55 protein-coding genes, 1 tRNA gene and 3 pseudogenes are annotated in these 48,783 nt (G+C 60.9%); 24 read left to right on the top strand and 35 right to left on the bottom strand.

What is annotated here, in order from left to right; translation table 11 throughout:
- From QZ190_RS12345 to grxD, 3 genes are all read left to right on the top strand, one after another.
- On the top strand, positions 1-531 hold a 531-nt coding region (locus tag QZ190_RS12345; RefSeq protein WP_291916726.1), incomplete at its 5' end, for a peptide chain release factor-like protein.
- Positions 531-1,388, top strand: coding sequence for a peptide chain release factor N(5)-glutamine methyltransferase (gene prmC / locus QZ190_RS12340; protein WP_291916724.1), 858 nt, complete (start codon positions 531-533; stop codon positions 1,386-1,388). The genes QZ190_RS12345 and prmC, both read left to right, overlap by 1 nt.
- Positions 1,389-1,473: 85 nt before the next feature.
- Positions 1,474-1,797, top strand: coding sequence for a Grx4 family monothiol glutaredoxin (grxD, locus tag QZ190_RS12335; protein WP_053171770.1), 324 nt, complete (start codon positions 1,474-1,476; stop codon positions 1,795-1,797).
- Between the two features lie 59 nt (positions 1,798-1,856).
- Here the strand turns inward: grxD and QZ190_RS12330 are convergent, their stop codons facing one another.
- The 3 genes from QZ190_RS12330 to QZ190_RS12320 all read right to left on the bottom strand — a co-directional run bounded on the left by QZ190_RS12330 (position 1,857) and on the right by QZ190_RS12320 (position 5,105).
- Positions 1,857-2,342, bottom strand: coding sequence for a hypothetical protein (locus QZ190_RS12330; protein ID WP_291916721.1), 486 nt, complete (start codon positions 2,340-2,342; stop codon positions 1,857-1,859).
- A gap of 163 nt (positions 2,343-2,505) precedes the next feature.
- Positions 2,506-4,350 carry a hypothetical protein gene (locus tag QZ190_RS12325; RefSeq protein ID WP_291916719.1) on the bottom strand — a complete coding sequence of 615 codons (1,845 nt, stop codon included), beginning with the start codon at positions 4,348-4,350 and terminating at the stop codon, positions 2,506-2,508.
- 107 nt (positions 4,351-4,457) lie between these two features.
- Positions 4,458-5,105 carry a response regulator transcription factor gene (locus QZ190_RS12320; protein ID WP_291916717.1) on the bottom strand — a complete coding sequence of 216 codons (648 nt, stop codon included), beginning with the start codon at positions 5,103-5,105 and terminating at the stop codon, positions 4,458-4,460.
- Positions 5,106-5,287: 182 nt separating this feature from the next.
- Here QZ190_RS12320 and QZ190_RS12315 point away from each other — a divergent pair, with 182 nt between their 5' ends.
- From QZ190_RS12315 to QZ190_RS12305, 4 genes and pseudogenes are all read left to right on the top strand, one after another.
- Positions 5,288-5,905, top strand: coding sequence for a ricin-type beta-trefoil lectin domain protein (locus tag QZ190_RS12315; protein ID WP_291916716.1), 618 nt, complete (start codon positions 5,288-5,290; stop codon positions 5,903-5,905).
- Positions 5,906-6,295 (top strand): annotated as a pseudogene (locus tag QZ190_RS18145) (hypothetical protein); the annotation flags it as partial.
- A gap of 504 nt (positions 6,296-6,799) precedes the next feature.
- Positions 6,800-7,594 (top strand): hypothetical protein, encoded by a 795-nt coding sequence (locus tag QZ190_RS12310; protein WP_291916715.1) that lies wholly within the window; start codon positions 6,800-6,802, stop codon positions 7,592-7,594.
- A gap of 312 nt (positions 7,595-7,906) precedes the next feature.
- Positions 7,907-10,066: a hypothetical protein gene (locus tag QZ190_RS12305; RefSeq protein ID WP_291916713.1), complete on the top strand. Its 2,160-nt coding sequence runs from the start codon at positions 7,907-7,909 to the stop codon at positions 10,064-10,066.
- A 168-nt stretch (positions 10,067-10,234) separates the two neighbouring features.
- Here the strand turns inward: QZ190_RS12305 and QZ190_RS12300 are convergent, their stop codons facing one another.
- The gene (locus QZ190_RS12300) at positions 10,235-10,798 is read right to left on the bottom strand and encodes a PDZ domain-containing protein (protein WP_291916711.1); all 564 of its coding nucleotides are present in this window, start codon (positions 10,796-10,798) and stop codon (positions 10,235-10,237) included.
- 40 nt (positions 10,799-10,838) lie between these two features.
- Complete coding sequence (locus tag QZ190_RS12295; protein WP_291916709.1) at positions 10,839-12,710, bottom strand: hypothetical protein; 1,872 nt, start codon at positions 12,708-12,710, stop codon at positions 10,839-10,841.
- Positions 12,711-12,843: 133 nt separating this feature from the next.
- On the opposite strand from QZ190_RS12295, the gene QZ190_RS12290 reads away from it, so the two are divergent.
- Together QZ190_RS12290 and QZ190_RS12285 are read left to right on the top strand one after the other, a co-directional pair.
- Complete coding sequence (locus QZ190_RS12290; protein WP_291916708.1) at positions 12,844-13,182, top strand: hypothetical protein; 339 nt, start codon at positions 12,844-12,846, stop codon at positions 13,180-13,182.
- 286 nt (positions 13,183-13,468) lie between these two features.
- Positions 13,469-13,711: pseudogene (locus QZ190_RS12285) on the top strand (ATP-binding protein); the annotation flags it as partial.
- Between the two features lie 209 nt (positions 13,712-13,920).
- Here the strand turns inward: QZ190_RS12285 and QZ190_RS12280 are convergent.
- Both QZ190_RS12280 and QZ190_RS12275 read right to left on the bottom strand, forming a co-directional pair.
- Positions 13,921-14,568, bottom strand: a complete 648-nt coding sequence (locus QZ190_RS12280; protein WP_291916706.1) for a lytic transglycosylase domain-containing protein — start codon at positions 14,566-14,568, stop codon at positions 13,921-13,923.
- Positions 14,569-14,636: 68 nt separating this feature from the next.
- The gene (locus tag QZ190_RS12275) at positions 14,637-16,382 is read right to left on the bottom strand and encodes a proline--tRNA ligase (RefSeq protein WP_291916704.1); all 1,746 of its coding nucleotides are present in this window, start codon (positions 16,380-16,382) and stop codon (positions 14,637-14,639) included.
- Positions 16,383-16,482: 100 nt separating this feature from the next.
- On the opposite strand from QZ190_RS12275, the gene QZ190_RS12270 reads away from it, so the two are divergent.
- Positions 16,483-17,103 carry an RNA pyrophosphohydrolase gene (locus tag QZ190_RS12270; RefSeq protein ID WP_291916702.1) on the top strand — a complete coding sequence of 207 codons (621 nt, stop codon included), beginning with the start codon at positions 16,483-16,485 and terminating at the stop codon, positions 17,101-17,103.
- Positions 17,104-17,140: 37 nt separating this feature from the next.
- Here QZ190_RS12270 and proB read toward each other — a convergent pair whose 3' ends face one another.
- The 4 genes from proB to rplU all read right to left on the bottom strand — a co-directional run bounded on the left by proB (position 17,141) and on the right by rplU (position 20,148).
- On the bottom strand, positions 17,141-18,277 hold the full coding sequence (gene proB / locus QZ190_RS12265) for a glutamate 5-kinase (RefSeq protein WP_291916700.1): 1,137 nt from the start codon (positions 18,275-18,277) through the stop codon (positions 17,141-17,143).
- 57 nt (positions 18,278-18,334) lie between these two features.
- Positions 18,335-19,459, bottom strand: coding sequence for an Obg family GTPase CgtA (gene cgtA / locus QZ190_RS12260; protein WP_291916698.1), 1,125 nt, complete (start codon positions 19,457-19,459; stop codon positions 18,335-18,337).
- A 104-nt stretch (positions 19,460-19,563) separates the two neighbouring features.
- Entirely contained in the window at positions 19,564-19,824 is a 261-nt protein-coding gene (gene rpmA / locus QZ190_RS12255) for a 50S ribosomal protein L27 (protein WP_019430604.1), read from the bottom strand.
- 12 nt (positions 19,825-19,836) lie between these two features.
- Complete coding sequence (gene rplU, locus QZ190_RS12250; protein WP_090141645.1) at positions 19,837-20,148, bottom strand: 50S ribosomal protein L21; 312 nt, start codon at positions 20,146-20,148, stop codon at positions 19,837-19,839.
- A 215-nt stretch (positions 20,149-20,363) separates the two neighbouring features.
- Here rplU and QZ190_RS12245 point away from each other — a divergent pair, with 215 nt between their 5' ends.
- From QZ190_RS12245 to QZ190_RS12235, 3 genes are all read left to right on the top strand, one after another.
- Positions 20,364-21,347, top strand: a complete 984-nt coding sequence (locus QZ190_RS12245) for a polyprenyl synthetase family protein (protein ID WP_291916692.1) — start codon at positions 20,364-20,366, stop codon at positions 21,345-21,347.
- A 24-nt stretch (positions 21,348-21,371) separates the two neighbouring features.
- Positions 21,372-21,773 carry a surface-adhesin E family protein gene (locus tag QZ190_RS12240; protein WP_291916690.1) on the top strand — a complete coding sequence of 134 codons (402 nt, stop codon included), beginning with the start codon at positions 21,372-21,374 and terminating at the stop codon, positions 21,771-21,773.
- A gap of 236 nt (positions 21,774-22,009) precedes the next feature.
- Complete coding sequence (locus QZ190_RS12235) at positions 22,010-23,005, top strand: tripartite tricarboxylate transporter substrate binding protein (RefSeq protein WP_291916689.1); 996 nt, start codon at positions 22,010-22,012, stop codon at positions 23,003-23,005.
- Positions 23,006-23,035: 30 nt separating this feature from the next.
- Here QZ190_RS12235 and QZ190_RS12230 read toward each other — a convergent pair whose 3' ends face one another.
- The gene (locus QZ190_RS12230; RefSeq protein ID WP_367114243.1) at positions 23,036-23,956 is read right to left on the bottom strand and encodes an NAD(P)-dependent oxidoreductase; all 921 of its coding nucleotides are present in this window, start codon (positions 23,954-23,956) and stop codon (positions 23,036-23,038) included.
- A gap of 214 nt (positions 23,957-24,170) precedes the next feature.
- Between QZ190_RS12230 and QZ190_RS12225 the strand changes: the two are divergent.
- The 6 genes and pseudogenes from QZ190_RS12225 to QZ190_RS12200 all read left to right on the top strand — a co-directional run.
- Positions 24,171-25,346: pseudogene (locus tag QZ190_RS12225) on the top strand (GspE/PulE family protein); the annotation flags it as partial.
- A complete protein-coding gene (locus QZ190_RS12220; protein ID WP_291916684.1) occupies positions 25,343-26,557 on the top strand; it encodes a type II secretion system F family protein in 1,215 nt (404 codons plus the stop codon). The pseudogene QZ190_RS12225 and the gene QZ190_RS12220, both read left to right, overlap by 4 nt.
- A 1-nt stretch (position 26,558) precedes the next feature.
- A complete protein-coding gene (locus tag QZ190_RS12215) occupies positions 26,559-27,377 on the top strand; it encodes an A24 family peptidase (protein ID WP_291916682.1) in 819 nt (272 codons plus the stop codon).
- 6 nt (positions 27,378-27,383) lie between these two features.
- Positions 27,384-27,998: a dephospho-CoA kinase gene (coaE, locus tag QZ190_RS12210; RefSeq protein WP_291916680.1), complete on the top strand. Its 615-nt coding sequence runs from the start codon at positions 27,384-27,386 to the stop codon at positions 27,996-27,998.
- A gap of 22 nt (positions 27,999-28,020) precedes the next feature.
- Positions 28,021-28,776, top strand: coding sequence for a cell division protein ZapD (gene zapD / locus QZ190_RS12205; RefSeq protein ID WP_291916678.1), 756 nt, complete (start codon positions 28,021-28,023; stop codon positions 28,774-28,776).
- Complete coding sequence (locus QZ190_RS12200; protein WP_291916676.1) at positions 28,773-28,988, top strand: DNA gyrase inhibitor YacG; 216 nt, start codon at positions 28,773-28,775, stop codon at positions 28,986-28,988. Before zapD ends, QZ190_RS12200 begins: the two co-directional genes overlap by 4 nt.
- A 22-nt stretch (positions 28,989-29,010) precedes the next feature.
- Here the strand turns inward: QZ190_RS12200 and QZ190_RS12195 are convergent, their stop codons facing one another.
- The 4 genes from QZ190_RS12195 to secA all read right to left on the bottom strand — a co-directional run bounded on the left by QZ190_RS12195 (position 29,011) and on the right by secA (position 34,447).
- Positions 29,011-29,493: an NUDIX domain-containing protein gene (locus QZ190_RS12195; RefSeq protein ID WP_291916674.1), complete on the bottom strand. Its 483-nt coding sequence runs from the start codon at positions 29,491-29,493 to the stop codon at positions 29,011-29,013.
- A 7-nt stretch (positions 29,494-29,500) separates the two neighbouring features.
- Complete coding sequence (locus QZ190_RS12190; RefSeq protein ID WP_291916672.1) at positions 29,501-30,391, bottom strand: ATP-binding protein; 891 nt, start codon at positions 30,389-30,391, stop codon at positions 29,501-29,503.
- Positions 30,388-31,617, bottom strand: coding sequence for a bifunctional glutamate N-acetyltransferase/amino-acid acetyltransferase ArgJ (gene argJ / locus QZ190_RS12185; protein WP_291916670.1), 1,230 nt, complete (start codon positions 31,615-31,617; stop codon positions 30,388-30,390). The genes QZ190_RS12190 and argJ overlap by 4 nt, the downstream gene beginning before the upstream one ends.
- 82 nt (positions 31,618-31,699) lie before the next feature.
- Positions 31,700-34,447: a preprotein translocase subunit SecA gene (gene secA / locus QZ190_RS12180; protein ID WP_291916668.1), complete on the bottom strand. Its 2,748-nt coding sequence runs from the start codon at positions 34,445-34,447 to the stop codon at positions 31,700-31,702.
- A 239-nt stretch (positions 34,448-34,686) separates the two neighbouring features.
- Here secA and QZ190_RS12175 point away from each other — a divergent pair, with 239 nt between their 5' ends.
- Complete coding sequence (locus QZ190_RS12175; protein WP_291916665.1) at positions 34,687-34,989, top strand: DciA family protein; 303 nt, start codon at positions 34,687-34,689, stop codon at positions 34,987-34,989.
- Positions 34,990-35,061: 72 nt separating this feature from the next.
- Here QZ190_RS12175 and QZ190_RS12170 read toward each other — a convergent pair.
- From QZ190_RS12170 to petA, 6 genes are all read right to left on the bottom strand, one after another.
- Positions 35,062-35,137 (bottom strand) — tRNA-Thr (locus tag QZ190_RS12170).
- Between the two features lie 56 nt (positions 35,138-35,193).
- On the bottom strand, positions 35,194-35,646 hold the full coding sequence (locus tag QZ190_RS12165; protein WP_291916663.1) for a ClpXP protease specificity-enhancing factor: 453 nt from the start codon (positions 35,644-35,646) through the stop codon (positions 35,194-35,196).
- 42 nt (positions 35,647-35,688) lie between these two features.
- On the bottom strand, positions 35,689-36,300 hold the full coding sequence (locus tag QZ190_RS12160) for a glutathione S-transferase N-terminal domain-containing protein (protein WP_291916661.1): 612 nt from the start codon (positions 36,298-36,300) through the stop codon (positions 35,689-35,691).
- Positions 36,301-36,392: 92 nt separating this feature from the next.
- Positions 36,393-37,157 (bottom strand): cytochrome c1, encoded by a 765-nt coding sequence (locus tag QZ190_RS12155; RefSeq protein WP_291916659.1) that lies wholly within the window; start codon positions 37,155-37,157, stop codon positions 36,393-36,395.
- A gap of 20 nt (positions 37,158-37,177) precedes the next feature.
- Positions 37,178-38,587 carry a cytochrome bc complex cytochrome b subunit gene (locus QZ190_RS12150; protein ID WP_291916657.1) on the bottom strand — a complete coding sequence of 470 codons (1,410 nt, stop codon included), beginning with the start codon at positions 38,585-38,587 and terminating at the stop codon, positions 37,178-37,180.
- 11 nt (positions 38,588-38,598) lie between these two features.
- The gene (gene petA, locus QZ190_RS12145) at positions 38,599-39,195 is read right to left on the bottom strand and encodes a ubiquinol-cytochrome c reductase iron-sulfur subunit (protein WP_291916655.1); all 597 of its coding nucleotides are present in this window, start codon (positions 39,193-39,195) and stop codon (positions 38,599-38,601) included.
- A 138-nt stretch (positions 39,196-39,333) separates the two neighbouring features.
- On the opposite strand from petA, the gene mscL reads away from it, so the two are divergent.
- Entirely contained in the window at positions 39,334-39,765 is a 432-nt protein-coding gene (mscL, locus tag QZ190_RS12140) for a large conductance mechanosensitive channel protein MscL (RefSeq protein ID WP_291916653.1), read from the top strand.
- Positions 39,766-39,777: 12 nt separating this feature from the next.
- On the opposite strand, the gene pdxA is transcribed toward mscL, so the two are convergent.
- Both pdxA and QZ190_RS12130 read right to left on the bottom strand, forming a co-directional pair.
- The gene (gene pdxA, locus QZ190_RS12135) at positions 39,778-40,848 is read right to left on the bottom strand and encodes a 4-hydroxythreonine-4-phosphate dehydrogenase PdxA (RefSeq protein ID WP_291916650.1); all 1,071 of its coding nucleotides are present in this window, start codon (positions 40,846-40,848) and stop codon (positions 39,778-39,780) included.
- Between the two features lie 17 nt (positions 40,849-40,865).
- Positions 40,866-41,618: a Nif3-like dinuclear metal center hexameric protein gene (locus tag QZ190_RS12130; protein ID WP_291916648.1), complete on the bottom strand. Its 753-nt coding sequence runs from the start codon at positions 41,616-41,618 to the stop codon at positions 40,866-40,868.
- A 142-nt stretch (positions 41,619-41,760) separates the two neighbouring features.
- On the opposite strand from QZ190_RS12130, the gene QZ190_RS12125 reads away from it, so the two are divergent.
- Positions 41,761-42,921 (top strand): trypsin-like peptidase domain-containing protein, encoded by a 1,161-nt coding sequence (locus QZ190_RS12125; RefSeq protein ID WP_291916647.1) that lies wholly within the window; start codon positions 41,761-41,763, stop codon positions 42,919-42,921.
- 87 nt (positions 42,922-43,008) lie between these two features.
- On the opposite strand, the gene tatC is transcribed toward QZ190_RS12125, so the two are convergent.
- The 9 genes from tatC to QZ190_RS12080 all read right to left on the bottom strand — a co-directional run bounded on the left by tatC (position 43,009) and on the right by QZ190_RS12080 (position 46,758).
- Positions 43,009-43,797, bottom strand: coding sequence for a twin-arginine translocase subunit TatC (gene tatC / locus QZ190_RS12120; RefSeq protein ID WP_291916645.1), 789 nt, complete (start codon positions 43,795-43,797; stop codon positions 43,009-43,011).
- Positions 43,798-43,839: 42 nt separating this feature from the next.
- Positions 43,840-44,307, bottom strand: coding sequence for a Sec-independent protein translocase protein TatB (gene tatB / locus QZ190_RS12115; RefSeq protein ID WP_291916643.1), 468 nt, complete (start codon positions 44,305-44,307; stop codon positions 43,840-43,842).
- Positions 44,308-44,341: 34 nt separating this feature from the next.
- On the bottom strand, positions 44,342-44,587 hold the full coding sequence (tatA, locus tag QZ190_RS12110; RefSeq protein WP_108364016.1) for a Sec-independent protein translocase subunit TatA: 246 nt from the start codon (positions 44,585-44,587) through the stop codon (positions 44,342-44,344).
- A 96-nt stretch (positions 44,588-44,683) separates the two neighbouring features.
- The gene (locus QZ190_RS12105) at positions 44,684-45,040 is read right to left on the bottom strand and encodes a histidine triad nucleotide-binding protein (protein WP_291916639.1); all 357 of its coding nucleotides are present in this window, start codon (positions 45,038-45,040) and stop codon (positions 44,684-44,686) included.
- Between the two features lie 28 nt (positions 45,041-45,068).
- The gene (locus tag QZ190_RS12100) at positions 45,069-45,428 is read right to left on the bottom strand and encodes a hypothetical protein (protein WP_291916637.1); all 360 of its coding nucleotides are present in this window, start codon (positions 45,426-45,428) and stop codon (positions 45,069-45,071) included.
- Between the two features lie 9 nt (positions 45,429-45,437).
- A complete protein-coding gene (locus QZ190_RS12095) occupies positions 45,438-45,806 on the bottom strand; it encodes a phosphoribosyl-ATP diphosphatase (protein WP_090141666.1) in 369 nt (122 codons plus the stop codon).
- Positions 45,807-45,811: 5 nt separating this feature from the next.
- Complete coding sequence (hisI, locus tag QZ190_RS12090) at positions 45,812-46,201, bottom strand: phosphoribosyl-AMP cyclohydrolase (protein WP_053171708.1); 390 nt, start codon at positions 46,199-46,201, stop codon at positions 45,812-45,814.
- 54 nt (positions 46,202-46,255) lie between these two features.
- A complete protein-coding gene (locus QZ190_RS12085) occupies positions 46,256-46,510 on the bottom strand; it encodes a Txe/YoeB family addiction module toxin (protein ID WP_090141667.1) in 255 nt (84 codons plus the stop codon).
- Complete coding sequence (locus QZ190_RS12080; RefSeq protein WP_291916630.1) at positions 46,507-46,758, bottom strand: type II toxin-antitoxin system Phd/YefM family antitoxin; 252 nt, start codon at positions 46,756-46,758, stop codon at positions 46,507-46,509. Before QZ190_RS12080 ends, QZ190_RS12085 begins: the two co-directional genes overlap by 4 nt.
- Before the next feature lie 145 nt (positions 46,759-46,903).
- Here QZ190_RS12080 and QZ190_RS12075 point away from each other — a divergent pair, with 145 nt between their 5' ends.
- Positions 46,904-47,122: a hypothetical protein gene (locus QZ190_RS12075; protein ID WP_291916627.1), complete on the top strand. Its 219-nt coding sequence runs from the start codon at positions 46,904-46,906 to the stop codon at positions 47,120-47,122.
- Positions 47,109-47,405: a type II toxin-antitoxin system RelE/ParE family toxin gene (locus QZ190_RS12070; RefSeq protein ID WP_291916625.1), complete on the top strand. Its 297-nt coding sequence runs from the start codon at positions 47,109-47,111 to the stop codon at positions 47,403-47,405. The genes QZ190_RS12075 and QZ190_RS12070 overlap by 14 nt, the downstream gene beginning before the upstream one ends.
- A gap of 144 nt (positions 47,406-47,549) precedes the next feature.
- Here the strand turns inward: QZ190_RS12070 and QZ190_RS12065 are convergent, their stop codons facing one another.
- Both QZ190_RS12065 and QZ190_RS12060 read right to left on the bottom strand, forming a co-directional pair.
- Positions 47,550-47,966, bottom strand: a complete 417-nt coding sequence (locus QZ190_RS12065) for a GNAT family N-acetyltransferase (protein WP_291916623.1) — start codon at positions 47,964-47,966, stop codon at positions 47,550-47,552.
- Between the two features lie 118 nt (positions 47,967-48,084).
- On the bottom strand, positions 48,085-48,543 hold the full coding sequence (locus QZ190_RS12060; protein WP_291916621.1) for an N-acetyltransferase: 459 nt from the start codon (positions 48,541-48,543) through the stop codon (positions 48,085-48,087).
- Positions 48,544-48,783 lie beyond the last annotated feature (240 nt).

The raw sequence follows: 48,783 nt of genomic DNA, 5'->3' as shown, positions 1-48,783 counted from the left end.
GTGCCCGCCACCGAAACCCAAGGCCGTATCCACACCAGCGCCTGCACCGTGGCGGTGCTGGCCGAGCCGGACGAGGCCGAGGCCATCAAGATCAACCCCTCGGATTTGCGCATCGACACCTACCGCGCCAGCGGTGCGGGCGGGCAGCACATCAACAAAACCGATTCAGCGGTGCGCATCACCCACTTGCCCACCGGCATCGTGGCCGAATGCCAAGATGGCCGCAGCCAGCACAGCAACAAGGCACAAGCTCTGAAAGTGCTCACTGCGCGCATTCAGGAAAAAGACCGGGCCGAGCGCGCCGCCAAAGACGCGGCCGAACGCAAAAGCTTGATCGGCAGCGGCGACCGCTCGGACCGCATCCGCACCTACAACTTCCCGCAAGGGCGCCTCACCGACCACCGCATCAACCTGACTTTGTACAAGCTGCTCACCATCATGGAGGGCGATTTGCAGGACGTGGTGCACGCGCTGCAAAGCTACGAAGCGGCCGAACAGCTGGCAGCGCTGGAAATCGGGGCCACAGCCTGATGCAAAACACAAAGACCGTCGTGGCGTGTCTGCGCCAAGCCCAAGCCAGCGGCTTGGAAAGGGTGGACGCGCAGATCTTGCTGCTGCACAGCCTGCAGCGCCCACTGCACGACCGCGCCTGGCTGCTGGCCCACGACAGCGACACCTTGGCGCCAGTGCAAGTCGCCGCGTGGCAAGACGCGCTCAAGCGCCGCTTGCAGGGTGAGCCCGTGGCCTACATCACCGGGCGCAAGGATTTTTTTGGCCTCACGCTGGCCGTAGACGCCCGTGTGCTGGACCCGCGCCCCGACACCGAAACCCTGGTGGACTGGGCTCTGGCGTGTCTGCCCGAATCCACACCTGAAACACACTCGCCCCGCATTTTGGACTTGGGAACGGGCAGCGGCGCGGTGGCCCTGGCCTTGCAACACGCCCGCCCCAATGCCACGGTGTGGGCCGTGGACGCCAGCGAAGACGCCCTGGCCGTGGCCCGCGCCAATGCCGCCCGCTTGCAGCTGGGTGTGAAATTCATCGCCAGCGACTGGCTGGACGCGGTAGATGTTCAGCACACAGGCCACTTTGACCTCATCGTCTCCAACCCGCCCTATGTGGCCGATGGCGACCCGCACCTGGCCGCCCTGACGCACGAGCCCCTGGAGGCACTGACCAGCGGCCCCGACGGCCTGGATGACATCCGCCAAATCATCGCCCAAGCCCCCGCCTGTCTGACCTTAGGCGGCTGGCTGCTTCTCGAACACGGCTGGGACCAGGCGGCCCCGGTGCAGGCGCTGCTGCGCGAGGCCGGCTTTGAGCAGGTGCAGTCGCGCCGCGATCTGGGCGGCATGGAGCGCTGCACGGGCGCGGCCATGCCGAAGTGACAGCAACATCCCTGTGAAAATGGCAGACTTTCAATCAGAGACATAATTCACCCCATTCGATACCGACCCCATTTGGAGCAACACCATGAGCGACACCCAGCAACGCATCGACGAACTCGTCAAAGGCAACGAGATCACACTGTTCATGAAGGGCAGCGCCAGCTTCCCCATGTGCGGTTTTTCCGGCCGTGCCATCCAGATCCTCAAAGCCGTCGGTGTGGACCCCAAAACTGTCAAGACCGTGAACGTGCTGGACGACGCTGAAATCCGCCAGGGCATCAAGGAATACAGCAACTGGCCCACCATCCCCCAGCTCTACGTCAAGGGCGAGTTCATCGGCGGCTCGGACATCATGATGGAAATGTACGAATCGGGCGAACTGCAGCAAGTGATCAACGGCCAAGCCTGATCGGACTACCACCCAAGCCAAAAGCCACCTTCGGGTGGCTTTTTTGCGGCCCGTCAGCCTCAGGGGCCCGAGGCTGTCATTTGCCGCCAGTCTGGCAATCCGAACCTTTCCAAATTGCGGTTGGCCTGGAACAGCAGTGCTGCGCCCACCAGCATCAGCAGCAATTCGTGGCCCATGTTGCGCAGCGCCCAAAACTGCCTGCCGCTGTCGGTCAGCATCCAGATAAAGCCAGACATCACCAGCAGCAGCAGCCCCAGACCATCTGGCCAACGCCGCCAGTGCAGCGAGCGCACCCAAACCGCCATGGCGGTGGCCACCAGCAATTCCACAGCCCACCAGCGCCACACACGCCCCAGATTCTGCAAACTGTCCTGCAATGAACCGCCCAAAGCCCAATCCATCAGCAAGCCCACCAGTGCAAGTGGGACCAAAAGACTGAGTACAAAACGCAGGCTGGCCCACCAGATTTCGTAAGCCCGGTTCTGGCGCACCCGCAAACGCGGCATCAGTTCCCAACGCCAATGGTGGCGATCCGAGCGAAGCAAGCAAACCGCCAGCACCCAATTAAGGCCGTACATCAATTGGATACAACATTTTCATTAGCCATCGGAGCGCTGTGCCGTTGACAGTCAAAGGCTGGTGCAGACGAACCAGCCGCGCACTGTCAAAAGTCACTGACATTTTGTCCAGAGAGCATCAGCAGACACTTCATTTGAGGTCAGAAACCGAACTCTGAGCATCCCGACCTGGCTGTCCGCGTTGCCACATCAACAACAGTTGGCCATACCAGGTCGGGGTTTGCTTGTGCGCCAAACAAACTTCCACACGCTTGATGGAGCCCACTTCATAAGCTCTCAGATCAAGGCCCGCTCGCTGCGCCCGCAGCGCAATGTTGCGCAGACCTCCTGAAGCACGGTGTTCGAAGTGACCGTGACCGTCATTGTCGATGGTCAGACGGGCCGACCATGGGGGCTTTGCGGGCGAGAGCTGGACCTGGATCGTTTGGGGCTGGGCATGCTTGAGTGCGTTGGCCACCGCTTCATCGAGGATGCGATGCACGGCGATCACCTGTTCGGCCTGCAGGGTCAGCCCGGCGCAGTCCTCGTCGATGTCCCAGTGCAGGGGCAGCTGGCCACCGCCCAGATGCGCGTACAGATGCCGCGCATCGGCCAGCACCGCGCCGAGGGTTTTGGGGGCGGTGCGAACCGCCCCCTGAATCAGCTGCAGCTCCCGCATCAGAGACTGAATTTCCTCGGCCAGGGGACTGTTGCTCTGAATCTGACGGGCATGGAAAGCCAGTGCCACCAGCCGGCTGCCAATGCCGTCGTGGAGATCGCGTAGCAAGTCTTCGCGTTGTACTGTCTCGCGTTGCAGGGCGTTTTCTAGCAGGTGCTGTTGGTCCAGGTGACGCATCATCAGCCCAGTCATCAACATCAGCAGCACCGGCATCAACCAGATCAACAGGTAGCCACCGGAGATGGATGCACGACTCAGGTGCAGAGCCAGATCGTGGATGGTCAGACCGATCAGGAGCAGGTAGATGAGCACCAGACTCCAACCCAGAGCCTCGGGGCGTTTTCTCAGTCGCAGCACCAGGACCGTCAGCAGCAGCACAGCGGTCAGGGTGAAAACCATGAAGCCGGTTTCCGCCACCCGGTAGATCCAGCCAGCTGGCAAGTTGAAGAAGCTCAGACTCAGAACCAACCAGGTGCACAGAGCCGCCAGCAGAACCCGAAGGGAGTGCCGCACCAAGTACAGCGCCAGCACGCTGATTTCAAGCACGCTGATGGCGGTCAGCATCGACAGGTTCAAGGCCGACCAGGGCTGCCAGTCCAGCGGCGGGTCGGTGACAAAGTTCAGTCCCATACGCAGGCCAGCGATCAGCGACAGGGTTGCGATGCAGAACATCATCTGGCCCGCGCTATGGCGAAAATGACTCGGCACCAGGCCCAGCAAACCGGCCAGAACCGAAGCGGCCGCCAGCGCCAACACGCTCGTCACGCGCTCGAACTGCTGACGGGCTTGCACAACCCGTACGGCTGCCTCATCGCCCCAATGCAGATCGCCCAGGCCGTTTTTCATAGCCGCATGGCCTTCCACCTGCAGCAGCACTTCAAATGGTCCCTCTGGCGTGCCCTCTGGGACGGGCATCATGAACACCACCGGCCAGTAACGCCAGAGTTTGCCGTCCGGAAAATTAGGTCGCACCCGCGTACCATCCGGCAACTGAAGCTGGCCATGCAGGGACAGACGCCGTGCCAGCAAGGCCGTTTGCCCTGTGGGTGCCTGCGGCCATTGCAGCCAGTACACGCCCTGGCCGGATTCGCCCGTCGAGGGCGTCCAGCGGTGTGGCAGCTTGACGCTCTGCCAGCGGCAGCCGGTGGTGTCATGACCGGCACCGGTTTCGCAGAATGCTATTTCAGGGACGTTGTACAGCGCAGGGTCAGGGGCCCCGGCCAGTGCCTGCCCGTCGCTCGCAAGCCAAAGGCCGCACACCAAGGCCCATGCGCGAATCCATGCTGACCATAATCGGGTTTTTATCACAGCTGTCATGACAGGCTGAAGGGTTTGTGTGTTGGCGCTTGCCTAGAGGTTGGTGTGCAAAGGAAAGCAGCCATCGGCCCTGCAGCGCTGTGAAGCCTTCGAGCAGGAGCCATGGCTCAAGAGTCGATCAGCCCGCTGCGGCGGGCTTCGAACACGGCCTCAACCTTCGAGTTGACCGCCAGCTTGCGGTAAACATTCTTGAGATGCGCGTTCACGGTGTGCGTGGACAGGCCCAGCAACTGGGCAATCTCTGCATAACGAAAGCCGCGTGCACAAAGCGACAAAACTTCCTGCTCGCGTGCCGACAGGGCTTCGCTGTCGGTAGCCAGTGTAGGCTTGGATTTTGGCGTATGCAGGCGGTCGATGAGACCGCGTGCAATCGACGGGCTCAGCGGAGAACCGCCGGCATCAATGGTGGCCACCAGGCGTCCAGCATAGATCGGCAGATCGGGCTTGAGGATGTACCCGCAAGCACCAGCCTCGAGCGATCGGATGACGCGTTGCTCGTCGGCAAAGACAGTGATGACGAGGATGTCGCAGGAAGGCCAGGCCGTATGGCATTGTTGGATCAGTTCAATCCCATCGCCATCTGGGAGGCCGAGATCGACGAACATTGCATCGGGTCTTTGGGCCCGCAGGCACTGACGTGCAGCTCCCAGACTATCAGCCGCCAGCACTTGCCAGCCTGGCGTGCCGGAGCCCGCATCGAACAGCAAATGCTCGCGCAAGGCACGGTCGTCTTCAACGATGAGCAGGGTCTTCATGGCAGGCAGCAGTTGCAATTAATTTTAAGCCGCAAGCTTTGCTTGCGGTGACGTCCGGATCCCTGATTCAAGGGATGTGTGGGCAGGCCATCGTGCCCAGAATGAACCCAGAGCAGGCTGTCCATCCTTGGATGCTTGTTTCGAGGGTCTGAATTCCTTCCACACTTTCTCAGGAGACATTCATGAAAAACAATCTGTTTGCAGTCCTTCTGTTGTCGTCTACGGCCTTGGTCCAGGCCCAGCCCGTCCTGTACCTGTCATCGTCTTCTGGCTACATGCTCCATCGCAACGGCAACGCAGCCGTGACGGCGGACTGGCGGGGGCAGACACCCATCAACGGTTTCTCAGGCTATGGCGCAATCCGCATGGACAATCTGTGCCTGACCGGTCGCAACGGCAACCAGCCACTGAACTGGGAATCGTGCAGACAGGGCGACAAATCGCAGACCTGGGGTTACCGAAATGGACGGCTCAACAACGAGCTGGGTTGGTGCGCCGATGTCGAGGGCAATCGCCGCGGAGCGGGTGTGCGTGTCATGGCTTGGTCCTGTTCGGGCGCGGTCAACCAGACCTGGAAGGTGCACCGGCCTGTGAATTTGGCCAGCGTACTGTCCCAAGTGCGTGATCCAGGGACCAGACAGACCATCGAGAACGCCGCCCGCTCGGCCCGCCCCGGTCAGCCTTTGCCGCTGACGCCTGCGCAGTTGCAACAGTTGCCACCAGGTCTGATTCAGGCCACAGGAGGATCCCTCATTGGCCTTGACGGGGCAACGCTGATTTCGGCAGGCGGCATGAACTGAATGATCAATTCGCCCACGGAGACAGTTAGTTCACCCATGATGCACTTCGATTTCAGAGTCCATCCCCGTACTGCTTGGCTATGGTGCATCAAGTGCCCGGGTCATGTCGTTCGAAGCGTCATGCCGTTGGCAATTTGCCTGGTGTTCTTGCCCCAGGCTGTTGGGGCGCAGAACACGGGCGTGTTGCCCGAGTGTCCTTTGTCACAACCCGCCGGAAGCTGGCATGAATGCCGGGGTGTGATGGAAGACCGTAACTCAGGCATTAAGTACATGGGTGACTTCCGTTGGGGTCAATTTGATGGCATGGGACTTTTGCGCAGTCAAGAAGGCAGCTACACCGGTAATTTTCGGCAAGGGCGCATGGACGGTCAGGGCGTGTTCACCACGGCAGACAACAGGCGTTACGTCGGTGAGTTCCGTGTAGGTGCCATGACGGGCGCTGGTCGTCTGCTCGATCCCCAAGGGAGGGAAGTTTTTTCAGGGCAGTTCTTCGAGGGTCAGCCGCAGCGGCTCGCTCCCCCGCAGCCGTTGCCCCAACAGGGCCCGGGAGTACCTGCCATAGACACCACCGCGCCTGGGCGGATGGCACAGGCGCCTGCGATGCCTGCCCCTGTACCCATCCCCGCTCCCATGCAGACCGTACCCCAGGCACTCACGGCAGGCCCGACCTCTGCGCCCCAAGCGGCCACGGCCAACCTGGGCGGCGCTGCACCGGGCATCGCAGCAGCGCCGGTCCAGGGCGGCGCGACACCACCGGTCGCACCGGCGCGTCAGGCCGAAGCCTTCCCGCCCGGCCCGCCGGCCGCCGCAGCACAGGCTCCCGCTCCGGTCCGAACGGCCTCGGCCGTCCGGGCCGGGCGCCCGGAGAGGGGGTTTGCCACAGGCCGAATCACCATGCCCGATGGCTCGCCAATCCCCCCGTCGGTGGAGCGCACGCAGATCTGGATCAACGGCGTCAGTTCGGCCGGACGAAATGTGACCTACGAGCCCATCATCCGCCCGGACGGAACCTACAGGCAAGCGCTGGCAGAGGGCCAATACCGGTTCAGCAAGGGCTTCGTCACCGTGCGCCACCAGGGTCGAACCTTCCAACGTCCGCTGGAGCCGGTGGGCGACCTCGCCACGAGATCTCGGGACGCCGCCGAAGGGATGGTGCAGGACTTCGTCTGGAAAGTCAGTGGGCCCACGCCCAATGGCCTGGCCCAGGGGCCGCAGCCGGGCAACCACACCCACTGGTACGGCATGCGAATCGCCACCCAGCCAGGCGGCTGGCGCGTCGACATGACCGACCAGGGTCACCTGGTGAACATGGACCGGGCGCCACGCGAGATCCCTGAGGGCACCCGGATCACGCTGAGGCTGCGCCCCCTGACGCCCGCGTTCGACGGCAGACCGCTCTCCGAGACCACCATCGAGCGCGACATCGATCGGATGTCGCCTGAAGGAAGACAGACTTACCGTCAGAGCACCACGACGTTCCACAACCTTCCGCCGGCCGACTACGAACTCACCGGGTTCGCCACCTTGCCCAATGGCAGTCGCCATACGCTTGTGTTCCGCGGCACCGAGGCAAACCGACTGGGCTTTGTACGCGAGGCCCGAGTCAACGCCGAGTGGGACCAGATGCTGCTGACGCTGGGAGAGCGGACTCTGGGCTACTACCTCGAGGGCACCCCCCCGGGCAAATGACGATCGCCAGGCCTCCTTTCCTGCGCTCAACGGGGAGAAACGCATGAGGGCGGATCGGCAGGCCTTGGAAAGGCCTCATGAAACAAGGCTCCTGAGCCGTCAACAGTCGTTTGCCCACCAGACCACCCCCCATCATCGAAGGTTCGAGGCAAAGCCATGAACAAGTTGTTGTCAGTAATCGTATGCACTTCGTTGCTCGGGCCACTCGTTGCGGTGGCCCAGTCACCCAAGCCGATCGTCCCGTCAACGCCATTGCACCAGGGTTTGGAGGCAAGGCAGAGGTCGCGGTCCTTGGAGGCTGAGTGCAATGTTATGAATGCCAGCCAGGTCTTGAAGGATATCTACGATTCCGAGATCCGTAGCAACCCCTTGTTGGGTCAAGTGTTCGCCGACGCCAACAGTGCTCCGGTCAAGGCCGCCATCAATGACTGCAGGTCCGGGCGCGAAGGCGGCGGGCGCGCCGGCATGGACCGCTGGATCCGACAGACCCAGAACCGCCAGTGGTACTGGCAAAACCTGGTCTCGCCCGCATTGGCGCAGTTGCAGCAGCCGGCTCAAGCTCAAAAACAGGACCTGCGCTCGCAATGCAATGCCCAGGTTGCCAGCGAGGTGCTTCGCGACATCTTTGCGCCGGAGATCCGCAACCACCCCGTGCTGGCGCAAGTGTTCGCCGACGCCAACAGCGCCCCGGTGAAAGGCGCCGTCAACGACTGCTTGGTCGGCCGCGAAGGTGGCGGCCGCGCCGGCATGGACCGCTGGATCCGACAAGCCCAGAACCGCCAGTGGTACTGGCAGAACCTGGTCTCGCCCACACTGGCGCAGGACCTGCGCTCGCAATGCAACGCCCAGGTTGCCAGCGAGGTGCTGCGCGACATCTTTGCGCCGGAGATCCGCAACCACCCCGTGCTGGCGCAAGTGTTCACCGACGCCAACAGCGCCCCGGTGAAAGGCGCTGTCAACGACTGCTCGGTCGGCCGCGAAGGTGGCGGCCGCGCCGGCATGGACCGCTGGATCCGACAAGCCCAGAACCGCCAGTGGTACTGGCAGAACCTGGTCTCGCCCACACTGGCGCAGGACCTGCGCTCGCAATGCAACGCCCAGGTTGCCAGCGAGGTGCTGCGCGACATCTTTGCGCCGGAGATCCGCAACCACCCCGTGCTGGCGCAAGTGTTCACCGACGCCAACAGCGCCCCGGTGAAAGGCGCTGTCAACGACTGCTCGGTCGGCCGCGAAGGTGGCGGCCGCGCCGGCATGGACCGCTGGATCCGACAAGCCCAGAACCGCCAGTGGTACTGGCAGAACCTGGTCTCGCCCACACTGGCGGCCGCACAGGCCGGCGCTACTCCACCCCCGACGCCGCCACGTTTCTACCAAGGAGAGAGCCAGCAAGCCAAAGCTCCTGCGCGGTGCGAGCGGTCTCAGGTGCAACTCGACCCCGCGAAGATCGATAACCGTGAGCGCTGTTTCGGGGCTATCGGGAGTGGATGCAAGGATCAGGCCGACGGAAAGTTCACCTGGAAGAAATGGCCCACCCCTGAGGTGAATGACGACTGCACGATCAAGGTCAAGGTGTCCGTGGGTTCGATATTGCACGATTCGTGCTGCCGGACCTTGTGGGACCAGGGAAGGCCCGGGGATGGGCACTTCTGCAAGCCAGCGCCGGGAGATGCCTCCATCTGGATGGGTGTGGATGCCCTGGCCGGCTACCCTGCGGGGTGGGACAACAAGGTTTGTGCCCGTGAATGGCGCAAGGCCGTCTTTGACACCGCTCAGGACAGGGTCTGGACAGAGACCTTTGGCCCTTACTCGTCGAACGATCAGCAGGATAACCTTAGCCCTGTCGGCAATTCACGCCCCAGCTTGCTACCTGGCCGACTTGGCGTGAATGACGACCTTCGACGAAGTTCAACCGTCGAGCGAGCGGAGACACGTCGTCTGAGCGCGCCTTCAGGCACCAAGCTGGAGATCCACGACAAGGCGTTCTGCAAGAGCGGGCGATTTAAGCAAGAGGGCTGGTGCAACGCGAGCGCGATCACGGCCATTCAGGTGCTCGCGTTCCCGCCTGCAGCGCTGTTCGCCCAGCCTGGATGTTCAAACACTTCGGAGCTGCAGGGCTCGCAGAGAAGTGTTGCAGACTGGGAGGCCTGGCGAGACAAGCGTCGTGCCGAGATGAATCGCGTCGAGGCCGAGAAGCAGGCATACATCGACGCATGGCATCAATGGGCGCAGGCGAAATACCGGGAGGCTTATCAGTATTGGCCTGTAGACCCGCGACGGGTGGCCATCGAAGCCGAAGTAGCAGCCGCGCGTGTCGATGAACTTGCTCGCAACACCGCTTTGCAAACTGCCAGAGCCGCGCACGCCGCCGAGATGGCCGCCGCCGAAGTTGATCATCAGCGACGAAAGCTTGTGGTCTGGGCCATCGAAACCAAGCGAACCAACGCCAGTGAACATTACGGAGTGTGTGAATGACAAGACCTGGATCGAGGCCCCCCGATCTGCAGTGCTGGCCATACCGAGTTGATTCGCGCTGATTTGAACCTGCCGGCACTGGAGGCATAACTTCTGCAGGCTCTGCTAGGGGGCAACCTCAAGCCTCAGATGGCCTCAAATCCCGAAGAGGGAGACCCTGTCCGCTGCTCAGCGCAAGGCATCGCGCAGCTGGCGCCAAGAATCACGCAAAAGCCTAGCAGAGCATTCCAGGGTCGGGTTGGGCCCGCAGTCGGTGATTGGTGCATTCACCGCGCCCGGCCATGGTGCTGGTGCTGCACCAGCCGATGTCGCATGCAACTCCACCACGGGCATCACATGTGGATCCCGCATGGACACTGCCTGCGCCAGTTCCTGGGGGGAATGCACCGGAACACCGTTGAACGCCAGCACGATGTCGCGGGCCTTGAGTCCCATGCGTTCGGCCGTGCTGCCCGGCAGCACGGCCGTGATGCGAACGCCTCGGCCATCTGTCACTCCGAGCTGTGTTCGCTCAACTTCGATCAACGGTGCCAGCGCGACACCGATGGGCGGCGGTCTGCCCGCGACCTGATGCCACGCACTTTCAAACTGTCTCGACAGCGCACCCATATCGCTCGCACCCGCGAGGTCATTCGCCTTTGCCGAGAACGACAGCACGATGCCTGACAGCATCCACCAGGCTGCCCAATGCCAGACCACGCGACCGAAGGTTAGACCCTGCACCATGTCCATCACGCCTTTCCAAGTTAAGGCCAATGTCAAAACCCAACGCTCATTGCCGCTTCATCATCAGACCCTGGTTGAAGATGTGTTCAGGCCGACCCGCAGCATCACGCTCGCCAAAGGCAAACACCGTGTACTTTCGCTCGGCACCGTTCTCACGCAGGGTCAACATGAAACCGTCAAACTCGTAGGTACCACCCCCTGCAGCAGATCCACCGGCCGTCACGTCAGAACGGCTTGTGCTGCTGACAATCGCCACGCTGCTGCCTCGGGTAAATGTTCCATCACGACGGAAACGGATGGTGCTCGAAGAGGAAGTCCCTCCGCCGATGGAGGAGCCGCCTTCATAACTGCCCTCAAGCCGCCAGCCGCGTGGAAATGGTGACTGGCGGGAAGCAAATGAACTGCCGATGACGATTCTCCGGGCATCACCCTCATACTTGGAGCGCCAGGGCTTGCTGCCGTCAGCCCAGGCCATGACCAGCTCCTGACCTTCGATCCAGTAACTGCCCTCGTACCGGCTGGCGGCCGGCTGCGCCGCCAGCGCAGCAAGATTCACCCCTCCCGATGGAGAATTGGAAAAGCGGCCATTGGAAGTGAAGAAATAGGATTCATGGTTGAGCGAGATGCCCCCGCCCATCGTCATGTAGGTGCGCTGCACATAGAAAGCCCCTTCGATCGGTGTGCGAGCCCCGCGGGGAATGGCGGGCCATGGCAGGGTCGCACCCGGTGGTACTTGCCTCTGCGGAGTGGCATCCACCTGCGCAACAGCCGGATTGGCAGGCAAGGCAACCGGGACGTTGGGCCGGGTTGCCACACCATCGACGAATAGACCTGCGTTCATTGGCGGGGGCGGGACTGCCGGAGGAGGCGGCACGTAGCCGCCCGATGAATAGGGCATGGCCGCTTCCGTGTTGGACGACCCCGACTTCTTCTTCCCGAAGATCTCCCTCAGCTTGACGACCGTCTCGGCCACGGTCTTGGCGACGCAAGCCGCATCGGGATTGGGGCCGCAGTCGTGCATCAACTGCCCCCCGGCGGCGCCGGGTGCAGCGCCCGCATACCCATAGACAGGCGGGGGAGGCATAGGGCTGGCCGATTGCGCAGCTGGATAAGGGCCCGGCCCCGGAGAACCGATTCCGGGATCGGGCGGTGCCTGGGGCATCGTGGGCATGCCGGGCGGTGTGTAAGGCGCCCATACCGACTGGCCGGACTGCTGCGCAGGGATAGAAGGCGGCGTGCCTGGCCCAGCCCCGTGCACCCACTGAACCGCTGGCGCAGCGGGTTGGGTCGGCGCGGTGGGATAGGCTGCGGGAGCGGGAAGCATAGCGGGCGGGGGCAGGGCGACGCCTTGCGCCGTACCCTGCATCGGCGTATAGGCCGGGCCCGGTGATGGGGGTTGAACCAGTGCCGGATACTCGGACACTCCGCGCGGGGGCAGTTGTGCACCAAGGGCAGCAGGCACATGCGCTGCGCCTCGATCAGTGACACGCACCAGAAAGGATCTTTCGCCTCCTTCGCAGGCCACGACGGAACGCAGGCCACGCATGAGCGCAGCACCGGAAACCCTCAGCGTGTAAAGACCAGGGGTCGGGTAGCGGTACCTGACCTGCATCTGCAAGTCCGTCTCGCCGCGTTCCCCGACCCGCAGGTTCTGATCCCTGCCGTTGCCGAAATCGACTCTCAGGCCGCACCACACGGTGGCCGAAGTTTTATCCAGGCTCAGCAACAGGGTAGCCTCTTGGCTGACGTCGACCTCGGTGGCCAGCATTCGAGCGTCGCGCAACTGTTGTGAGTTCACGGACACTGAAGCAAGCAGACCAAGAACTGTCCACGAGAAATCGCGCAATTTCATGTTGCCACCTGAATCGGTTAATTGGGCTCCGATGCTGCGGGCCAATTCAGCAAACTTCAAGGACAAGGCGCATCGCATCGGTCAACCACTGTGGAACATTACCAATCCAATCAATGCCCTGCATCGCTTAAATCAGGTATCCGAAAATTGGTTGAAGGCCCCTGGGCGACTGATCATTGATGGCCCTCCCTGAGGCCCCATGAAGACCTTGTTGATCTTTAAACCGGGATTGTCCATTAGCCCCCGAGCTGCTATCTTGATCGATGGCATGGGCTTCAGACAGGCCGTGCAAAGCTGGGATTTGCCGCCACCGGGCTCCAATCGGGGTTACCGCCCCGAACACCTCATCGTGCAAATGATGGTCAGCATCTGGTGTGGCGCGGCCCGTTTTGCCCATGCCGACATCACCCGACTGGACGCCACCTTGGTGCGCCTGTTTGGCTGGGGCAACGCCGCTGGCCACAAAGCCATCATCAGGCTGTTCCAGCGCATTGACCAGCCCATTGCCACCCGCGTGCCAGCGAGCAGTTACCGCTGATTGTTTGACATCTTGCGCCTGAACCCCATTACCCTGGACGTGGACTCCACGGTTCTGACACGCTGGGGCAACCAGATTGAGGGTGCAGCCAAGGGCTACAACGCCAAGAACAAAGGCCAGTCAAACCACCCGTTTGTGGCCACTGCCGCTTGGTGGCCAACTTCTGGTTACGACCGGGCAACGCGGTATCGAGCAACAACTTCGAAAGCTTCATCGAGGCCACCCTGTACAACCTGGGGCAGACCAAGATGGGCCTATTGCGCGCTGACAGCGGCTTTTACCGTATTTGCTGATCGTGGACGATTTGTTTCTGGCCAAGCGAATCACGGCGGAGGCAGCAGAGGTGTTGCAGGCCATCGTGCATCAGCACTACAAGCTGCGCCGAGCGTTGGTGGCGACATCGAACCGGGTGGTGCAGGACTGGGGCAAGTATCTGGTGGATGTCAAGATGGTCAGCACGATTTTGGACAGGCTAATGCACCGCTGCGTGATCCTGGAGTTTGAGGGCAAGAGCTACAGACTCAAGTAGGCTTGCAGCACGCTTGGTCCTCCATCCGGAAACGTCTTAATCTGGCTGCGCTGCCTGCGGGAATTTAGACTGGCCATCAGGGTGCCAAGTTAAGCATCTGGGTTGTGGGCCCCAAAGAAGTTTCTCGGTCTATCCCCTCGGCTCATCCACCCTCAAGTTTCTTTCATGATTCTGCGCGTCGCTGTCGATTCATGACAGTTAAATTCATTTCAATCCGCCACATGCACCCACTGCCGCTGCGCCGCCAGCACCGCCTGTGGGTAGACTGCCAGCCCCCGGCTGCCGTTGTAGCGGCCCAGGCCCAGAAACAGGTCACCGCGTTCGCGGTCGAGGTAGTGGCGCAGGATGACGCAGCCAAAGCGCAGGTTGGTCTGCATGTGGAACAGGCGGCCGTCGTCGCCGTCCCCGATGAGGCGCGCCCAAAACGGCATGACCTGCATGTAGCCACGCGCCCCGGCACTCGAGATGGCGTATTTGCGAAAACCGCTCTCGACCTGCACGACGCCCAGCACCAAAGACAGCGGCAAACCGGCCCGGCGGGCTTCGTACCAGAGGGTTTGCAGGAATTCTTGCCGTTCAGCGGCGTGTTTTTTGTACCGCGCCAGGCGCTGACTGGCATGGTGGAGCCAATCGTCATAGATCTTTTGCGCTTGGGCGTCGGGCAGCAGCGGCTCAGGCGGGGCCGCAGCGGCCACTGCTGCGCTCAGCGCGGTGCGCACGGCATGCGACAAAGGCTCTTCGATCTGCGGGCCTGCCCAAACGCCCGTGCTCCAGAGACCGGAGCCACATCCAGCAACATAGCCAGCAGCCCAATGCAGCAGTGCCCGGCGGCTGGGCATGGTCAGACCTGAGGGCATGACGGACAGGTCAGACCTGCCTTCAAGATCGGGGGTGCCAGACTTTGCGGCCACTAGGCCCCCATGGTTCAGGCGGCCAGTCGCGCCCGGATGTGGGCCAGGATGTCGGCCACAGCCACTTTGCTCGATTCGGCATCGCGGCGGTGCTGGTACTCGACCTGACCGTCTTTGAGGCCCTTGTCGCCAATGGTGACGCGGTGCGGCACACCGATCAGCTCCCAGTCGGCGAACATGGCACCGGGGCGCTCGCCCCGGTCGTCCAGGATCACGTCCACGCCATCGGCCAACAAGGCGGCGTAGATGCGCTCGGCTTCAAGCTTGACGGCTTCGCTGCGGTCCATGCCAATGGGGCAAACCACCACGGTGAAGGGTGCAATCGCGTCGGGCCAGATGATGCCGCGCTCGTCGTGGTTTTGCTCGATGGCGGCGGCGGGCAAGCGGGTGATGCCGATGCCGTAGCAGCCCATTTCCAGAAACTGCGGTTTGCCGGTTTCGTCCAGGAAAGTGGCGTTCATGGCCTTGGAGTATTTGGTGCCCAAATAGAACACATGGCCCACTTCGATGCCGCGCTCAATGGCCAGCTCGCCCTGGCCGTCGGGCGACTTGTCGCCCACCACCACGTTGCGGATGTCGGCCACCAAAGCGGGCTCGGGCAGGTCGCGGCCCCAGTTGACGCCGGTGATGTGGAAGTCTGGCTCATTGGCACCGCAGATCCAGTCGGCCATGACGGCCACGTCGCGGTCGGCCACCAAGTGCACGGGCTTCTTTAAATTCAGCGGGCCGAGGTAACCCGGCTTGCAACCAAAGTGGTCTTCGATTTCGGCCAAGGTGGCAAAGCGGAAGCCGCCTTCCATGCCGGGCAACTTGCCGACCTTGACTTCGTTCATGTCGTGGTCACCGCGCAGCAACAAGAGCCAGACTTGGGATTTGACGATCTCGCCCTGCTCGTTCAGGGTGTCGGTGGCCAGCACCAGCGACTTGACGGTGGTAGAAAGCGGCACATTCAGCAAGACTGCCACGTCTTCGCAGGTGCTCTTGCCGGGCGTGGCGGTTTTCGTCAGGGCTTGCGTGGCCGCACCGCGTGGCTGGCTGGGGGCCAGGGCCTCGGCTTTTTCGATGTTGGCGGCGTAGCTGCTGCTGGGGCAATACACGATGGCGTCTTCGCCTGTGGCGGCGATCACCTGGAACTCTTCGCTCAAGTCACCCCCGATGGCACCGCTGTCGGCGGCCACGGCGCGGTAGGTCAAGCCAAAGCGGTCAAAGATCTTGCGGTAAGCCCCGGCCATGACCTGGTAGCTGGCCTTGGCGCTGGCCACGTCACGGTCGAAGCTGTAGGCGTCTTTCATGGTGAATTCGCGCCCACGCATCAGGCCAAAGCGGGGGCGGCGCTCGTCGCGGAATTTGGTCTGAATCTGGTAGAAGTTCTTGGGCAGCTGCTTGTAGCTGCGCACTTCCTGGCGCACCACGTCGGTCACCACCTCTTCGCTGGTGGGCTGGATCACGAAATCGCGGCCGTGGCGGTCCTTGATGCGCAACAATTCGGGGCCCATCTTGTCAAAACGGCCCGTTTCCTGCCAAAGCTCTGCGGGCTGCACCACGGGCATGGTCATCTCGATGGCACCTGCCCGGTTCATTTCTTCGCGCACGATGGCCTCGACCTTGCGGATCACACGCAAGCCCATGGGCATGTAGTTGTAGATGCCCGCGCCCAGTTTCTTGATCAGGCCCGCCCGGGTCATCAGCTTGTGGCTGACCACCTCGGCATCGGCTGGAGCTTCTTTGAGGGTGGAAATGAGAAATTGGGAGGCTTTCATCGCGACGGGCTAACTCAGACAAGGGGATCAGGGAAACATCCAACAGCCAGCGGCGGTGCGCCGTGCATAATGGACACAATTTAAAAATTTGAGGTTGATTATGCTTGACCGTGAAGGCTTTAGGCCGAACGTCGGCATCATTCTGCTCAACCAGAAAAATCAGGTTTTCTGGGGCAAGCGCATCCGCACCCACAGCTGGCAGTTTCCACAGGGTGGCATTGACCGGGGCGAAAGTCCTGAACAAGCCATGTTCCGTGAACTGCACGAGGAAGTGGGGCTCCAACCGGAGCATGTGCGCATTGTGGCCCGGACCCGTGACTGGTTGCGCTATGAGGTGCCAGACCGCTTCATCCGACGGGATGCGCGCGGTTTTTACAAGGGCCAGAAGCAAATCTGGTATCTGCTGCAGTTGGTCACCCACGACCACCACCTGAACCTGCGCGCCACCGACCACCCCGAGTTCGACGCCTGGCGCTGGAACGATTACTGGGTGCCGCTGGATGTGGTGGTGGAATTCAAGCGCGGTGTTTACGAAATGGCGCTGACCGAATTGGCCCGTTTTCTGCCGCGCCAGGAACGCCAAAACCGCTATTTGCGCGGTGGCAGCCGTGCCCCGCGGGATCACGACATGGACTACGATCACGGCCACGGCGAGATGCAACCCCCTTTGCACATGGAATTGCCCCCGGGGGCCAGCTTCGACCCGAACCCGCAAGGCTGACCAGCCCTACAGCGCATCGCCTCTGGCGCCCTTGGCTTCAGCGGCTCAGGATCAGGTTGTCGCGGTGCACCATCTCGGGCTCGGCGGTGTAGCCCAGCAAAGCCTCGTAGTCGTGCGAGGGCTTGCGGCACAGCAAACGGGCCTCAGCACTGGCGTAATTGGCGAGACCCCGGGCGATTTCTGCACCTTGTTCATCGCGAATGGCGATCACATCGCCTCGTGAAAAATCACCCGCCACACCCGTCATGCCAATGGGCAGCAGGCTCTTGCCTTCGGTCAGCACTTTGTGGGCGGCTCCCGCATCGACCGTGACCGAGCCGCGCAATTGCAGGTGGTCGGCCATCCATTGTTTGCGGGCTTGCTGTTTGGCGGTCTGGGCCACCAGCAATGTGCCCATGTTGTCGCCCTGGGTCAGGCGCAGCAGCGCATCGGGTTCACGCCCCCAAGCGATCACGGTGGACGCGCCCGAACCCGCGGCCCGCTTGGCCGCCAGGATCTTGGTGATCATGCCGCCCTTGCCAATGCTGGAGCCCGCACCGCCCGCCATGGCTTCCAGGGCAGGATCACCGGCATGGGCTTCGTGCACAAAGGTGGCCGAGGCGTCTTTGCGCGGGTCGGCGGTGTAAAGGCCTTTTTGATCGGTCAGGATGACCAGCAAATCGGCTTCGATCAAGTTGGCCACCAAAGCGCCCAAGGTGTCGTTGTCGCCGAATTTGATCTCGTCGTTGACCACCGTGTCGTTCTCGTTGATCACGGGCAAGACACGGTGCTGCAGCAAAGTGAGCAAGGTCGAGCGGGCATTGAGGTAACGCTCGCGGTCGGCCAGGTCGGCGTGCGTGAGCAGCACCTGGGCGCTGCCCATGCCGTTCTCGCGCAATTTCGTTTCGTACATCTGCGCCAGGCCCATCTGGCCCACGGCAGCAGCGGCTTGCAGCGCCGGCACTTCGCTCGGGCGGGTGGTCCAGCCCAAGCGCTTCATGCCTTCGGCAATGGCGCCGCTGGAGACCATGACCACTTCCTTGCCCTGGGCGCTGAGCAGCGCCATTTGACGGCACCACTCGCCAATCGCGCCTTCGTCCAAGCCCCGGCCTTCGTTGGTCACCAGGCTGGAGCCGACTTTGACGACGATGCGCCGCGCATCGCGCAGCAGAGTGGAAACGGCGGCAGAGGTCATGCTGAGAAGTTGGCTTGGCGTTGAAACAGCGCTGAAAAGGGAGCGAGGTTGACGGTGTTAGTCGCCATCCGAAGGCAGCGGTTTGAAGCGCGGGTCATCGGCATCCGGCTCTTGCGGCTTGTCCTGCTCGGTGAAGCGGGGATCAATCTCCACAATGCCCTGCTCGATGATCTGCTGGGCACGGATGTGCTTGTAAATCTCTTTGATCAGCGGCTCGCAGCCTTCGCGCGTCAAGGCCGAGATCTGGAAAACCGGGCCTTTGTAGCGCATGCGCTTGATGAAGTCCTTGACGCGGGCTTCGCGCTCATCGGCGGGCACCATGTCCAGCTTATTGAGCACCAGCCAGCGCGGCTTGTTGTACAGACCGGGATCGTATTTTTTGAGCTCGGCCACGATGGCCTTGGCTTGCTGCACCGGGTCGACGTTCTCGTCAAACGGCGCGAAGTCCACCACATGCAGCAGCAATCGGGTGCGCTGCAGGTGGCGCAAAAACAAATGGCCCAAGCCCGCGCCTTCAGAAGCGCCTTCGATCAGACCCGGCACGTCGGCCACCACAAAGCTTTGCTCGGGGCCCACGCGGACCACGCCCAGATTGGGGTGCAAGGTGGTGAAGGGGTAATCGGCGATTTTAGGGCGGGCGTTCGAGACGGCCGCAATGAAAGTGGACTTGCCCGCGTTGGGCATGCCCAGCAGGCCCACGTCGGCCAACACCTTCAACTCGAGCTTGAGCTCTTTCTTTTCACCGAGCCAACCCGGTGTTTTCTGACGAGGGGCGCGGTTGATGGCACTCTTGAAGCGCATGTTGCCAAAACCACCGTCACCGCCCTTGGCGATCATGATGGTTTCGCCTGGCACCAGCAGCTCATACAGCACTTCGCCGGTTTCGGCGTCGGTGATGATGGTGCCCACCGGCATTTTGAGGGTGACGTCGTCACCCGCTGCGCCGAACATGTCGGAGCCCATGCCGTGCTGGCCACGCTTGGCCTCGTGGCGGCGCGAATAACGGTAATCGACCAAGGTGTTCAGGTTGATGTCGGCAAAAGCGAACACATGGCCGCCGCGCCCGCCATCGCCCCCGTTGGGACCACCGAACTCTTTGTACTTTTCGTGGCGGAACGAGACGCAGCCGTTCCCGCCGTCACCTGCGGCGATGTCAATATAGGCTTCGTCAACGAACTTCATGGGGTATCCAGTGTAGCGGTGGGTCCGCCGTCAAAAGGTCAGCGGACCAGAATGCGAAAAGCCCCGGCTTGCGGGGCTCCTCTTTGCAGATGGACGAGACAGGCTTAAACAGCCGGTGTCACGTTGACCATGTGCTTGCTGAGCTCACCTTTGGTGGAGAACGACACGTGGCCATCAACCAGGGCAAACAAAGTGTGGTCCTTGCCGATACCGACATTGTTGCCAGCATGGAACTTGGTGCCACGTTGACGAACGATGATCGAGCCTGCGCTGATCAGTTCACCACCGAAAGCCTTGACGCCGAGCATTTTTGGCTTGGAATCACGACCGTTGCGCGTAGAGCCGCCGCCTTTTTTCTGTGCCATGACCTATTCTCCTCAGGCAGCGATCGCGCCGATTTGCAGTTCGGTGAACTGCTGACGGTGACCCTGACGTTTCTGATAGTGCTTACGACGGCGCATCTTGAAGATGTGCACTTTGTCGTGCTTGCCATGTGCCAAAACAGTGGCTTTGACTGTGGCGCCGGACACCAGGGGCGTGCCGATCTTCAGGTCTGCGCCGTTGCCGACTGCGAGAACTTGATCGATCACGATTTCCTGGCCAACGTCCGCAGCAATCTGTTCTACTTTAATTTTTTCGCCAGCGACAACACGATACTGTTTGCCACCGGTTTTTATGACCGCGTACATATTAGACCTCTTGAATGGAAGTTTCCAAGGGCTGATCCCCAAGGAACCTGCGATTCTAGCACGGCCACCCCACACCTGGCAAATCCACCGCGTGCGCCTGACACCCGCCCGCAGGGGTCAGGATATGGCAGGTCCCTATAATTGGGCGGCGCACTGGATGCGTTTTTTGTTCCAATTGCCTCGGCTCCACCGAGCCTCCCAGCCGGATCCTCCATTTGTCTGCCTCAGAAAACAGCACCGCCGCCGTTCTTGAACTGGTGGCCCCGGACATGGCCCAGGTCGACCATGTCATTGCCCAGCGGCTCGATTCGGGTGTGCCCTTGGTGGCAGAGGTGGCCCGCTACATCATCTCGGCCGGTGGCAAGCGGCTGCGCCCGGTTTTGCTGCTGCTCACTTGCGGTGCCTTGGGCTACACCGGTGCCCAGCGCCACAACCTGGCGGCCGTGGTCGAATTCATCCACACCGCCACTTTGCTGCACGACGACGTGGTCGACGAGTCCACCCTGAGGCGTGGCAGACCCACTGCCAACGAAAGCTTTGGCAACCCGGCCAGCGTGCTGGTGGGCGACTTTTTGTATTCCCGCGCCTTCCAGATGATGGTGGATGCCAACAGCATGCGCGTGATGCAAACCCTGGCCGATGCCACCAACGTGATCGCCGAAGGCGAGGTGTTGCAACTCATGAACATGCACGACGCCTCGCTGGACGAAGAAGGCTATTTGCGGGTGATCCGCTCCAAAACCGCCAAACTGTTTGAAGCCAGCGCCCGCCTGGGGCCAATTTTGGCGGGTAGTCCACCCGAGATCGAGACCGCTTGCGCCCATTACGGCCAAGCATTGGGCACCGCGTTCCAGGTGATCGACGATGTGCTGGACTATGACGGCAACAGTGCCGAGATGGGCAAAAACCTGGGCGATGACCTGCGCGAGGGCAAAGCCACCTTGCCGCTGATTTTGGCCATGCAGCGCGGCAATGCAGAACAAAGCCGCACCGTGCGCGAAGCCATTGAAACCGGCAACGTGGACCGCCTGAACGACATCGTGGCCATCGTGCGCGACACCGGTGCCTTGGCCGCCACCCGCAGCGCCGCAGCAGCCGAAGCACAACGCGCCATTGACGCGGCGATGCAACTGCCCGACAACGCCTACCGCACGGCCATGGTGGCGCTGGCCTCGCAGTTGCTGGACCGGCGCACCTGAGCGCTGCACATGCCTAGGATGACCATGAAACATTTCAAAACATCCGCCATGGCACTCATCGCCTTGTCGGCTTTTTTTACGGCCCAGAGCACGGCCGCCCCCAAATGGGAAGCCATCACCTTGAACGACCAAGGGATGTTCTACATCGACGCCAATTCTGTGACACAGGAGTCTGGCCGCAAGGTCTTATGGAGCGCGATCGATTACAAAAAACCGCAAAGCAACGCTGAAGGCCTGGCTTATCTGTCGGCGCAAACCCAATTGATGATCAACTGCCAAGCCAAAATGGCCCGCGTGATGCACATGACTTACTACAGTGGTGCCATGCTGACCGGCAAGGTGATCAGTCGCCAGGGCATGCTCAATGAGTGGATGGACATTGACCCCTCATCGGCAGTTCATAAAATTGCTCGGCGCGTCTGCTGATCTGCGCCTCGTCCAGTTCGTCACTTGGCGTCACCTGCACCGAACACACAAGCGGTTGGGCCACACTCATTCGTCAATTTCAATGCCTTCGCTGTCGAATCTTGGGCACGCCAACCCGCGAACTTGAGCGAAACCATGGCATGTCACTTTGGTGATGCATCAGGCCCAGCAACTTGTGTGATAGTGATTTTCCCCCATGCTCTGGCGTGCAGGGACCACAACCACAAGGAGACAAGATGCGTTCGATACCTCAAAAATGGCGTCAGTTTTGCGCCGCTGGCTTACTGGGCTTGGTGACGCTGGCGCTTCACCCCGTTGCCATGGCTCAGTCTTACCCCAGCAAACCCATCAAGATGATCGTGCCTTTCCCCGCGGGAGGCACCACCGACATCGTGGCCCGAATCGTGGCGCAAAAGATGAGTGAATCAATGGGACAACCCGTCACAGTGGACAACCGGGGCGGCGCAGGTGGCGCTATCGGTGCTGACCTGATGGCCAAAGCAGCACCCGATGGCTACACCATCCTGATGCACAACCTGTCGTTTCCGCTGGCCTCGGTGGCGCAAACACTGGCCAACCGCTCCCCCTTCAATGTCGACACCGACTTCGCCGGGGTATCGATTGCGGTCTATGTGCCTTTCGTCTGGACAGCCAGCCCCAGCGTGCCAGCCAAAGACCTGAAAGAGCTGGCCAATTTGCTGCGAACCAACCCCGCGCTGCAGTACAACTACGGCTCAACCGGACCAGGCTCCACCATGCATGTGCTGGGAGAAGCCTTCAAGAAAGAAGGCAAGGTCAACATCACCCACATTCCATTCAAAGGTGCTGCGCCCCTGAAGCAGGAGATGCTGGCTGGCCGACTTCAGGTCGGTGGCGATCAACTGTCTTCATCCCTGGCCGAGATCAAGGCCGGTACGCTGAAGGCACTGGCCACAACTGCCTCCAAACGCATCCCTGGACTGCCCGATGTACCTACGGTCCGGGAACTGGGCTTTCCGAATTTGGAGCTGGAGGGCTGGAACGGGGTATTTGCGCCTGCCAAAACACCCAAAGACATCATTGAGCGTCTGAACAAGGAAGTGATCGCTGCCGTGCGTCACCCCGATGTGGTCAAGCGCTTGAACGACCTGGGCGCTGAAGGTGTGGGCTCCACACCTGCCGAGCAAGATGCCATGCTGCGCCGGCAGATGGACCAGTTCCGCGCCATCATCCGGGAAATGCGCCTCGAGTGAGGCTCTGTGCAAGGCCGCCGCCCGAATGACTCAGGCGCGGCTGCCTTGCGACAACCACCACACCAACAACTCCGAACAATCCTTGGCATCCAATCCGCTTTGTGCAGCGGACTCGAACTGTTGCAGGGCCAAAGCTGTCAAGGGCAGGCTTTTGTGGGTTGCATGCCCCTGATCGAGCATGGCCTGCATGTCTTTGCGCATCGTGGCCACATTCACTGTGACCTGATCGCTCTTTTTCTGATTCAGCGTCTGGGCAATCATGCCGCCACGCACCTTGAGCATATTGGGACCGCCAGAGGAATCTGACAGGATATCGATGACGCGTTGCGGCTCCAGGCCCAGAGGTTCAACCAATGACAAGGCCTCACCCAGGGTTTGCCAATACACCATCAGGGGTAGGTTGACAGCCAATTTCATGGTGGCACCGGCGCCATGTGGACCCACATGCTCCACGCGGCGACAAATCACATGGAGCAGATCCCGGACTTTTTCCAGATCCAGTGCATCGCCCCCCACAAAGCCCAGCAGCTTGCCCTCTTTGGCCGGTCCCACGCTGCCGCCCACGGGGCACTCCAGGAAAAAGGCCTTGACCTCTTGGACCCGCTGAGCCATTTCTTGCGGTTTTGCGGGTCGCACGGTGCTCATGTCGATGAACACCTTGTTGGCAACGCTGCCCGCCAGCAAGCCTGCGTCAGAACCATAAACGTCATCGAGCGCCGCTTCATTGGTGAGCAAGGTGATCACCACATCGACCGATTCAGCCAAGGCCCTCGGCGACTGAGCCCACTGCGCCCCTGCATCCACCAAAGGCTGTGCACGCTCGGCGGTTCGATTCCAAACCGTCACGGAGTAGCCCAATGACAACAACCGAAACCCTATCGCCGCACCCATCTTGCCGATGCCTGCAAGTCCAACATGCATGTGTGTCTCCTGTGACCCAATGAATGCCAAGTATTTTGAGGGAACTCAGAAAGACTGACTGGCACAGAGGTCCTTGACGAATGGGATTTTTGACTTCCTTGATTGCTCCGACAAAACCGGACCAGTCCATGACGGGGCATTTACAAAAAATGCATCAAGCTCCATGATTTGAGTTATTAGGTATTCAATCAATGAGGAGGGGCTCATGGAATCTGTTCAGACACGGCCTTCCCTGACCGGGCACGATGACGCGCCAGTGGTCAGTTATGTGCAGCAACTGCTGGAGCAGGCGGTGGCACTCAAAGCTTCTGATCTGCACTTTGAGCCTTACGAACACCAATACCGCGTGCGCATGCGCATCGATGGGGAACTGCGCGAAGTGGCCACGCCTCACATGGCCCTCAAGGACCGGCTCGCATCGCGCATCAAAGTGATGTCGCGCCTGGACATCGCCGAAAAGCGCCTGCCGCAAGACGGGCGCATGAAACTGCAATTGACCCAAGGGCGGGAGCTGGACTTGCGTGTGAGCACCTTGCCCACCTTGTTTGGGGAAAAGCTGGTGATCCGCGTGCTGGACTCCGCGCAGGCCCAATTGGACCTGGGCCGTCTGGGCTACGAGCCCGAAGACCTGGAGCGCTTGCTGGCAGCCATCCGTGCACCACACGGCCTGGTGTTGGTGACGGGCCCCACCGGCTCGGGCAAGACGCAATCCCTGTACGCCTGCCTGAACCTGCTCAACACGCCTGAAGTGAACATCGCCACGGTGGAAGACCCGTGCGAAATCCAGCTCGCGGGCATCAACCAGGTCAATGTGCAGGACAAACCCGGTCTGAGCTTTGCCGTGGCCTTGCGGGCCTTTTTACGCCAGGACCCGGACATTTTGATGGTGGGCGAGGTGCGCGATCTGGAAACAGCCAACATCGCCATACAGGCCGCTCAAACCGGCCACCTGGTGCTCTCGACCCTGCACACCAACGATGCCCCAGCCACCTTGGTACGCTTGCGCAATATGGGCACCGCCCCCTACAACATCGCCGCCAGTGTGAGCCTGATCACGGCGCAACGCCTAGTGCGCTGCCTGTGCCCGCACTGCAAGCGCGCGGCCAGCGTGCCCGCTGCGATATGGCTCAAAGCCGGGTGGCCCAGCCACCTGAGCCTGGCAGACCCCGTGTCGGTGTTCGAACCCGTGGGCTGCCCGCAATGCCACAAAGGCTTTGCAGGGCGAACGGGGATTTTCCAGGTCATGCCCGTGAGCGCCGAGATGCAGCAACTGGTCTTGCAAGAAGCCGGGATTCAGGAGATGGCGCGCCAAGCCCGAAGCGAAGGGGTGAGCAGCTTGCGCGTGGCCGGTTTGCGCAAAGTGCTGCAGGGCATCACCTCACTGGACGAGGTGCTGGCCGCCACGCGGGAAAGCGCATGAGCGCCCAGCCGCCTGCCCGTGCCACCACCCAGTTTCGCTGGCGCGGCCGCGACCGGCAAGGCCATCGCCAAACCGGGCAAATTCAGGCCCTGAACGCCGATCTGGCCCGGGTGCAACTGCGCAGACAGGGGCTGCAACAGGTGCAGGTTCAGCGCCTGTGGTGGTCGCCGCCAGACACCGTCAAAGCCAAAGACCTGGCCGTCATGACGCGTCAATGGGCGGCCATGCTGCGCGCAGGCGTGCCGGTCGTGCAGGCCTTGGGCATGCTGTGCCGCAGCATGAGCGCCAAAGGCCTGGTGGCCGTGATGCAACAGGTGCGCAGCGATGTGGAAGCCGGTGTGGCCTTGCACGACGCCTTGGCCAAACACCCGAAACATTTCAGCGGCCTGTATGTGCACATGGTGCAAGCGGGCGAAGCCGCCGGGATTCTCGACACGATGATGGAGCGGCTGTCTTTGACGCTGGAAAAAAACGAAGCCATGCGCTCCAAAATCCGCTCGGCCTTGATGTACCCCATTGCCGTGATGGCGGTGGCCTTGGGCATTTTGGTGCTGATCCTGGTGTTGGTGGTGCCGGTTTTCCAGGACGTGTTCCAGTCCTTTGGGGCCGAATTGCCCCTGGCCACGCAAATGGTGGTGGGCATGAGCGACGCGCTGGTACGGGCCTGGCCAGTGGCCCTGCCCTTGGGCTTGTTGATGCTGTGGGCTGCGCAGCAAAGCAACCCGGCAGCCAGCCGGGTGAGGCAATGGCTGGCACGGTGGTGGTTGCGCTGGCCGGTACTCGGGCCGCTCTTGACCACGGCGGTGGTGGCGCGCTGGGCGCAGACCCTGTCGGCCTTGCTGGCCGCGGGCGTGCCCTTGCCCGAAGCCTTGGGGCCGACCGCTCAGGCGTGCGATCATCCGGTCTTTGCCAGCACCACCTTGCAATTGCAGCGGCAGGTGGTGCAGGGCCACAGTTTGAGTGACAGCATGGCCCAAAGCGGGCGTTTTCCGGCGATGATCGTGCAGTTGTGCGCCACAGGCGAGGAAACCGGGGCCTTGGACAGCCTGCTGGGCCGGGCGGGCGGCCTGATGGAGAGCGCGCTCGATGACCAGGTCAATGGCCTGAGCAGTTTGCTGGAGCCGCTGATCATCGTGGTGCTCGGCGGCTTCATTGGGGCCATCCTGGTGGCCATGTATTTACCGATTTTCAGTTTGGGGCAAGTTTTTTGACATGAACGACAGCGTTTTGGCACTCGGCCTGGCGGCTTTGCTGGGCCTGATGATCGGCAGTTTTCTGAACGTGGTGATCCACCGCCTGCCGCTCATGCTGCAAGCGCAGTGGGACGCTCCGCTGGATGACGCCCCGCCCGATGCGCGCCCCTTCAATCTGGCGGTGCCCCGCTCGCACTGCCCCCACTGCCAACACGCCTTGGCCTGGCACGAGAACATCCCGCTGCTGAGCTTCATCCGACTGCGTGGGCGATGCGCCCATTGCCAGGCCCCGATTGGCTGGCGCTACCCGGCCATTGAACTCATTACTGCAGGACTGTTCATGTGGGCTGCGGCCAAACACGGCCTGGGTTGGCAGGCACTCGTCTGGGCCGGGTTTGCTGCCGCCTTGGTGGCGCTGGCCGCCATTGATTACGACACGCGCTTGCTGCCCGACGCCATCACCCAACCCCTGGTGTGGGCGGGTTTGCTGGCCGCCAGCCTGGGGCTGACGGGCATGGGCCTGAACGAAGCCCTTTGGGGCGCCGCTGCGGGCTACCTGTTTTTGTGGACGGTGTACTGGTTGTTCAAAGCCGTGACCGGCAAGGAGGGCATGGGGCAGGGCGACTTCAAGCTGCTCGCCGCTTTGGGGGCCTGGCTGGGCTGGCCCGCACTGCTGTCCTTGGTGCTGATCGCGTCTTTTTCCGGGGTGATCGGTGGCCTCTGGCTCAAGCTGCGGGGCCAATTGGACGACAATGGCCAACTGGCTTTCGGGCCTTTTTTGGTGTTGGCAGGTTTGTGGGTCATGGCCTTTGGCTCCCTGCCCTGGTTTTTGATCTGATCGTCCATGACACAACGCACTTGGCGCATTGGCCTGACCGGCGGCATTGGCAGCGGTAAAAGCACGGTGGCGGGCTTTTTGGCGCGGCGCGGTGCCGCCATCATCGACGCCGATGCCATTTCCCGCAGTCTCACGGCCCCGGGCGGGCGGGCCATGGCGGCCATTGTCCGCACCTTCGGTGAGGCGATGCTCGGCCCAGACGGTGCCATGAACCGCCAGGCCATGCGCGAGCGCATCTTCCAAGACCCACACGCCAAGCGCCAGCTCGAACACATCATCCACCCCCTGGTCGGCCAGATCACGGCCGAGCAGGCGCAAGCGGCCGTGCAAAGCGGTCGGCGTGTTTTGGTGTTCGACGTGCCCTTGCTGGTGGAGTCGGGTGAGCGTTGGCGCAAACAGGTCGACCGGGTGATCGTGGTGGACTGTGATGTCCCGACCCAAATGCAAAGGGTCATGGCCCGCAGCGGTCTGAGCGCCGAAGAGGTCGAACGCATCGTGGCACAGCAGGCCACACGCGCCCAACGTCTGGCCTGCGCCGACCTGGTGGTGGTCAACCAAGGCCTCAGTTTTGATGATTTGGATGCACTGATGGGCCAAGTGGCCGCTGACTTCGGGCTATGATCGGGGCATTGGAAAATGCCGCGTGATCCTGTACGAATACCCACTAAATGAACGCATTCGCACCTATTTGCGTCTGCAACAGCTGTTTTCTCGTCTTGGTCAACTGATCGGGCGAGATCAGGCACTGGACCACCATTTCGCCCTCACCACCCTGTTTGAAATCATGGAGGTGGGTGCCCGCTCGGAACTCAAATCGGAACTGCTCAAGGACCTGGAGCGACAAAAGCAAGTCTTCAGCGCTTACCGGGGCAATCCAGCCATTTCTGAAAAAGCGCTGGACGGGTTGATTACTCAGCTCGACCAGCACTTTGAAGCCCTCAACCAGGTGGCAGGGAAAATGGGCCAGAGTCTGACAGAGCACGATTTCCTGATGGCCCTTAGAAGCCGGGTGACCATCCCCGGTGGCACCTGCGAGTTTGACCTGCCCGCCTACCACGCCTGGCAGCACCACGATGCGGCCAGCCGCGTCCATGATTTGACCCAATGGACCCTTCCATTGGCCCCCTGGGCTCAAGCCATTGGGCAGTTGCTGCAAATGCTGCGCGAATCCGGCAGCAGCCAGAAGGTCATGGCCACGGCCGGACAACTGCAACAAAACCTGCCCCAAGGCCGCACCTTTCAGTTGCTGCGCCTGAAAATTGACCCGTCTTTGGGCATCACGCCCGAGATCAGCTGCAACCGATTGCTGGTGGTGATCCGCATGATGCGTCAGCTCAGCGATGGCAAACTGGTGGCCACCACCGATGACGTGCCCTTTGAGATGACTTTGTGCGCATGAGCGACTCGAACCAGCCCCAAGACTTCGCGCCCCGCCAGGTGCGCTGCCCGGCCTGCGCAGGCACCAGCCTTTACAGCCCCCAAAACCCCTACCGCCCGTTTTGCAGCGCCCGTTGCAAAGGCGTGGACTTGGGGGCCTGGGCCAGCGAAGAATTCAAACTGCCCGACGACACACCACCCGACGAGACTTTTGGCGATCCGCGTTTGCAGTGAGCGGCCCGAAAACCGTCGGGTTTCAAGCGTGCGTGGCGTCCGTGAACTGACGCTCTTCGGCCAGCCAAGCCAGCACGGGAATGGTGCCCGGCAGAACCGGCGTCACAGCCACGGGCAGCAACTGCCAAGCGTGTGATTGCGCTTCGCGCATTTGCAACTCACCCTGCCAGTCCCACACTTTGCAAAAATGCAGACGCACCAGCGCGTGCGGGTAATCGACCATCTGGGTTTTCCAGACTTGGGCGGCACCGATGGTGATGCCCAGCTCTTCCTGCAACTCACGGCGCAGCGCTTGCTCGACCGACTCGCCCACTTCGAGCTTGCCGCCCGGGAATTCCCAATAGCCTGCATACACCTTGCCCTCTGGGCGCGAGGTCAGCAAAAAATGGCCATCGGCTTGCAGCAGCACACCCACCGCCACATCGACCACGGCACGCTCGGCCTGGCCGGCGCTCAGGTCTTCGCGTGCGCGCTCGCCGTCGGCGACCAACAAATCCTGACTCATGTGTGGCTCATGCGGGATCGGCTTGGCGGCCCATCATGTCCCGCGCAAACTGGTAGGCCACTCGGCCGCTGCGCGAGCCGCGCTCCAAAGCCCAGAGCAAGGCATCGGGGCGAGCGGCCTCGATCTGTGCAGGCGTGGCACCCAAAGCACTGAGCCACTGGCCGGCAATGGTCAGGTACTCGTCTTGCGAGAAGGGGTAGAAACTGATCCACAGGCCAAAGCGCTCAGACAGGGAAATTTTCTCTTCCACGCCTTCACCGGGATGGACTTCGCCATCGTCGGTGTGCTTGTAGGTGAGGTTCTCGCTCATGTACTCGGGCAGCAGGTGGCGGCGGTTGCTGGTGGCGTACACCAACACATTGGGGGTCGAGGCCGCCACGGTGCCGTCCAAAATCGACTTGAGCGCCTTGTAGCCCGGCTCGCCGTCTTCAAAGCTCAGGTCGTCGCAATAGACCACGAACTTTTCGGGGCGGCCCGCCACCACTTCGATGATGTCGGGCAGGTCGGTCAGGTCTTCTTTGTCGACCTCGATCAAACGCAGGCCTTGGGGCGCATAGGTGTTCAGGCACGCCTTGATCAGCGAGGACTTGCCTGTGCCGCGTGCGCCCGTGAGCAGCACGTTGTTGGCCGGACGGCCGTGCACAAACTGCTCGGTGTTGCGCTGCAGTTTTTCCTTCTGGTCGTCGATTTCCTTGAGGTCATCCAGCGTCATGGCCGCCACATGGCGCACAGGTTCGAGCACGCCGTGGCCGGACGAGCGTTTGCGGTAGCGCCAGGCAATGGCCTGCGTCCAGTCGGGCGCAGACAGGGGCTGGGGCAAGACCGACTCGATGCGGTCCACCAGCTGGCTGACTTTGGCCAGCAGTTGGTCCAAGGCTGAAGAAGCAGGAGAGTTCATGAACGGTAGTCCGCGTTGATGGTGACGTAATCGTGGCTCAGGTCGCAGGTCCACACGGTGTCGCTGGCAGTGCCTCGGCCCAGGCCGACGCGGACGGTGATCTCGCTGCCCTTCATGACGCGCTGACCGTCTTCTTCGCGGTACTCGGCGCGGCGACCACCTTGCGAGACCACATGCACATCGTCCAGGTGCAACTCGATCAGGCCCTGGTCCAAGTCATCGATCCCGGCGTAACCCACAGCCGCCAAAATGCGGCCCAGGTTCGGGTCGCTGGCAAAGAAAGCGGTTTTGACCAAGGGCGAATGCGCGATCGCATAAGCCACCTGGCGGCACTCTTCGCCCGTTCGGCCGCCTTCGACCCGCACCGTGATGAACTTGGTCGCGCCCTCGCCATCGCGCACGATGGCATGCGCCAGTTGGCGGGCCACTTGCATCAAGCCCGGCACCAAGGCCTGGCCGCCTTCACTGTCCAGCGAGGTGATGGGTGTGTTGCCTGCTTTGTGCGTGGCGATCAGCATGAAGGAATCGTTGGTCGAGGTGTCGCCATCGATGGTGATGCGGTTGAACGAACCATCGGCCAACTGTTTGGCCAAAGCGGGTAGCAGGGCCGGATCGATGCACGCATCGGTGGCCACAAAGCCAAGCATGGTGGCCATGTTGGGGCGGATCATGCCCGCGCCCTTGCTGATGCCGGTGATGCTCACGGCCCTCCCGCCCACTTGCACCTGCACGCTGGCTGCTTTGGGCACGGTGTCGGTGGTCATGATGCCTTCGGCAGCCGTGGCCCAACGAGCAGCTTGCGCATCGGCCAGGGCCGCAGGCAGGCCCGCCACGATGCGGTCCACGGGCAGCGGCTCCATGATCACGCCGGTCGAAAACGGCAGCACCTGCGAAGGCGTGCAGTGCAGCAGCGCAGCCAAGGCCTCGCATGTCTGACGGGCATGGGCCAGGCCCGGTGCGCCTGTGCCCGCATTGGCGTTGCCCGTGTTGATGACCAAAGCCCGCACAGAACTGCCCGCAGCCAGGTGCTCACGGCAGACCTGCACAGGGGCGGCGCAAAAGCGGTTGCGGGTGAACACACCGGCCACGCTGGCCCCCTCGTCCAGCAAGAACACGGTGAGGTCCTTGCGGTTGGCTTTGCGCACACCCGCTTGGGCGATGCCGATGCGCACGCCCGCGATGGGCTGAAGTTGTGCGGGGTCCAGTGGGGGCATATTCACGGGCATAAACATCCTTCAGGAAAACAATCGGAATTGAGAAGGCACAAGGACAAAACGGGCCGAAGCCCGTTTTGTCCGTTCATCGCACTCAGGCGAGTTTGCCGTGGCATTGCTTGAACTTCTTGCCACTGCCGCAGGGGCAGGGCTCGTTGCGGCCCACCTGGCCATAAGCTTGCTGCAAGCCGGCCAAGTCGGCCGCCACAGTTTGCGGCTGACCGGTTTCATCCGGGGCACTGTAGGTCACGTTGCTGATCTGCTCGGCCCGCTCTTCGATGGCTTGCGCCGCTTGCTGCATCTGGTCACCCGAATCGATGCGCACCATCATCAAGGTCTTGGTGACCTCGTTTTTGACGGCGTCCAGCAACTGGCCAAACAACTCAAAGGCTTCGCGCTTGTATTCCTGCTTAGGCTGCTTTTGTGCGTAGCCGCGCAGGTGAATGCCTTGGCGCAGGTAGTCCAGCGCGCTCAGGTGTTCGCGCCAGTGGGTGTCAATGCTTTGCAACAAGATCATGCGTTCAAAGGACACGAAACTCTCGGCCCCCACCTGATCGAGCTTGGCCTGGAATTGCGCATGGGCTGCTGTGACCACCAGCTCCAGCAGGTCTTCATCCGAAATGGCACTCGATGCCTGCACCTTGCCTTGCAAGTCCAGGCTCATGCCCCACTCTTCGGCCAGCACTTTTTCCAGACCCGGCAGGTCCCACTGCTCTTCCACCGATTCGGCGGGCACATACTGGCGCACCAGATCGGTGAAGCAGCCTTCGCGCAGCGCCGTGATCTGGGCGTGCATGTCCTGCGCGTCCAGAATGTCGTTGCGCTGCTGGTAAATCACCTTGCGCTGGTCATTGGACACGTCGTCGTATTCCAGCAGCTGCTTGCGGATGTCGAAGTTGCGGGCCTCGACCTTGCGCTGGGCACTTTCGATGCTGCGCGTGACAATGCCCGCCTCAATCGCTTCGCCCTCGGGCATCTTCAAACGGTCCATGATGGAGCGCACGCGGTCGCCCGCAAAAATGCGCATCAAAGGATCGTCCAGGCTCAAATAAAAGCGTGAAGAGCCGGGGTCACCCTGGCGGCCCGAGCGGCCACGCAGCTGGTTGTCAATGCGGCGCGACTCGTGGCGCTCGGTGGCGATGATGCGCAAACCGCCCAAGGCCTTGACCTGCTCGTGCACCACTTTCCATTGCTCGCGCAACTGGGCCACTTTGTCCTGGCGGGCAGCTTCGCTCAGACTCTCATCGGCTTCGATGGCCTGCACATCTTTTTCGATGTTGCCGCCCAGCACGATGTCGGTGCCGCGACCGGCCATGTTGGTGGCGATGGTGATCATGCCGGGTCGACCGGCCTGGGCCACGATGTCCGCCTCGCGGGCGTGCTGCTTGGCGTTGAGCACCTGGTGTGGCAGCTTTTGCTGGGTCAGCAGCTGGGCGATCAGCTCCGAGTTTTCAATCGAGGTGGTGCCCACCAGCACCGGCTGACCACGCTCGTGGCATTCGCGGATGTCGGCGATGGCTGCGTTGTAGCGCTCCTGCGAGGTCTTGTACACGCGGTCGAGCTGGTCGTCGCGTTGGCTCTTGCGGTGCGGCGGAATGACCACGGTCTCCAGGCCGTAGATTTCCTGGAACTCATAAGCCTCGGTGTCGGCCGTGCCGGTCATGCCGCCGATCTTGTTGTAGAGGCGGAAATAGTTCTGGAAGGTGATGGAGGCCAGGGTCTGGTTTTCGGCCTGGATCTGCACGCCTTCTTTGGCTTCCACAGCTTGGTGCAAACCATCGCTCCAGCGGCGACCCGTCATCAGGCGACCGGTGAATTCGTCCACGATGATGATCTCGCCGTCCTGCACCACATAGTGCTGGTCGCGGTGGTACAGGTGCTGCGCACGCAAAGCGGCATTCAGGTGGTGCATCAGCGTGATGTTGGCCGGGTCGTACAGGCTGGTGCCCTCCGGGATCAGGCCCATTTGCGAGAGCACGGCTTCGGCCTTTTCATGGCCGTCTTCGGTCAGGAAGACCTGGTGCGATTTTTCATCCACCGTGAAGTCACCCGGGGTGATGATGCCTTCGCCAGTGCGCGGATCCGCCTCGCCTTCCTGGCGGGTGAGCAGCGGCACGACCTGGTTCATGGCCAGGTAAGTGGCCGTGTGGTCTTCGGCCTGGCCGCTGATGATCAAAGGCGTGCGGGCCTCGTCGATCAGGATCGAGTCCACCTCGTCGACGATGGCGTAGTTCAGGGGGCGCTGCACACGGTCATGGGCTTCATAGACCATGTTGTCGCGCAGGTAGTCAAAACCGTATTCGTTGTTCGTGCCGTAGGTGATGTCGGCGTTGTAGGCAGCCTGCTTTTCTTCGCGTGGCAGTTGCGGCAAGTTGATGCCGACAGTCAGCCCCAGGAAGTTGTAGAGCTTGCCCATCCAGGTGGCATCGCGGCTGGCCAGGTAGTCGTTAACCGTGACCACATGCACGCCCTTGCCTGCGATGGCGTTGAGGTAAGCAGGCAGCGTGGAGGTCAGGGTTTTGCCCTCGCCCGTGCGCATCTCGGCGATCTTGCCGTTGTGCAGCGCAATGCCACCGGCGAGCTGCACGTCAAAGTGGCGCATCTTCATGACCCGCTTGGAGCCTTCGCGCACCACGGCAAAAGCCTCAGGCAGCAAGGCGTCCAGACTCTCACCTGCGGCAGCGCGGTCGCGGAAGCTCTGGGTTTTGGCCCTCAGCTCATCGTCGCTCAGGCTTTCGAGTCCGGCTTCCAGGGCGTTGATGCGCTCGACGGTTTTGCGGTAAGTTTTGAGCAGGCGGTCGTTGCGACTGCCGAAAATCTTGGTGAGGAATGGGATGGCCATGTCTATTAGATCCACCTTCAGCGCTGGGGCTGAAAAACAGACCGTCTATCCTGTCTGGTAAAAAGTTTCATGAAATCCGGGTTGGCGGGGCCTCGGCCCCATCAACCCGACAGGCCGCCCAAGGGCGAACTGCATAACCGGATGATTTTAGCCGCTTGACCAGGCCACCTCGAAAGCCTTTTCAAGGCGCAGGACCGAAGCCCTAGGCCTTGCCAGATAATCTGCTTCAAATACACGCCATGCAAAGACGCCACCAAGCCATCCCCCTGCAACAAGCCGCCCAGGAGTCCCCCACCTTCGCGCTGCTGATGGGGCGTGTGCGTGAGTCGTCTGATCGCCTGCAAGCCATTCGAAGCTTGCTGCCTGCCCCTTTGCGGGCTGGCATTCAAGCGGGGCCCATTGAAGACGGCGCTTGGTGTTTGCTGGTGAGTTCCAATGCCGTGGCCGCCAAACTGCGGCAGTTGCTGCCGGCTCTACAAGCCCACCTCAACAGCAAAGGCCTGGGCGTGGCCACGATCCGCATCAAGGTGCAAAACCGCTGAAGCGCCCGGCCTTTTCATCTGCATTTTTTGGGCACAAAAAAGCCCTGACTTTTTGGGTCAGGGCTGGTATTTTGGTGCCGCTTGTCGGATTCGAACTGACGACCTACCGCTTACAAGGCGGGTGCTCTACCAACTGAGCTAAAGCGGCACGGGCTGAATTCTAACGTGCTCCGGGGCTGACTTTGCACAGGCCCCACATTTTTTTTATTTGATCCGCTTGAGTGCGGGTCTGCCAGGGCTGCTCGGGCTGGGTGTGACTGGCTTGTCATCGCTGTCCGCACTGGCCAGCGCCGGGCCATCGACCGAGGACAGAGCGGCAGGAGTCGCCTCTTCGTCACTCACTGGAAAAGCCATGCCTTGTCCGTTTTCTCGGGCGTAAATGGCCATGACCCGGTGGATGGGGACCATGATTTCACGTGGCTTGCCACCAAAGCGGGCCTTGAACTCGATGAAGTCATTGCCCAGCTTCAATGAACTGGTGGCGTCCATGCTGACGTTCAGCACGATCTCGCCACCTTGCACGTACTCGCGCGGCACCTGCACCGAGTTGTCCACCTTCACCGCCACATAGGGGGTGAAGCCGTTTTCGGAACACCAGTCGTACAAGGCGCGAATCAGGTAAGGCCTGGTTGATGGCAGTTCGGTGTTGCTGATCATGCGTGGTCCTCCATCGCCATTATTCTGCCGAATCGCCCGGCTTTATTTGCGCATGACTTTCTCGGACGGCGTCAGCGCCTCGATGTAGGCAGGACGCGAGAAAATGCGCTCGGCGTACTTGAGCAATGGCGCAGCATTTTTGCTCAATTCAATGCCGTAGTAGTCCAGACGCCACAGCAATGGGGCAATGGCCACGTCCAGCATGGAGAAGTTGTCGCCCAACATGAACTTGTTTTTCAGGAACACCGGGGCCAATTGCGTCAAGCGGTCACGGATGTGAGCGCGGGCTTTTTCGAGCGCCTTGTCGTTGCCTTTGAGGGCACGGTTTTCCAGCGTCAGCACGTGTGTGAACAGCTCTTTTTCGAAGTTGAGCAGGAACAAACGCACGCGGGCACGGTCGACCGGGTCACCGGGCATCAATTGAGGGTGCGGAAAGCGCTCGTCAATGTACTCGTTGATGATGTTTGACTCATACAGGATCAGGTCGCGCTCGACCAAAATCGGCACCTGACCGTAAGGGTTCATCACGTTGATGTCTTCTTGCTTGTTGTACAAGTCCACATCGCGGATCTCGAAGTCCATGCCTTTTTCGAACAGCACAAAGCGGCAGCGGTGTGAAAAAGGGCAAGTCGTTCCGGAATAAAGCACCATCATGGCGGAGGCTCCTCAAAAAATCAAAAAGAGTGGGAGGCCGCAAGGGCCTGCCACTCCAAAGAACCTGGCCATGGGGCCAGGTGAAAGATCAATTACTTGACGTCTTTCCAATACGCGGCATTCAGACGCCAGGCAATGAAGGTGAAGAAGGACAAGAAAATCAGGACCCACACACCAATGCGCACACGGGTGTTTTGGGCGGGCTCGGCCATCCACTGCATGTAACCCACCAGATCGCCGATGGCTTGGTCGTATTGCAGGGGTGTCATCGTGCCAGGCTTGACCTGATTCCAACCCTTGAAGATCTGAACTTTGTGACCGTGTTCGTCTTTTTCTTCAAAGATCGGCTCACGCTCACCTTGCAACTCCCACAGTGGATGGGGCATGCCCACGTTCGGGTAAGCCAGGTTGTTCCAGCCCGTGGGCTTGGTGCTGTCCCGGTAGTAGGTGCGCATGTAGGTGTAGAGGTAATCCGCACCGGTGCCGCCTGGGCCCGAACGCGAACGCGCCATCAAGGTTAGATCGGGTGGGTTCTTGCCGAACCACTCTTTGGCCTGCACCGGATCGATCGCGGCCTTCATGGTGTCGCCCACACGCTCGGTGGCGAACATCAGGTTGTCCTTGATTTGCTGATCAGTCAAACCGATGTCTTTCAGGCGGTTGTAACGCATGAAAGCGGCCGAGTGGCAATTGAGGCAGTAATTGACGAACAACTTGGCACCGTTTTGCAGAGCCGCCAAATCGTTGGTCTTATGGGGTGCTTTGTCCCAGGCAATGCCGCCGCCTGCAGCGTGGGCACCGGACACCAGGCCCAGCGCCATCACAAAGCCCAATGCGAGTTTCTTGAGGTTTTTCATGTTCTTGAATCTCCGTGATCTCAGTGAGGCGTGAAGGTCACGCGGTCAGGCACTTGTTTGAAGGTGCCCAGCTTGCTCCACCAAGGCATCAGCAGGAAGAAGCCGAAATAGAACAGGGTACCCACTTGGGACACGCGCTCACCGATGGGCGAGGGCGGCTTGACGCCCAGGTAACCCAGGATCAGGAAGTTGATCACAAACACAGCGTAAACATATTTGTGCCAATCAGGACGGTAGCGGATCGACTTGACAGGGCTGTAATCGAGCCATGGCAAGAAGAACAGAATGATCACCGCAGCGCCCATGACCACCACGCCCCAGAACTTGGCATCAATGGTCAAGAGCAACGCGCAGATCACGACCGTTGCACCCACCAAGCCGGCTTTGAGCACGCTGGGCAGTTTGCCTTTGGCCACGGCCAGGAAGGCACCCACCACCACGCACAACACCAGCACATACATCATCTCGGTGGTGATGGCACGCAGCATGGAGTAGAACGGGGTGAAGTACCACACAGGTGCAATGTGCAGCGGCGTGGTCAGCGGGTCAGCGGGAATGAAGTTGTTGTATTCGAGGAAATAGCCACCAAACTCGGGGGCAAAGAACACCACCGCGCTGAAAGCCATCAAGAACACGCTCACAGAAAAGATGTCGTGAACGGTGTAGTACGGATGGAAAGGGATGCCGTCCAAAGGATTGCCTTTGGCGTCTTTGGGGGCGTTGGCCGCCTTGATTTCCACGCCGTCGGGGTTGTTGGAGCCGACTTCGTGCAGCGCAATGATGTGCGCCACCACCAGGCCCAGCAGCACCAAAGGCACAGCAATGACGTGGAAGCTGAAGAAGCGGTTCAAGGTGGCATCGCCCACCACAAAGTCGCCACGGATGAGCAAAGCCAGGTCAGGACCGATGACGGGAACGGCCGAGAACAGGTTCACGATCACCTGGGCGCCCCAATAGGACATCTGGCCCCAAGGCAGCAGGTAACCCATGAAGGCTTCGGCCATGAGCACCAGGAAAATGGCGCAACCAAAAATCCAGACCAATTCACGTGGCTTGCGGTACGAGCCGTACATCAAACCCCGGAACATATGCAGGTACACCACCACGAAGAAGGCCGATGCGCCTGTGGAGTGCATGTAACGGATCAACCAGCCCCATGGCACATCGCGCATGATGTACTCGACAGACGCAAACGCCAGCGCGGCATCGGGTTTGTAGTGCATGACCAGGAAAATGCCGGTCACGATCTGGATGACCAGCACCAACAAGGACAGGGCACCGAAAACGTACCAAATGTTCAGGTTTTTCGAAGCGTAGTACTCGGACAGATGCTCCTTGTACAGCTTGGATGCCGGAAAACGGTTGTCCACCCAATTGAGCAGCTTTTCGCCAGCGGGGGCGTTCGGAGAGATTTCTTTGAATTCAGCCATGTTGTTCTCCATCAGGCCTTCTTGTCTTCACCAATGAGCAGCTTGGTGTCAGACAGGTACATGTGAGGTGGCACTTCGAGGTTGTCGGGCGCGGGCTTGTTCTTGAACACGCGACCGGCCAGGTCGAAGGTGGAGCCATGGCAGGCGCACAAAAAGCCGCCATTCCAATCATCCGGCAATGAAGGCTGAGGGCCAGCGGCGAACTTGTCGGCTGGCGAGCAACCCAAGTGGGTACAAATGCCGACAGCCACCATGATTTCTGGCTTGATCGAGCGGTGGCTGTTCTTGGCGTATTCGGGGGTGGGATACGCGGTGCGGTCAGAGGCCGGATCGGCCAACTGAGCTTCGGTTTTTTTCAGGGATTCAAGTTGCTCGGGCGAGCGCTTCATGATCCACACGGGTTTGCCACGCCATTCGACCGTGAGCTTTTCGCCCGGGTTCAAGGCGGAAATGTCCACCTCGACGGCCGCACCGGCCGCTTTGGCTCGTTCGGAGGGTTGGAAGCTGCTGACGAAGGGGGTGGCCACAAAGCCAGCGCCTACGGCACCTGCGCAAGTGGAGGCAATCAGCCAGGTCCGCTTGCTGCTGTCGACTGGGGTGTCACTCATGGGAATCCTCTAGCGAGTCGTTATCAGGGTCAACCCGCAATTGTAGCGGAGTGAAACAAACAACCGACTTACAAGCGCATAAGCTTGCTGCTGGCTGGGGCACAATAGCCAGCACCTTGTTCTTTTTGGAGATTTAAGATGTCATTTGTTCAAGAATTCAAATCTTTCGCCCTGAAGGGCAACGTCATGGACCTGGCTGTGGGCGTGATCATCGGGGCGGCCTTTGGCAAGATCGTCGACTCCTTGGTGGCTGACATGATCATGCCTTTGGTGAGCCTGGTGTTTGGCGGTCTTGATTTTGCCAATTACTACCTGCCGCTGGCCGGTCAGGCGGCCAGCTTGCCCTTGGCAGAGGCCAAAAAACTGGGAGCCGTTTTTGCTTACGGCAGCTTCGTCACGGTGGCCTTGAACTTCTTCATTTTGGCTTTGGTGATTTTTGTGATGGTGCGCCAGATCAACCGCCTCAAAACCAATGAACAAGCTGAAGCCGCACCAGAAGCTGCGCCCATCACCCCTGAAGACGTGCTGCTGCTGCGTGAAATCCGCGACAGCCTGAAAAACAAGACCTGACCCCCAAAGGGCTCAGGCCTCGCCCTTGACCACGCCCGCCACCAACTGACGCGCCATGCGAATGGCCTGGACCAGGCTGCCGGCGTCGGCCACGCCTTGACCGGCCACATCCATGGCCGTGCCGTGGTCGGGGCTGGTCCTGATCAGGGGCAGGCCCAAGGTCACGTTCACACCCTGCTCCACGCCCAGGTACTTGACGGGAATCAAACCTTGGTCATGGTACATGGCCACCACCACATCGAACTCACGCTGCCCGCCCGGTTTTTGACGGGCCCGCATGAAGACCGTGTCGGGCGCATAGGGGCCGTGCACATCCAGTCCCTCTTGGCGGGCCTGCAACAAGGCCGGCTGCAGCACCTCGATTTCTTCGCGTCCAAACAAGCCGCCCTCGCCCGCGTGTGGGTTGACACCCGCCACTGCGATGCGTGGCCTGCGGCCCAACAAAGCGGCCAAAGCCGCGTGGGTGATGCGCAGGGTCTCCAAAACCCGGTCCACGGTGATGGCGTCGAGCGCCTCTCGCAAGGACACATGGATGCTGACCAGCACCGTGCGCAGCTCCTCGTTGGCCAGCATCATGCGCACCGGCATTTGCGCGAGCGTCACTCCTGCATGCCGGGCCGCCTCGGCTTGCAGCAACTCGGTGTGGCCCGGGTATTGGTCGTAGGGTGCGCCCGCCGCATGCAAGGCCTCTTTGTGCAAGGGCGCGGTGACGAGCGCAGCCACCTCGCCCCGCAAGGCGGCACGCGTGGCCCAGAGCACAGCCTCGCCCGCCAATTGCCCAGCCCGGCCATCGATTTGGCCCCAAGGCAACTCGGGCGCCTCCGGCACCACCTGCAGCACAGGCAAACACCTTGGGGGCACCTGAAGGGCTTGCTCAGCCGTTTCGATTTCGCACACCGGGTAGCGCACTGAAGGCTGCACCAAGGCCATGGCGCGGCGCATCAGGCCCACATCGCCCGCCACAAAGCAGCCACGGGTCAAATCAGGCGCGGTACACCAGGCCCAGGCGATGATTTCAGGGCCAATGCCGCAGGGGTCACCGGGGGTGATGGCGATGGGGCGGGTCAGTTCAGGCAGGTTCATGGGGCAAAAGGTCGGCATCAGGCCGGGTTGTCGATCTCGATGAAACGGTGCGCAATGCCCAGCGCCTGCGCCACATGCGCCCCCAAAGCGGGTGCGCCGTAGCGCTCGGTCGCATGGTGGCCACAGGCCAAAAAGGCCACGCCGGTTTCACGCGCCAGATGGGCCTGCGGCTCGGAAATTTCACCCGTGATGAACGCGTCCACACCTTGGGCAATGGCCGACTCAAAGTAACTTTGGGCGCCGCCCGTGCACCAGGCCACCCGCTGAACCGGCCGGTCGCTGCCACCGACGCAGGTCACTGGGCGTCCCAACACGGCGGCCACATGCTCGGCCAGAGCTTGGGGCTGCGCCCAAACCTGTTGGCCCGCACCGACAAAACCCAGGTCCTGCTCGCCAAAGCGGCCATCGGCCTGCAAGCCCAACACACGGGCCAGCTGGGCGTTGTTGCCCAGCTCGGGGTGGGCGTCCAGCGGCAAGTGGTAGGCGAACAGGTGAATGCCCTGCGCCAGGAGCAAGCGCAGCCGCTCACGCATCCAGCCCGTGACGCGCCCATCCTGGCCGCGCCAGAACAGGCCGTGGTGCACCACGATGGCGTCGGCTTGGGCCTCAATGGCCGCTTCGATCAGGGCGCGGCTGGCGGTCACGCCGCTGACCAGCAGTCGCACGGGGCGGTCGCCTTCGACTTGCAAGCCATTGGGGCCATAGTCGCGGAATTTGTCGGGTTGGAGCAAGGCATCAAAAGCCTGTCCCAGGGTTTTGGCATCGGTCATGGGTGAGCGCGGGTATTGGCGTGGGTATTGGTGCTGGTGTTCGATTGTGGCTCAGGTGGGCACCAGCCACAGCCTTGCATCGGTGTTGCTGGATGCCCACGGCTCAGGTGCACAGGGACCGAATCAAGGACAATCGGAAACCATGAAACGTTATTGGCTTTTATTCTCGCAGTGGGTGACCGTTTTGGTGGCCATCTGGTTTGTGGTGGCCACCCTGCAGCCGGGGTGGCTGCGCGGTGCCCAGCGCTCGGTGGAAGGCATGACCCTGCTGCAAGCGCCCCCCGCCGTCAGCGGAAGCCGCCCTGTCGGCAGCCTGAGCGCTCCGGCACAAAAAGCCTCACCTGCCGTGGTGAGCATCAACACGCGCCAAGGCAAAAGTCAAAACCCGCATGGCCAGGACCCCTGGTTCCGGTTTTTCTATGGCGAGCAGGAAGAGCAAAACCCGGGCGGCTTGGGCAGTGGCGTGATCGTCAGCCCCGAAGGCCACATCCTGACCAACCACCACGTCATCGAAGATGCCGACAACATCGAGGTGGTGCTCAGCGATGGCCGCAAAACCCTGGCCAAAGTGATCGGCACCGACCCGGACACCGACCTGGCCTTGCTGCAGGTGCCTTTGAACAACTTGCCCGCGATCGTGCTGGGCCAACTGCAAGACCTGCAAGTTGGCGACGTGGTGCTGGCCATTGGCAACCCCTTTGGCGTGGGCCAGACCGTGACCTCGGGCATCGTCAGCGCTCTGGGCCGCAGCCAATTGGGCATCAACACCTTTGAGAACTTCATCCAGACCGACGCCGCCATCAACCCTGGCAACTCCGGCGGGGCGCTGGTCGATGTGAACGGACACCTGATGGGCATCAACACCGCCATCTACTCCCGCTCGGGCGGCAGCATGGGCATTGGTTTTGCCATCCCGATCTCGACCGCCAAACAGGTCATGCAGGATTTGCTGCAAAACGGCAAGGTGGTCCGAGGCTGGATCGGGGTGGAGCCGCAAGATCTGACCCCGGAACTGGCCGAAAGCTTCCAGCTGCCCCCCTTGAAATCCGATCAAAGCCGTCAGGGCGTGGTCATTGCTGGCGTGCTGCAAAACGGCCCGGCGGCCAAAGCCGGAGTGCGCCCGGGCGATGTGATCTTGCAAGTGGCCAAACAACCTGTGGGCAGCGTGTCCGACCTGCTCAACCAGGTTGCCAGCCTCAAGCCTGGCGAGCCTGCCGAATTGCTGATCTGGCGACAACAAGCCTCACTGTCCCTGCGGCTGACCCCAGCGGAGAGGCCCTCACCCAAAAGGCAGGCGCCTTGAAACCACCCAGGTTGGTGGTGCCTCATGGAAAAAGGGCCTTGCGGCCCTTTTTTCATGCATCACTCAAACCCGACGTGCAGCTCGCAATCAGGCGGCATCTGCTGGCGCATCAGGCGCTTGTGTGTGCTTGATGAAGATTTGCGCGGCCCAGATGCCCAACTCATAAAGCAGGCACATGGGAATGGCCAGCGCCAATTGGGACACCACATCGGGCGGGGTGACCACGGCGGCGATCACAAAGGCCAGCACCACAAAGTAACCCCGAAAATCCTTGAGCTTTTGAATGCTGACCACACCCATGCGGGCCAGCACGACCACGGCCACGGGCACCTCAAACGCCAGACCAAAGGCCAGGAACATGGACAGCACGAAGCTCAGGTAAGCCTCAATGTCTGGCGCGGCGGTGATGCTTTTGGGCGCAAAGCTCTGGATGAAGCTGAACACCTGACCGAACACAAAGAAATAACAAAAGGCCACGCCCACAAAAAACAACAGCGTGCTCGACACCACCAAGGGCATGACCAGCTTTTTCTCATGGCTGTACAAGCCTGGGGCCACGAAGGCCCAGACCTGGTAGAGCACCACGGGCAAAGCGATCAAAAAAGCACTCATCAACAAAATCTTGAGGGGCACCATGAAAGGCGAGATGACCGACGTGGCGATCAGGGTCGCGCCTTTGGGCAAATGCACCACCAAGGGGGCGGCCAAAATGTCATACAGCTCGCCGGGGCCCGGGTAGATGGCCAAAGCCGCCGCCGCCAAAGCCACAGCCGCCACGGCCCAGATCAGGCGGTCGCGCAACTCGATCAGGTGCGCCACAAAAGGTTGCTCGGAACCTTTGAGTTCGTCGTCGGGCTGAGAAGGGGTATCAGACATGAGGGGGTCGGTTGGACGGTGCGCACAGGGGGTGCGCCATCGTCACACAGAATTGAGGGGCTTGGGCCGGTAACGGGCCACGCGTGCGGCCCCCGAAAGCGCTTTGGTGCGCACCCCGGAGCGGGCTTTGTACCACTGGGGTACTGCGCCACGCTTGAGACGCCAATTTTTGTCAGGGCGAACGTAATACGGTGGTGGTGGCTCGATGGCGGGCAAATCGCTGTTCAGCCCGGCGGTGGTCTCGGCCCAGTCCTTTTCAAAATCAGAGGCCGTGGTCTGGACGGTCTGCTCGACATCGCGAGCCGCCGTCTCCATGGTCTCTTTCATCTTCTTGAGCTCTTCCAGGTCCATGGACCGGTTGACCTCGGCCTTGACGTCCGACACGTAGCGCTGCGCCTTGCCCAGCAAAGTGCCCAGCGTTCGGGCCACTTTGGGCAGTTTTTCGGGGCCGATGACGATCAACGCCACCACCCCAATGAGCGCCATTTTCGAAAAGCTTAAATCCAGCACAGTGCGGCGTTCAATCGTTCAAAAGTGCAAGCGTTCAAGACTTGGTCTTGGCTTCGACGTCGATGGTGGTCTTTTCGGCTTGGGCCGTGGTCGAAGACGTGACCTGACCGGCCACAGGGGCTGCCGCCTCGTCCTTGGTGCCGCCCTCTTTCATGCCGTCCTTGAAGCCCTTGACAGCGCCGCCCAGGTCAGAGCCCATGTTTTTGAGCTTTTTGGTGCCGAACACCATGACCACAATCAGCAGCACGATCAGCCAGTGCCAAATGGAAAAAGTACCCATGAATATCTCCTAATGATCTAAGGATTCTAAGGGGATCGACACCCGGTATCGGATCGGCCCTGAGGAAGGAAGGATTTGGGGGGCAAAAGCGCCGTTTCAACCCCGCAACCAAGGGCGCGGGCCGCCCATGACGTGCATGTGCAGGTGGTGCACCTCCTGTCCACCCTCGCTGCCGTTGTTGACCACGATGCGGAAACCGCCATCCGGGTAAGGGTTGCAACCCTCCTGAGCGGCCAGCTTGGGGGCCAGGGTCATCATGTGGCCCATCAAAGCGGCATGCTCAGGGGCCAGATGCATCATCGAGGGGATGTGCAGCTTGGGAATGATCAGGAAATGGATGGGCGCCCAAGGGTTGATGTCGTGGAAAGCATAGACATGCTCGTCTTCGTACACCTTGCGGGACGGGATTTTGCCTGCGATGATTTTGCAAAAAATACAGTGGTCGTCGGTCATGGCTTGATCGGTTTCAAAGTCAAAAATGTCAGTCGGTCACAGGACGTTGCCCGTTCAGGCGCACCATGCCGAGCACGATCCGGTACAAAAACCAGATGGAAATGGCCACCCAGGCCAGCCAGCCGGGGAAAACCAAGAGCCACAAAGGCGCAGTGACCAGGTACAGCAAAGCCGCCCAGATCACGGTGCGGATGCGGTAACTGAAGTGCGTGGCCTCCCAGCCGCCGGTATCGCCCTTTTTAACCAGGTCGATGATCAGCGCCACCACCAACAAGGCCGGCCCCATCTGCGCCCCCGGAATCACGGCGCTGACGGCCACGATCAGGTGCAGGATATAACTGACCCAGCTGATGGTGTGGGCGCTGTCGTCGACGGGTGGTGTGTTCATGGGCGCAGCTTACTCCCCCAAGCGCTCGCGCTCTTGCACTTTGCGCAAGGCTTTTTCTTCCAGGCCGCTCAGGCCTTCGCGGCGAGCCAGCTCGTTGACCACGTCGGCGGGCGTCAAGCCGTAGTGCGCCAGCGCGATCATGCTGTGGAACCACAAATCGGCCACCTCGCCCACCAGCTTGGTTTTGTCCCCGCCATGGTCCACATCTTTGGCGGCCATCACGGTTTCGGTGGCTTCTTCGCCGATTTTCTTCAAAAAGGCGTCCGGCCCCTTGTGCAGCAGGCGGGCCACATAGCTCTTCTCGGGGTCGCCGCCGTTGGCGGGCTTGCGGCTTTCGACCACGGCCGCGAGGCGGTCAAGGATGTCCTGATTGGTCATGGCATTCACTTGTAAATGGTTTCGGGGTCTTTCAGGACCGGATCGGCCGCCTGCCACTCATCGGCTTGCAGGCTCTGGAAAAAGCAGCTGTGGCGGCCCGTGTGGCAGGCAATGCCGGGCTCGTGCCCCAGCTGCGTGACTTTGAGCAGCACCACATCGTTGTCGCAATCGATGCGGATGTCGTGTACCGTCTGCACATGGCCGGACTCCTCGCCCTTGAACCACAGTTTGTTGCGGGAGCGGCTGAAATACACCGCCCTTTTCAGCTCGGCCGTCTTTTGCAGCGCCTCGCGGTTCATCCAGGCGAACATCAACACGTCGCCGGAGCCTTGTTCCTGGGCAATGACCGGCACCAGGCCTTTGTCATCCCATTTGATTTTGTCGAGCCAATTCATAGGGGGGTGATCTTAATCCGTACGCACTGGCCTATCGGCCAACGCCCTTAAAACTCAGTAATGCAGCCGCAATTGGGCGATTTGCAGCTGATCACCCTCAACGCGGTAGACCATGCGGTGCTCTTCGTTGATGCGGCGCGACCAAAAACCAGAAAGCGCATGCTTCAAGGGCTCCGGCTTGCCCACACCTGCAAAAGGATCACGCGCCGTAGCCTCGATCAGCTTGTTGATGCGGTCCACCATTTTGCGGTCCTGCTTTTGCCAATAGAGGTAATCCTCCCAAGCCAGCTCGGCAAAAACGAGCTTCACTTGAGTAACTCGCGTTCAACGCCCTGCCCCGCATGGAGTTGCCCCACCGCCACCAGCAAACGCCGTGCATTGGCAGGCGTACGCAGGAGATAGGCCGTCTCTTCAAGCGCTTTGTAATCTTCAAGCGAAAGCATCACCACCGATTGATCCCCATTGCGGGTGATGATCAGGGGCTCGTGGTCCTCGCACACACGGTTCATCACACCCGCCAGATTGGCGCGAGCGGTGCTGTAAGTCATGGCATCCATGGTGGCGCTCCTGTACGTTTATTGGTACAACTATATCAGCTCATGCCCCCTCTTGTCGGCGGAGCTGAAGAAGCGTTTTCGCTTGAATTCAGGCTGCAATAAACATTCACAGCTTGCAAAATACAAGCTCATCAAGGAAAACCCCATGGCTGTTGCAATGAAACTGTCTGACGAATTGGTCGAAGCCGCCAAACCCTATGCTGCAGCGGAGCACCGCTCTGTGCCACAGCAAATCGAGTACTGGGCCGGCATAGGCAAAGCCGTGATCGACAACCCGGACATGCCTTTGCGCCTGATCCAAGACACCATGCTCTCGCGCGAAGAAGTCAAAGCCGGACAGGCTGCGCCTTATGAGTTTGGCTGATGCTGCAAGTCAGCGCATCGCCATCGTTCAACCGGGTGGCCAAAAAGCTGCATGCCCGCGACAAAAAACACTGGATGAAGCCATCAAGGCCATTCTTCAAAATCCGCAGCTGGGCGAGGAAAAGAAAGGTGACCACACGGGTGTGTTCGTCTACAAGTTCAAACTGAACGGCCAAGAAACTCTGCTGGCCTATGAACTGCAACCGCACAAAACAGCCCCCATCGAAGCGATGCTGCTGGCGGTCGGGCCGCATGAAAATTTCTACGTGGCTTTAAAGCGTTGATGAGCGCCAGCAACTTACGGCTCTGTCGACTTGGCCAAAAGCTTACGCGCACAAAAACACAAACTGCCCTAAAAAACATGCACAACTAACCGAACAGGTTTCAGCCATGTTGATCCGCCGTTGGCACTCCGGTTAAACGACCCCTTAGGCTGCATTCGCCCGTTCATACCTGACCTCGTCACTACCGTAAGGACCGACGCACGCCCATCCGTTCTTGTCGTAAAACTCTCTGGCCTTGGTGGTTGTGCCCGTCGAGAGCCAGAGCCTGTCGATGGGTTGCTTGCGAAACCACTCGATCATTGCGGCATGCAACCGGGTTCCATGGCCTCGGCCTTGTGCATCTGGCCTGACGAACAGCGCCCAGACATTGCCCGTCTTGGCGATGCCTACGGCGAATGCCTCAATCCTACCAGCTTCTTCGATGACCCACCCGCAGCCTGTGTCTTCAATCGACTCTCTGACCTCTTCATCTGAGATGCGGCCGGGCGTCAGGGTGTTCTCGGTCACCGAGTAGCGCACCTCCCAAATGCCGGGGATGTCGGCAGCGGTGGCTTGGCGCAAATGAGGTCCAGACATTTAGCCTAAAGCCCCAGTTAAATGGCAGCGACGTGCGCTGCACGTTGCCGTCCGACTGAACGCAGCGTTAGGCAACAGCCAGGTACGCCAAAGGTTGAAGGACTCATGACTGGGTGAGTCGTCGGTTGTAAGCGAAGAAGATTTCATCGCGTTCCCAGCTCAGTGACTCGTAAAGAGACTGCGCAGCCTGGTTGGTGCAAGCGGTGGTGAGGTCCATACGTGTCTTGCCTTCGGCAGCTGCTTTGTTCTCGGCAGCAAGCAGGAGCAATCGGCCAACACCGGCCTTTCGGTCGACGGGCGAAACAAAAAGGTCGTAAAGCAAATAAATCGGTTTCGCCTCAACAGAGCAAAAGGAAGGATAAAGCTGGCAGAAGCCAAGCATGCCCGATGAAGCGGACTCCGCTAACAGGATGACCGACTCACAATTGTTCAGACGATCGGCGATGAACTGTTGCGCCAATGGCAAGTCGGGGGGCTGCTCATAGAACTGGCGATACAAATCAAACATCTCCGCAACGGCTTGGATGTCTGTGGTGCGTGCTTCTCTAATGGCGATGCTCATGGTTGATTTACTCGGCGTTGCCATGTATTCGAAAAATATTCTCCGCATCCGATTCCACAATCTCACGCAGCGTGAGACGGGATGTCTGCAGGGTTGGAAAATCGACCATAAGCCTTTAGTGGTTTAACTTGGGGCAAACCGGACTGTTTGACGACAATTACCTTGGCCGGTTGACGACAACTATGTTGGCCGGTTAGAGGCCTGTTCCGGGCGGGTCCGGGAGGCGGGGCTACCGTTGAG

This window comes from Limnohabitans sp. (genome assembly GCF_017848645.1).
Lineage (GTDB): Bacteria > Pseudomonadota > Gammaproteobacteria > Burkholderiales > Burkholderiaceae_C > Limnohabitans_A.
Note: the sequence above shows the minus strand (reverse complement) of the source record. Positions and strands in the feature narration are given on the sequence as shown.

Bases quoted from the DNA above. Each gene is read 5' to 3' on its own strand.
- QZ190_RS12220 (WP_291916684.1), top strand. From the start codon at position 25,343: ATGAGCGCCCAGCCGCCTGCCCGTGCCACCACCCAGTTTCGCTGGCGC.
- secA (WP_291916668.1), bottom strand. From the start codon at position 34,447: ATGGCCATCCCATTCCTCACCAAGATTTTCGGCAGTCGCAACGACCGC.
- QZ190_RS12200 (WP_291916676.1), top strand. From the start codon at position 28,773: ATGAGCGACTCGAACCAGCCCCAAGACTTCGCGCCCCGCCAGGTGCGC.
- pdxA (WP_291916650.1), bottom strand. From the start codon at position 40,848: ATGAACCTGCCTGAACTGACCCGCCCCATCGCCATCACCCCCGGTGAC.
- proB (WP_291916700.1), bottom strand. From the start codon at position 18,277: ATGACCTCTGCCGCCGTTTCCACTCTGCTGCGCGATGCGCGGCGCATC.
- QZ190_RS12175 (WP_291916665.1), top strand. From the start codon at position 34,687: ATGCAAAGACGCCACCAAGCCATCCCCCTGCAACAAGCCGCCCAGGAG.
- QZ190_RS12195 (WP_291916674.1), bottom strand. From the start codon at position 29,493: ATGAGTCAGGATTTGTTGGTCGCCGACGGCGAGCGCGCACGCGAAGAC.
- QZ190_RS12325 (WP_291916719.1), bottom strand. From the start codon at position 4,350: ATGACAGCTGTGATAAAAACCCGATTATGGTCAGCATGGATTCGCGCA.
- QZ190_RS12095 (WP_090141666.1), bottom strand. From the start codon at position 45,806: ATGACCAATCAGGACATCCTTGACCGCCTCGCGGCCGTGGTCGAAAGC.
- QZ190_RS12215 (WP_291916682.1), top strand. From the start codon at position 26,559: ATGAACGACAGCGTTTTGGCACTCGGCCTGGCGGCTTTGCTGGGCCTG.
- QZ190_RS12305 (WP_291916713.1), top strand. From the start codon at position 7,907: ATGAATGCCAGCCAGGTCTTGAAGGATATCTACGATTCCGAGATCCGT.
- QZ190_RS12125 (WP_291916647.1), top strand. From the start codon at position 41,761: ATGAAACGTTATTGGCTTTTATTCTCGCAGTGGGTGACCGTTTTGGTG.
- QZ190_RS12155 (WP_291916659.1), bottom strand. From the start codon at position 37,157: ATGAAAAACCTCAAGAAACTCGCATTGGGCTTTGTGATGGCGCTGGGC.
- QZ190_RS12235 (WP_291916689.1), top strand. From the start codon at position 22,010: ATGCGTTCGATACCTCAAAAATGGCGTCAGTTTTGCGCCGCTGGCTTA.
- QZ190_RS12100 (WP_291916637.1), bottom strand. From the start codon at position 45,428: ATGAACACACCACCCGTCGACGACAGCGCCCACACCATCAGCTGGGTC.
- argJ (WP_291916670.1), bottom strand. From the start codon at position 31,617: ATGCCCGTGAATATGCCCCCACTGGACCCCGCACAACTTCAGCCCATC.
- QZ190_RS12280 (WP_291916706.1), bottom strand. From the start codon at position 14,568: ATGCCCTCAGGTCTGACCATGCCCAGCCGCCGGGCACTGCTGCATTGG.
- QZ190_RS12300 (WP_291916711.1), bottom strand. From the start codon at position 10,798: ATGGACATGGTGCAGGGTCTAACCTTCGGTCGCGTGGTCTGGCATTGG.
- QZ190_RS12290 (WP_291916708.1), top strand. From the start codon at position 12,844: ATGAAGACCTTGTTGATCTTTAAACCGGGATTGTCCATTAGCCCCCGA.
- cgtA (WP_291916698.1), bottom strand. From the start codon at position 19,459: ATGAAGTTCGTTGACGAAGCCTATATTGACATCGCCGCAGGTGACGGC.
- QZ190_RS12315 (WP_291916716.1), top strand. From the start codon at position 5,288: ATGAAAAACAATCTGTTTGCAGTCCTTCTGTTGTCGTCTACGGCCTTG.
- QZ190_RS12310 (WP_291916715.1), top strand. From the start codon at position 6,800: ATGCCCGATGGCTCGCCAATCCCCCCGTCGGTGGAGCGCACGCAGATC.
- QZ190_RS12165 (WP_291916663.1), bottom strand. From the start codon at position 35,646: ATGATCAGCAACACCGAACTGCCATCAACCAGGCCTTACCTGATTCGC.
- grxD (WP_053171770.1), top strand. From the start codon at position 1,474: ATGAGCGACACCCAGCAACGCATCGACGAACTCGTCAAAGGCAACGAG.
- QZ190_RS12070 (WP_291916625.1), top strand. From the start codon at position 47,109: ATGAGTTTGGCTGATGCTGCAAGTCAGCGCATCGCCATCGTTCAACCG.
- petA (WP_291916655.1), bottom strand. From the start codon at position 39,195: ATGAGTGACACCCCAGTCGACAGCAGCAAGCGGACCTGGCTGATTGCC.
- QZ190_RS12240 (WP_291916690.1), top strand. From the start codon at position 21,372: ATGAAACATTTCAAAACATCCGCCATGGCACTCATCGCCTTGTCGGCT.
- QZ190_RS12060 (WP_291916621.1), bottom strand. From the start codon at position 48,543: ATGAGCATCGCCATTAGAGAAGCACGCACCACAGACATCCAAGCCGTT.
- mscL (WP_291916653.1), top strand. From the start codon at position 39,334: ATGTCATTTGTTCAAGAATTCAAATCTTTCGCCCTGAAGGGCAACGTC.
- coaE (WP_291916680.1), top strand. From the start codon at position 27,384: ATGACACAACGCACTTGGCGCATTGGCCTGACCGGCGGCATTGGCAGC.
- QZ190_RS12275 (WP_291916704.1), bottom strand. From the start codon at position 16,382: ATGAAAGCCTCCCAATTTCTCATTTCCACCCTCAAAGAAGCTCCAGCC.
- rplU (WP_090141645.1), bottom strand. From the start codon at position 20,148: ATGTACGCGGTCATAAAAACCGGTGGCAAACAGTATCGTGTTGTCGCT.
- tatC (WP_291916645.1), bottom strand. From the start codon at position 43,797: ATGTCTGATACCCCTTCTCAGCCCGACGACGAACTCAAAGGTTCCGAG.
- QZ190_RS12105 (WP_291916639.1), bottom strand. From the start codon at position 45,040: ATGACCGACGACCACTGTATTTTTTGCAAAATCATCGCAGGCAAAATC.
- tatA (WP_108364016.1), bottom strand. From the start codon at position 44,587: ATGGGTACTTTTTCCATTTGGCACTGGCTGATCGTGCTGCTGATTGTG.
- prmC (WP_291916724.1), top strand. From the start codon at position 531: ATGCAAAACACAAAGACCGTCGTGGCGTGTCTGCGCCAAGCCCAAGCC.
- QZ190_RS12130 (WP_291916648.1), bottom strand. From the start codon at position 41,618: ATGACCGATGCCAAAACCCTGGGACAGGCTTTTGATGCCTTGCTCCAA.
- rpmA (WP_019430604.1), bottom strand. From the start codon at position 19,824: ATGGCACAGAAAAAAGGCGGCGGCTCTACGCGCAACGGTCGTGATTCC.
- QZ190_RS12080 (WP_291916630.1), bottom strand. From the start codon at position 46,758: ATGGATGCCATGACTTACAGCACCGCTCGCGCCAATCTGGCGGGTGTG.
- QZ190_RS12190 (WP_291916672.1), bottom strand. From the start codon at position 30,391: ATGAACTCTCCTGCTTCTTCAGCCTTGGACCAACTGCTGGCCAAAGTC.
- QZ190_RS12160 (WP_291916661.1), bottom strand. From the start codon at position 36,300: ATGATGGTGCTTTATTCCGGAACGACTTGCCCTTTTTCACACCGCTGC.
- QZ190_RS12270 (WP_291916702.1), top strand. From the start codon at position 16,483: ATGCTTGACCGTGAAGGCTTTAGGCCGAACGTCGGCATCATTCTGCTC.
- QZ190_RS12320 (WP_291916717.1), bottom strand. From the start codon at position 5,105: ATGAAGACCCTGCTCATCGTTGAAGACGACCGTGCCTTGCGCGAGCAT.
- hisI (WP_053171708.1), bottom strand. From the start codon at position 46,201: ATGAATTGGCTCGACAAAATCAAATGGGATGACAAAGGCCTGGTGCCG.
- QZ190_RS12075 (WP_291916627.1), top strand. From the start codon at position 46,904: ATGGCTGTTGCAATGAAACTGTCTGACGAATTGGTCGAAGCCGCCAAA.
- QZ190_RS12150 (WP_291916657.1), bottom strand. From the start codon at position 38,587: ATGGCTGAATTCAAAGAAATCTCTCCGAACGCCCCCGCTGGCGAAAAG.